Source organism: Streptomyces sp. NPDC057438 (assembly GCF_042802995.1).
In the GTDB taxonomy this organism is placed as follows: domain Bacteria; phylum Actinomycetota; class Actinomycetes; order Streptomycetales; family Streptomycetaceae; genus Streptomyces.
On the sequence record NZ_JBHVDD010000012.1, the window covers coordinates 1 to 56,000 of the forward strand.

The window sequence follows — 56,000 nt, forward strand, 5'->3', positions numbered from 1 at the left end:
GCCCGTACGGGCCGGTCGAGTCGGTTACCGGCCGCCGGACCGGTAACCGACGTCCGGTGGGTCGGGTCAGTTGGTGAAGACCGTCGCGCCGCCCTGGTCGGCGTCGGTGACGGGCGAGTACTTCGCCGTGAAGTAACCGGTGGCGAAGCACAGGGACGAGCCGGACGTCTTGGTGAACGGCTGGGCGGTGAAGTTGATGCTGTTGTCGTCGTTGCTGGAGGTGCCGGTGATGCTGGCGGCCTGGTAGACGCAGTTGATGGTGCCCAGCAGGGTGCGCAGCACGACGGTGGTCTGCAGGACCGAACCGGCCGACGGGGTGACCGTGACGACGCCGTCCGAGGTCACGGCGGTGGTGTACGGCAGGTTGTTGACCGTGACGCTGTTGACGCCGGTGACACCGAAGACGTTGCTGGTGCAGTTGCCGAAGGTGTGGGCGTCGACCCGCTCGGTGGCGGTGCCGGGCGCGGCCGGGTTGTCCGTGACGGTGGCGGTGAAGGTCGAGGCGGCACAGTTGACGCCGCTCGTGCCCGTCGCGCTGGAGTAGAACTTGCCGGTCGTGCCGGCCGCCAGCGAGGCGTTGAGCACGTCGCCGACCGCGACGGCGTCACCGGCGGGGCCGCCGGTGGTGAGCACGGTGTCGGCGGCGGAGGCGGGGCTGACGGCCGACACCATCAGGGCGGCGGTACCGGCGGCGAGGGCAAGGAGGGATCGCGTACGCATGGGGGTGCCTCTTCTCATGAAGTGAGGCCGCGGGTGACGGCTCTCGGAAGGTGCGGGTGACAGCCCTCAGGAAGCGGGCTGGACAGAGGGCGCGAGGTGACACCGTTCGCGCGGGGATGACGCGGCGATGCCGCAGGGCGCCGTACGGTCGCTGCCGATCCGTGGCACGCCTTCTCCGTACGTGACGGATCGACAGCGACAGCCGGGGTCCGGACACGGCCCAGTGGAGGGGAAGGCGACCGTGCCCGGCACCGCGGCGAAGGGTGGTGCTGCGTCGGGCCGCGCAGCGATCAGGTGGTACCACCCACACCCCGCCTGCGACGGGGAGTTCGGGACGGTGGCATGCGCTGCGCGTCGGATCCGGCGCCACGGATCCGTGGGGGAAACCCCGATGAGTTGTAGACCTGAGGAAGAGTCAACGTCAAGGCGTCGTAGGCAAGTTGTCGTGCTTGCTCACTCCGGGGTTGGCCGAAATTCGAGGGCCGGTGAGGGTAAAACCAAAGGTGAGAGATGTTCACGTTTCACAGGGGCGGCACAACCAACATCCTTTTGCCACAAGCGCCTTGACCCTTGAAAGTAACCACCGGTAACTTCCCAAATGGCTACTGCGGCGTAGCAAGTAAGCCCTTGCACCTACGGGAGGTGCGTCGAGTGTTGCGCCGCAACCGGTGTCCGCGCCAGGACAACGTGCCGTCGAAGCCCCACCTGCAATGACATGGAAGTCCAGGGAGCACACATGGCCTCGTCCTCGGACGCCACGGCGTCCACCAACGAAAGACCCGAGGGTCCCGAAGCGTCCGGAAGACGCGGGCGGGTCCGTCTCAAGCGCGCCGCCGTGATGGCGGTGCCGGCCACGGCGGTCGCCGCGGGTCTGATGATCCTCACCGCGCAGGGCGCACTGGGTGTCCAGTTCGCCATCTCCGGCATGCCGTTCGTGGTCACCGCCGACAAGCTCGAAGGCCAGGGCTTCGCCCAGTTCGGCGCGCTCGACCACATGATCGAGAACAGCCCGAACGAGGGTGACACCGGCGGTCAGGTGCTGGTCGTGACCTCGGTCGTGAAGAACGGCAAGCTCACGAACCTGTGCCAGAGCGTCGACCTGGGCGGCATCCAGCTCGTCCTCACGGCCGGCAACAAGGGCACGCCGGTGAGCGTGAAGAACCTGGCGATCGACTCCGACGACATCTCGGGTGACGCCTCGTTCAACAACATCGAGATCGGCCGGGACTCCAGCACGTTCGACAAGGTCGACCAGCAGGGTCCCCCCGGTGTCTACGGCCAGCAGGCCGACTCGGTCACCATCACCGACCTGTACCAGCACAACTACGCCGCCACCGCGGCCGTCTTCAAGCTCCCCGACCTGCACATGAACTTCACGAGCGGGGGCTGCCCGAAGTGAGCCGATACCGGGAATGGAGGGGACACCGGCCGTTCGCCGGCGGTGTGTTGCTCGCGCTGGGCGGCGCCGAGATCCTGCTGACCATGAAGGCACCCCTGCCGGTCATCCTGAAGATCGGAATGCAGGGTCTGGCGGGTTACCTGCTGCCCTCGCTGATGATCGTGTGCGGGTTGCTGATCCTCTTCAACCCCACTCAGCGGCTGTTCTACTCCATTCTCGGGATCATGCTCTCCCTGGGCACCTGGCTCACGTCCAACATCGGGGGCTTCGTGGTGGGTCTGCTGATGGGGGCCGTGGGCAGCACGATGGCCTTCGGCTGGCTGCCGGACCAGGAACCCCGGCAGAAGCGGTCGGCCAAACGGGCGGCGGCCGAGCAGGGTGAGAAGCACGCCCTGGAGATCGGCTAGTCCACGGCTGTCCGACGTGTGCGGACGGCACGCGGCCCTCACGCGGACACGCGTCGGCCGTAGCGGCCGCTCGCGGTCGTACGGCAGCCGCTCCCGGCCGTGCGCACCTGCTCGCGACCATGCGCGGCCGTCAGGCGGCTGTCCATGAGCGTTCGTTCCCGCGGTTCCCCGCGTCCCCTCAGGTGGGACGCGGGGTTCTGTCGTCTCCCGGCGCCGTGGCGGCCGCCTCGGCCAGGGCCGTGCGCAGGCGTTCCGCGTTCGTCCAGTAGCTGTCATGGGAGAGCGGGACGCGCCAGTAGAGACCGGGGCCCGAGGTACGGCGCGGCGGCGGGACGGCCACATGGCTGCCGCGGCCCAGGACCTGCACGCCGGGCAACTGCCGGCCAGCGGCGTCGCCCGGCGGGACCAGCCAGTACATGATGCCGCCGTAGCCGTCCTCGATGACGGCGCCCGTCTCGTCCCCGAGCGACTCCAGCGCGAGGACGCCGAGGGCGGCCGGCACCCGCACGGCGGACCACCAGCGGCCGGCCGGCACGGTACGGACGTCGCGGCTGTAGGAGCACAACCAGCGCGGGGTCCTGCTGACAGTCATGGCGCTCACCGGCTTTCCATGGGGGTGCGGCCGATCCTAGGAGCGCGCGTCGCACCCGACTTGCGGGTACGCGCAGGGAAGTTGCCGTCGTACGCAGCACCCGGTGCGGGATCTCGCGGGGCGAGGCCGTGGAGCCGTAGCGTGACCGGGCTCGTACGTTGCGCTGTTGGACTCCTTTCGACCGCAGGAGGACCCCTGATGGGCCACCCCAGCCCCCTGGTGATCGACCCGACCGGCCGTGACATCCACGGTGAGGCCGCCCGGATCCGCGAGCGGGGCCCGGCGACCCGGGTCGTGCTCCCGGGGCCGCACGATGTCGAGGCCTGGGCGGTGAGCAGCCCCGATCTGCTCAAGCGGCTGCTGGCCGACCCCCGGGTCTCGAAGGACGCGCGGCAGCACTGGCCGAGGCTGGCCGCCGGGGAGATCACCCCGGAGTGGCCGCTGTTCACCTGGGTCGCCGTGCAGAACATGTTCACCGCGTACGGCGGCGACCACAGGCGGCTGCGGATCCTGGTGTCCAAGGCGCTCACGGCGCGGCGGACGGCCGCGCTGCGGCCGCGTATCGAGGAGATCACCGGGGAGCTCCTCGCCCGTGTCGAGGAGGGTTTCGGGCGCGGCGGGACGGTCGACCTGCGGGAGGAGTTCTGCTACCCGCTGCCGATCCAGGTGATCAGCGAGCTGTTCGGGCTCCCCGAGGAGAAGGGGCTGGTGCTCAAGGAGCTGGTGGACAAGCTGTTCGACACCTCCGCCGAGCCGGGCGAGATGACCGCCGCGTACGAGCGGATGTACGGCGTGCTGGGGGAACTCGTCGCCGCCAAGCGGGAGTCGCCGGGCGACGACCTCACCAGCGGGCTGATCGCCGCCCGCGACGAGGACGACACCCGGCTCAGCGAGCAGGAACTCCTCGACACCCTGGTGCTGGTGGTCAGTGCGGGGCACGAGACCACGGTCAACCTCCTCGACCGCGCCGTGCACTCCCTGCTGGCCCACCCCGAGCAGTTGGCCCATGTCCGGGAGGGCCGCGCGACCTGGGACGACGTGATCGAGGAGACGCTGCGGGTGGAGGCGCCGGTGGCGAACCTGCCGCTGCGCTACGCGGTGGAGGACCTCGACCTCGCCGAGTTCGGGGGCCCCGCGGGGGTGGTGATCGCCCAGGGCGACCCGATCCTGGCCGCCTACGCGGCCGCCGGGCGCGACCCCGAGCGGCACGGGAAGGACGCCGACGTCTTCGACGTCACCCGCGCCGACAAGGAACACCTCGCCTTCGGCCACGGCGTCCACCACTGCCTGGGCGCCCCGCTCGGCCGTCTGGAGGCCCGCATCGCGCTCCCGGCCCTCTTCGCACGCTTCCCCGACCTCGAACTGGGCGCCCCGGAGGAGGAGTTGGGCCACGTGGAGTCCTTCATCTCCAACGGCCACCGCAGGCTGCCGGTCCGCAGGGGCTGACGGGCCCGGCCCGCGACCGGCGAGCCGCCGGCGGCCGTCAGGCCCGGCCGGGCCGCTCGCCTCGCCACCAGGCGAGCACCCGGTTCCGGCCGCTCGTCGGGCGGGCGGGCTCCGGCGGGCGCGGGCCAGGTGTCGCGGGGGCCGGCTCCGGTGCGGGGCGGGCGGGAGCGGTGGTGGCGGCGAGGGCAGGGGCTGGCGGGAACGTCACCGGCAGTGCGGCCAGGGCCCGGTGGAAGGGTCCGGGGCGCCACTCCAACGTCTCCGCGGGTACGGCGAGTTCGATGTCCGGCAGGCGGTCGAGGAGCTTCTCGACCGCCACCGACGCGATCAGCCGGGCCTCGCTCCGGGCGGGGCAGTTGTGCGGACCGGCGCTCCACGCCAGATGGGCCCGGTTGCCCGTCCGCCGATCGCTGCTGAGGGCCGGGTCGGTGTTGGCGGCGGCCAGCGAGACGACGACCGGGTCGCCGGCCCGCAGCAGGGCGCCCTCGTGGAGCACGTCCCGCTTCGGGTAGTGCACGGCGTAGTTGGCCATCGGCGGGTCGGTCCACAGCACCTCGTCGAGGGCGTCCTCGACGGGGAGGCTGCCGCCGGACAGGTCACCGGCGAAGCGGTCGTCGGAGAGCAGCAGGCGCAGGGCGTTGGCGATGAGGTTCTGCTGCGGTTCGGTGCCCGCGCCCATGAGGAGGACGAGGGTGTGGATCATCTCCTCGTCGGTGAGCTTCGCCGGGTGCAGGGTGAGCCACGAGGTCACGTCCGGCCCGGGCCGCTTCCGCTTCAGCGTGACCAGTTCGAAGAGCGTGGCGGTGAGCAGCGCGTCGGCGCGTTCGGCGTCCACCCCGTCGAAGATGGCGGACATGCCCTCGACCAGCTTGACCCCCAGCTCGGCCGGGCAGCCGAAGAGGTGGTTGAAGACGAGCAGGGGCAGGACCTGGGCGTATTCGCCGAGGAGGTCCGCACCGCCGGTCGGCGCGAGCCGGTCGATGAGGGTGTCGGCACTGTGCTCGACGTAGCCGCGCAGGGTGTGGGGCTCGACCCGGGCGAGACTGTCGGTGATGGCGCCGCGCAGCCTTTGGTGCTCCTCGCCGTCGGAGAACAGGGCGTTGGGCCGGTACATCATCATCGGGACGACCGGGCTGTCCGGGGGGACCGTGCCGTCGCCGAGGTCGTTCCAGCGGCGCGCGTCCTTGGCGAAGGTCTCCGTGCCGCGCAGCACGTGCAGCGCGGCGTCGTAGGAGGTGACGAGGGTGGCCCGGACACCGGGGGCCAGCTCGACCGGCGCGGTGGGGCCGTGCGCGCGTGCCCGCCGGTAGAACGCGGCCGGGTCGGCGGCGAACTCCGGGCCGTACATGGGCTGGTGGGCCGGGCAGCCGGGAGGTGGCGCGGGCGTGGGCGGGACGGTCACGCGGGCTCCAGTTCGGTCTCGGTCTCGCGGCTCAGCAGATACTCGACGAGCGCGATCAGCGCCCGGGTGGAGGAGTCCTGGTCGCGGGCGTCGCAGCGCACCAGCGGGGTCTCGTCGAGCAGGTCGAGCGCCTCGCGCACCTCGTCCAGCCCGTGCACGGGCGCGCCGTCGAAGTCGTTGACGGCGACCGCGTACGGCAGGCCGATGTCCTCCAGGACGCCCATCACGTCGAAGGAGTGGGACAGCCGCCGGGTGTCGGCGAGGACGAGCGCGCCGAGTGCGCCGCGGGTCATGTCCCGCCAGAGCCGCGTGAAGCGCTGCTGTCCGGGCGCGCCGAACAGGTAGAGCACCAGGGAGTCGTCGAGGGTGAGCCGGCCGAAGTCCATGGCGACCGTGGTGGTGGTCTTGTCGCGGGTGCCGGCCAGGTCGTCGACCAGGGCGCCGGCCTCGGTCAGCACCTCCTCGGTGCGCAGCGGCCGGATCTCGGAGAGCGTGCCGACGAACGTGGTCTTGCCGACCGCGAAGTGACCGACGACGAGTAGCTTGGCCGCCGTCCGTACCGTCGGCCGCAGGTAGACGTCGTCAGAGGCGGGCGCGGAGCCCATCGAGGACCTCCTGGAGGATTCTGGCGTCGGACGGCCGGGCGGCCGGGACCGGGGCGCGGGTGACGATGTGGCCGCTGTCCATGAGGTCGGCGACCAGCACCTTGGTCACGCTGACCGGCAGCGACAGCCGGCCGGCGACCTCGGCGAGGGAGAGGGCGCCGGGACGGCACAGCTCCGTGACCCGGCGGGACTCGGGGGTGAGACCGGACGGCGGCAGGTCTCCGGTGGCGATCAGCAGGGTGACCAGGTCGAGGGTGTTGCGGCTCGGGTGGGCACGGCCGCCGGTGACGACGTAGGCCCGCACGAGCCGTTCCGCCGGCCGGCGGCGGGCCGTCATGCCCTGCTTCCCGTGTCCAGCCTCGCCGGGCTGGACAGCTCCTTGCCGAGCCGGTCCACGAGCTTGTGCATGCGGTACGTCACCGACTCCATGTCGACCTCGTCGCCGGTGGACACCGCGAGGTAGGCGCCCTCGCCGGCCGCGACGAGGAAGACGTAGCCGTGCCCGAACTCGATCAGGGTCTGGCGCCAGGGGCTCTCCGAGGGGCCGCAGAACTCGGCGGTGCTACGGCTGATCGACTGGAGTCCGGAGAGTCCGGCGGCGAGCCGCTCAGCGTCGTCGCGGTCGATGCCGGCGGAGTGGGCGCGGAGCATGCCGTCGGCGGAGAGCAGGATGGCGTGGCGGGCCTCGGGCACCTTCAGCACGTCGTCGAGCATCCAGCCCAGCTCGTTCTTCGTGGGCTCGATCATGCGTGGGGGGTCCCTTCGTCTTCGTGGGGGGTGGGGTGCCCGGTGTCGGCGGCGGTGTCGGGGACGTACTCGTCCTCGTCGAGGATGCGTCCCGCCGCCCGGCCGAAGCGGGTGCCGCGGGCGAAGGCGCCCATGATGCGGGCGTTCTCCTCGGGTGAGCGGCCGGGCCTCGCCTCGGCGGCGGGCTCCGGCCGCGGCTCGGGGGCGGCCGTGCGCCCGGGGGTGCGCCGACGGCGCCTGGGCAGCCCGCCCTCGGTGGTGCCCGCGAGGGTGTCCTCGGGGGCGGGCCCGGGGGTGCCGTTCGCGGCAGGGACCGGCCGGGGGGCGGGCCCGGCCGCGGGTGTCGCGGTCGTGGGTGTCGGGGCGGCCGGTGCTTCCGGGGCGGCGGGCTCCGGCTGGGTGAGCAGCGCGGTGGGCAGGAAGGCGACGGCGCGGACGCCGCCGTACGGCGAGCGGGTGTCCACGGAGACGGTGAACCCGTAGCGCCGGGCGAGCACTCCGATGACGGCGAAGCCGAACTGGGGCGGGTCGCCGAGGCGGGTGACGTCCACCTCGCCGTGGCCGCCGAGCAGCCGGGTGGCGCGTCCCACGGCGTGGGCGTCCATGCCGACACCCGCGTCGTCGATGACGACGCACGCGCCGTTGTGCACGTGCTGGACGTCGACCTCGACCGTGGTGTGGGGCTGCGAGTGGCGGGCGGCGTTGTCGAGCAGTTCGGCGACGGCGAGGACGACGGGTTCGACGGCGCGGCTCACCACGGCGATGCCGACCTGGCCGTGGACGCGGACGCGCCGGTAGTCGCGGATGCGCGAGGTGGCGCCCCGGACGACCTCCACGAGCGGGGAGGTGGCGCGCTGCCGCCCCGGCCAGGAGCCGCAGAGGACGGCGACGGCCTGGGCTCGGCGGCCGAACTGGGCGTTGGCGTGGTCGACTTCGAGGAGGTCGCGCAGCACGTCGGGGTCGTCGTGCCGGTCCTGCATCTCGGAGATGGAGACCTGCTGCTCGCTGGCGAGGGCCTGGATCGCGCGCATGGACGCCTTGAGGGCGGCCTTGGCCGACTGGTCGGCACGGGTCCGCGCGTGCTCGACGGCCCCGGTGAAGCGGGTCAGCACCTCGTCGAGGCTCTTGCCGAAGTCGGTGTCGGCGAGCCGCGGGTCGAGCGGTCCGACGGCGGGGACGGTCCGGCCGGAGGGATCGGCGAGGGCCGGCAGGCGGACCGTGACCAGATGGCGCAGCTCCTCCTCCCGGGCCCGCATGTCCTCGGCCAGGACGGCGTTCCTTCCGCGCTGCCGCCGGGTGATCCCCCACTGGCGCAGCAGGAGCACGGCGGTGGCGAGCAGGGCGGCCGCGAGCGTCCAGGTCACCGCCTGCCCTATCGGTTCGGTCATGAAGTACGAGTCCTTACGTCCTCAAGCCCCCTGCGTCGGCCGACGGATGGGGGACGGCGGACGGGAGTCGACGGAACGCCCGACGCTAGCGGCGGGTACGCGCGGGTGCTTTCCGTGGCGCGCACGGAAGTTGTCACAGGGCGCACGAGTGGCGCGAGGGGCACGGGGGAAGCCGCGACTCTTCCGACGGCACGGTCGGCCACCGCCCGCCCGCGCCACGGCAACCGCTTGCCACGCTAGGGTGCCCTCCGGGTTCGACCGGCCGGTAACTACCTTTGATCGCTCGGAGATTGAAGATTTACTCGCCGGAATCCGTAAAGGACCACAGGCAGGCGTTCGGGGGCCGGCAGCAGGGAGGAGCGGCGTTGCCCGCGGGAAGTTACAGCGTCGAGGCGCTGACCACCGAGGAGGTGAACCCGCGCGAGCGTGCCGACTTCTGGACCGAGCGGATCGGCTCGTACCAGTCCCGGATGGGCTTCGGGTACGCCCGGGCCGACGACTTCCGCGGCGAGACCGTCCGCCAGCGCACCGACACCTACCAGTTGGTGAAGTACCGGTCCGACGAGATCGAGTACACCCGCACGACGCGCCAGGTGCGCCGGGACCCGGACGAGGACTACCGGCTGCTGCTGCCCACGAACGGCGAGATCATCCTGCGGCAGGACGGCGGCGAGGCCCGGCTGACCCCGGGCACCGCGGCGCTGGTCACCTTCGCGGCGCCCTTCCAGTGCCTGCAGAGCGACGCCATCGACGCGTTCATCCTCACGATCCCGGCCCGCGAGGTGGACGGGCGGCTGGGCACCAGGTCGCCGGTGGCCAGCGGCCTGGACCTCACGACCGGCCTCGGCCGGATCGTCGGCTCGATGCTGACCGGGCTGCACGAGGAGCGGGAGCACCTCTCCGACGCCGAGTTCGACGCCGTCTCGGACCGGGTGGTGGAGCTGGTGTGCATGCTCACCGCCGGCGACGACCGCCCCGACGCCCCGGGACAGCTGGGCGAGGTGGAGACCATGGTCCGCCGCTATGTGCGCGACCACGTGGCCGACCCCGGCCTCACGGGTACGACGGTGGCGCGGGCCCTCGGCTGGTCGCTGCGCCAGATCCAGCTGGCCCTGCAGAAGGCGGGGACCACTCCCCGGGAGCTGATCCGCGAGGAGCGGCTGCGCCTGGTCCGGGCCCGGCTGCTGTGCGCGGAGTGCGCGCACATGACGATCACGGATCTCGCCCACTCCGCCGGTTTCTCGTCCGCGAGCGCCCTCAGCACGGCCTTCCGCCGACGCTACGACGTCAGCCCGCGGGAGATGCGCCAGAGCACACGTCAGCCCAACTGCCGGTGAACTCGCTGGAGTTCGGCGAAAAACATGCGGCAGGCCCGGTTCCCGAACAGGGTGTCACATCAGCCCGACCCGCCGTTCGATTGAAGTATAAAGCTTAGTCAAAGCATGTCCGTGCCCCGGTCTCCCCCACTTTCCGGGCCCGCCGGTGTGAATGTTCCCCGGGTACGCGGTGCGCGCTTCGTGCGATCGAACCCGTTCCGCGCCCGATTCCGCATGACACAGCCGAAGTTGACACGAGACAGCATGGCGCCGGAATGGCGTGAACTGTGCGCCGCGCACGCTCCCGACGGACCCGCGGGACAAGGAATCCGCAGGTGGCCCGCCGCCCGGCGGCCGTCTTTCACAGCCTGACGGGGACCGTGGCCGGGGTGTGAAGAACTGCTGCGGCACCTCCTCGTGAATTGACGGTAGAAAGGCGTCACAGACCCTTGCCGTCACTGACGGCCACTCAGGTGACAGACCTCCTCGGAGCGTCCAGGACCGCTGGTCAGCTGGTTGACGTTCTTCGCTACTCTGTCGCGTACTGGCTGATCGAGAGGACTCCGATGCCTGAACCCCCGCCCTTCGCAGCGACCCCGGAACGCGGTCGTACGGACGCGACGGCTCCCCCGTCCCGTCACCGGCACGGAAAGTCCGGGGCGTCGGATTCCGCGAACTCCTCCGCAGTGCAGCCACGGTTGACCCGCCTCGCCGTCCTGCCCGCCGCTTTCATGGCCGGAATATCCACCGCCGTCACCGGCACGGTCCTGCGGCTGCAGGAGGGCACGGCCGACGGCGCCACCTGGGGGGTGCTGGCGGGCGGCGCGGTCCTCGGGTGCGGCTGCCTGGTCGGTGCCGTGCGGGCGGCCAGGTCACGGGCCAGGTCCGATGCCAAGCGCGCCGAGTCGCTGCGGCAGACCATCACGACCGGCAACTGGGCCCTCGAAGAGGACCTGACCCGGCTCAAGCGCGGCGAGCCCCTGCTCTCGCGCGGGTTCGCCTACCAGGCGTCGCGTGCCGAAGACCCGTACCAGAAGCTGGAGTACGACGTCACGGAGGCCCAGCACCGGGCGCGGGAGGCCCTCGTCTGGGCGGCGAGCCACTTCCAGGCCGCCTCCGACGACAACAGCGACAAGGTCGAGGTCTTCGTCAACCTGGCCCGCCGGCTGCAGTCGCTGGTCCACCGCACCATCCGCGAACTGGACGACCTGGAGAACCAGGTCGAGGATCCGGACCTGCTCCGGCGCATCTTCGGCATCGACCACCTGGCCACCCGAATACGCAGGCACGCCGAGAACCTCGCCGTGCTCGGCGGAGCGATCTCCCGTCGTCAGTGGACCAACCCGGTGACCCTGACCGAGGTGCTGCGGTCCTCCATCGCCGAGGTCGAGCAGTACTCCCGCGTCAAGCTGGTGCCGCCCATCGAGGGCACCCTGCGCGGCCACGCGGTCGCCGACGTCATCCACCTGCTGGCCGAGCTGGTCGAGAACGCCACCATGTTCTCCCACCCCGACACCCAGATCCTCCTGCGCTCCCGCCGGGTGACCGCCGGCATCGCCATCGAGGTCGAGGACCGCGGCCTGGGCATCCCCCAGGAGGACCAGGACCGGATCAACACGCTGCTCGCGGACCCGGCCCGCATCGACGTCGCCAAACTGCTCGCCGACGGCCGGATCGGGCTGTTCGTGGTCTCGTCCCTGGCCCGCAGGCACGGCATCGCGGTCCAGCTGCAGGGCAACATCTACGGCGGCGTCCAGGCCGTCCTGGTGCTCCCGCAGGGGCTGCTGGGCGAGGAGGAGGGGCACACCCCCGTCCAGGCGCCCGTCCAGCCACCGGTCCAGGCACGCCCCGCCGCACCCCACCCGGTGCAGGCGCCCGCGCCCCACCCGGTGCAGGCGCCCGCGCCCGCCTGGGAGGCCCGGTCGCACGGGACGCCGCCCGGCGCCGTCCCGTCGCACGCGGCTCCCCCGGTTCCCGCCCCCATCCACGCCGGTCCCCCGGCCGGTGTGCAGCAGCGTGCGGCCGCCCCCGTGCCGCCGTCGACGGCCGCCCGGCACGAGCGGTCGCAGCCCGTCTCCGGCGCACGGTCCGAGTACCGGCCCTCGCCCGGCTACGAGGGTCCGGGGTCCGGCGGGTCCGCCCGGCCCGTCCTGCCCAAGCGCCGTGCGATGGAACACCTGGCGCCCGAGCTGCGCCAGGGACCCCCCGCGCGTCCCGAGACCCACGAGCAGGACCTCAACTTCAGTCCCGGCCTCCTGGCCGGTATCAACCGAGGCTTCGGTCTCGCCGGCGCGACCTCCGACGCGATCCCCGTCGACGACGCGCGCTGGGCCCCGCCCCGATCGCAAGGAGAAGATCCCCACCATGGTGAGCGATAGCCACCCCACCGGACAGAACATCGACTGGCTGCTGGACAACCTCAAGAAGACCGTCCCCGGCACCCGGCAGGTCCTGTTGCTGTCGTCCGACGGCTTGAGCAAGGCTCATGTGGATCTGAGCACCGACGACGCCGACCGGCTGGCCGCGATAGCCTCCGGACTCAACTCCCTGGGCCGTTCCTTCGGCCACGACAGGGTGCTGGGCAACGGCGGCACCGTCCGTCAGGTCATCGTCGAACTGCACAACGGCATCCTCATCGTGGCCTCGGCGGGCCACGGCGCCGTACTGGCGGTCACCGCGGACGCGACCACGCACACCGAGACGCTCGGCTACGAGATGGGCATGCTGATCCGGGCGGTGCAGCCGTTCCTCGCCACGCCGGCCCGTCGCCCCAACGCGCCGTCCGGCGCGGGGATGTGACGTGATGACGGACGAGCTGTTCCTGGACGAGGAGGCCGGACGCTTAGTCCGGCCGTTCACCGTCAGCAACGGGCGCACTCGACCCTCGACGTCGTTCGACCTGCTCACCCTGGTGATGGCGACCGGAGTCCGGCCGGCCGCCGACCTCGGCCCCGACCACGATCTGGTGCTCGGCCTGTGCCTCAGGCCGGTGCCGGTGGTCGAGGTGGCCGCGCGGATGAACCTCCCGATCGCCGTCACCAAAGTCCTGTTGTCCGACCTGGTGCAGCACGAGGCGCTCACCGCACGGGCGCCCCGTGCGGTCGAGGCGGCCTCCGCCGCCAACCGAAATGTTTTGGAGGCGGTGCTCAATGGCCTACGCGCACGGCTCTGACCCCTTCCCGACCGCCCTGAAGATCCTCGTGGCGGGAGGGTTCGGGGTGGGCAAGACGACCTTCGTGGGGGCGGTCAGCGAGATCGCTCCGCTGAGCACCGAGGAGGTCATCACCACGGCCAGTGTCCGCACCGACAGTCTCGACGGGGTGGAGGAGAAGTCCACCACCACCGTGGCCATGGACTTCGGCCGGATCACCCTCGACTCGGAGCACGTCCTGTACCTGTTCGGCACCCCCGGGCAGGAACGGTTCTGGTTCATGTGGGACGAGCTGTCCGACGGGGCGCTGGGCGCGGTGGTGCTCGCCGACACCCGCCGCCTCGACGCCTGCTTCCCCGCGGTGGACTTCTTCGAGGTGCGCGGGATCCCGTTCGTGGTGGGGGTGAACGAGTTCGACGGGGCGTACCAGTACTCCGTCGAGGAGGTGCGCGACGCCATCGGTCTCAAGTCCAACGCGCCGATCGTGTTCTGCGACGCCCGGCACTGCAGCTCCGGCACGGGTGTGCTCGTCGAACTCGTGCAGCATTTGCTCGGCATGACACCCGGTGTGGCGACGTACGAACCACCCGTGCTCCGTTGATACTTCTCCAACTCGGCCTACCGCGAACGGAGTTCCGATGAACAGCCCCTATTCCTCCTATGAGCCGCCGCTCGACCGGCTGCTCCTCACCCCCGAGGACCCGGCCGGCCCGCAGCGCGCCGCCCGGCTCGCCCAGCTGGGGCTCGCCAACACCCCCAGGGCCGAGTTCGACGCCTTCGCGCGCCGGCTGGCGCTGGAGCTGGACGCGCCGTACGCGATGGTCAACTTCGTGGACGACAAGCGCCAGTTCTTCGCCGGGCTCTACACGCCGGACGCCGGGCCCGTGAACATCGCGCAGGGACTGGTGAGCGAGAGCTCGATGAGCCGGGAGATGCGCCTGGACCACGGGTTCTGCCCGCACACCGTCAAGCGGACCGCGGCGCTGGTGCTCGACGACGTCTGCGACTACCCGCGGTTCGCGGGCAACCCGGTCGTGGACGAGATCGGCATCCGCTCCTACATGGGCGCGCCGCTGGTCGACACGCTGGCGGGGATGAACCTCGGCACGATCTGCGTCGTCGACACCGACTCCCGCACCTGGGGCCGGCAGCGGCTGGAGATCATCAAGCACATGGCCCAGGAGATGTCCGACCAGATCCACTCCATCGCCTCGGGCCGCTGAGCCCCGACCGGACGCCGCCGGTCCACCGGGTCGAGGACGTTCACCGGCGAGCACCGCACCGACGAAGGCCGCGGACACACCACCGTGTCCGCGGTTTCTCCAGGTCCGGGACTCGATCGGGAGGTGACCGCGAGTAGCGTGACCCCGCACCCGCATGAGCACCCGGAACCCGGCCCCGCATCCGGGCCGCCCGCGCCCCGGCCCCCCGCGCGGAGCATCACGCGTGCGCGACGCCCGGCCGCCTCCCCGTCGCCACCGGGACAGACGCCCCGCGCACCGTCCCGGCCGCAGGCGCGGGGGCTCCCCCGTGAGCACTCGCGTGCGCTGCCGCGGCGACGGGTCAGACCAGTTCGCCGACCGGGACCGGTTCCGGCTCCCGTGCCTCGGGCTGGGGGGTGCGGACCAGGTCGGCGAGACGTTCGGACCACTGGCCCTTGTTCTCGCCGAGTGCGAACTCGCCCAGCCGCAGACCCTGGATCTCCGACGTGCCGGCGGGGGCGTAGATGTGGAAGGCGTCGCGCAGGTAGCGCTCCACCGGGCGGTCGGTGAACAGGCCGCAGGCCGCGTGGATCTTGACGGCCTCCTGGGCGGACTCGATGGACGACTCGACGTTGAAGAGTTTCGCGGACATCAGCTCGACGTCGCAGGGCCGCCCCCGGTCCAGCAGGTGCGCGGCGAGATAGGCGCTCTGCCGCGCGAGGGTGAGTCGTTGCAGCATCCGGCCCAGCTCGATCTTGATGTTGGGCAGATGCCCCAGCGGCTTTCCGTAGCGCTGCGTCTCGGCGCAGTACCGCGCGGTCTCCTCGAACACCGCCTGGTGGATGCCGAGCGACACCGCCGTGAGGTTGAGGCGGCCGTAGAGGACGGACGAGGAGTAGGCGACGGCCAGCCCCTCGCCCTCCTCGCCGAGCCGGTTGGCGGCCGGCACCCGGCAGTTGTCGAAGACCAGCTCCCCGAAGCTGAACCCGTGCAGCCCCATGGAGGGCACCTGCTCGGCGAGGGAGAACCCCGGCCGGTCGGACTCGACCAGGAACGCCGTCATGCCCCCGGAGCCCGGACCGGTACGGACCACGACACCGTGCACATCACCCACATGGCTGTTGCCCACGAAGATCTTGCGGCCGTTGAGGATGTAGTCGTCGCCGTCCCGGACCGCGCTGCTCTCCATGCCGGCCACATGGCCCCCCGACCCCGGCTCGGTGACGGCGATGGTCGGCAGCACCTCTCCCGTGGCGATCCTCGGCAGCCAGTGGCGTTTCTGGCTGTCGTCGCCGAAGTGGACGATCTTGGCGACACCCAGCTGGGACGCCTGGACCATGGCCCCCATCGCACCGCTGACACGGGACAGTTCCTCGATGATGACGGTCTTGGCGAGGTGGCCCGCGCCCATGCCTCCGTGGACCGGGTCGATGGTGGCGCCGATCCAGCCCTGTCGGGCGATCTCCCGGGAGAGCCCCACCAGTGCGGTGCGGGAGGCCTCCATCTCGGGTATCAGCGGACGCACCACACGCTCGGCGAACTCCCGTACGCGCTGCCGCAGATCCTCGTGGTCCTGGGTTGTGAAGACGTGTTCCACGCCGAGCCCTTCTGAGCGTTACCCCGCGCCCGGGGGAGACGCGGTGGCTGTGCGTCAGCCGTGATTCCGGTGGGAAGACGGGCCGACCTGCAACATGGTCTACAAATCAACCTCTAACGCCAAGATCGTTAAGAGGGTTTGGCCGAAACATTGACAGTTGAAATCTGAACGTAAATGTGAGAAGGGAAAGGGGTGTTGTCCATATTTTGATACTTTCCAAGCCGAACTTGCACGGCCATCCCGACCCGACTTCGGGCAGACATCAGCCGGACCACCAGGCACACCCGTCCAGACCGGGCTTCCCTCGCCGCTGTGCACCCCCAAATACCAAACTGACACGCCGTCCGGGCAGGTTTGATCAAGGTTACACAGATTTCAAGCCACCTCCGCAAGCGACGAATGTGGCCGGACCGTGGCGATTCGGAGACCCTGACGTGTCGACAAGTACCCATTCGGGGCGGCTCACGGAAGCGACAGTTCCGCCCGAGGGCCCTCGGCCTGCCTGGGCGGTTGCCGTAGGGACCGTCAAGTGACCGCGCCGGAGGCCAAGTTGCGGTCCGGAGAATGCTGACGACGGGGCTCGTGTCCTGATACCGTTCCGTCCGCCCGCTGGTACGCGCCGCCGCGTGTCCAGCCGGAGCACAGGGCTGCCGGACGGTTCGCGGCGCCCCCACGGCCATCGGACGTTCGCTGTCGTACGAGGAAGCAGATGCCAGGCACTCTCCCCCGCATCGGCCCCCCGCGCGACACGACCGCGGCACGGCGGCCCCGATGAGCGGTGACACGCCCCGCACCGAGGCCACCGCCCCGCACCCCCTCCAGGGGCTGCCCCGAAGGCCCCGCGGCACCTCCTCCGCGCCCAGGCGCGCCGAGCAGGCGGCCGAGGCCCCCGGAACGCACGACGACACGGACGACAGCCTCTCCCCGGACGCCCTGGCCCGGGCCATGGTGGCGATCCGGCGCGGCTCGGACCGCGCCCGGCTCGCCGGACCGGACGACACCGACAGCACCGACGGCCGACCGGCACCACGGCCCGGCCCCGACGCCGCCTGACGGGCGCTCCCCCCGGCGCCCCGACGAACCGGCGCCCACCGCGGCGCCGACCGACCGTGAGGAACACGCACGACATGACAGAGCAGGAACGAACCGGTCCCCAGCTGGACTGGCTGCTGGACGGGCTCGTGGAACGCATACCCGAGATCCGCTGCGCCATCGTGCTGTCCGGGGACGGCCTCCTCGTCGGCAAGTCCAGGGACATCCGGTTCGACGACGCCGAGCACCTGTCCGCGGTCGGCTCGGGCATGCACAGCCTCGCCCGGGGCGTGGCCCGCCACTTCCACGGCGGCGAGGTCCAGCAGACGGTCATCCAGATGGAGCGGGCCTTCCTCTTCGTCACCGCCGCGGGCCGGGGCGCCCGGCTGGCCGCGATCGCCTCGGAGGAGGTCGACGTCGGGATGATGGCGTTCGAGATGGGCACCCTGGTCAAGCAGGTCGGCAAGTACCTGAGTGCCGCGCCCCGTGCGGAGACCCCGTCCGACTACGTGCAGGACGCGTGAGCCGCCACGGCGGCCGGGCCCGGAACTCGTCGAAAGGGTGATGGATGGTGTCCGTCAGCTCCGAGACCGTCGTACCCACCGCCCTGAAGATCCTCATCGCGGGAGGCTTCGGCGTCGGCAAGACCACCATGGTCGGCGCGGTCAGCGAGGTGACCCCGCTGGCGACCGAGGAGCACATCAGCGCGGCGGGCCGGCGGGTGGACGACCTCAGAGGTGTCGAGCAAAAGGTGTCGACCACCGTCGCCCTGGACTTCGGCCGCATCACCGTCTCCCCCGAACTGGTGCTCTATCTCTTCGGTACGCCCGGCCAGGACCGCTTCTGGTTCATGTGGGACGACCTGTGCAGCGGCGCCCTCGGGGCCGTGGTCCTCGCCGACACCCGACGGCTCGACGCCTGCTTCGCCGCGGTCGACTTCTTCGAGTCGCGCTCCATCCCCTTCGCGGTCGGCGTCAACTGCTTCGACGGCCGCCGTGAGGCCGACACCGAGCAGGTCCGCCAGGCCCTCGACCTGGCGCCCACCGTTCCGGTCCTGCTCTGCGACGTGCGCCAGCGCCAGTCCGGCAAGGAACTCCTGCTGGCCGTGCTCGGGGCGGCCCGCCGGAAGATGGAGGCCCGGCTGGTCGCGGCGGGCCTCCGGCCGGGCTGAGCGGCCGGGCACGGCGGACCTGCCGGGGCGCGCGAGGGCCAAAGGACCGGGTCCGGACTCAGCGGGCCGGTTCCCCGGCCCGGGCGACGAGGTCCGCCCGGCTGATGGAGTCGGTGCGGGTCGAGGGGACGGTGCAGGCGTGGGCGCCCGCGATCGCGCCGTAGAGGGCGCAGCGGTGCGGCGGTTCGCCGGTGAGCCGGCCGAAGAGGTAGCCGGCCGCGAAGGCGTCCCCGGCGCCGTTGGAGTCCACCACCGGCGACGGCGGGGTCACCGGCGGGACGTGGCTCAGTTCGCCGTCGACCAGGTGGTAGGCGCCCCGCGCCCCGTCCGTGGCGACGACTGTGCGCGCACGGCCCCGCTCGGTGATCCGGCGCATGGTCCGCTCCGGGTCCGTGAGCCGGGCGGCGGACAGGAAGACCAGGTCGGCCGCGTGAGCGTACGCCTCGTGGTACGGGTCGGCGCCGTCCCAGTCGTGCAGGTCGGTCGAGACGGGCACGCCCAGCTCGCGCAGCAGGGGCAGGGAGGCCGCGCACGGCTGACTGATGGAGACGTGGACGTGCCGGCTGACCCGGGCCAGCGCCCGGACCGCGTCCGGGGGCAGTTCGTCCACCTCCTGGCTGCGGCTGCCGTCGTACAGGGAGCAGCGGCGGCCGTCCGGGCCGACCAGGTTCACCGCGCGCCGGGTGCCGCCGGGCAGGGGTCCCTCGGTGAGCGGTACGCCCCGGTCCCGGTGCAGCGCACGGACCAGGTCGCCCTCGTGATCGTCGCCGAGGAGGTCCAGATGGTGCGTGCGCAGGCCGAGACCGTGCGCGGCCACCGCCAGGAAGTCGCCGGTCTGCCCGGCCCGGGTCTCGATGGCCGGCACCAGATGGCTGTCGGCGAACGGAAGCGGCAGCTCGGGGACGTAGACGATGGTGTCCACGCCCGCACCGCCCAGCACGAGGACGTCGATCTCGGACTCGGTGCGCAACATGCCTCCAGCGGCGAGGAGTTCACTGTGGAGGCAGCGTACGACCGGGCGGACCGGCGGGTGACCGGAGCGGGATTCCGGTCACCCCACCGGCCGGCACGGGGCCGGGCAGAGGCCCGGCCGCGGGGCGGGTTCCAGGTCAGGGGCGGGTTCTAGGTCCAGGACGGGTCGGTCATGGTGAGGGCCTCGTTCTCGTGCGGAGCCGTCGGAGGGGCGGGCTCGGGGGTTTCCCGGCCCTCCGACGGCAGTTCTGCCCAGACGACGCGACCGGACCGTTGTGGGGTGTCACGCACCCCCCAGTCGCTGCTGAGCATGCCGACCAGCATGAGCCCACGCCCGTTCTGGTCGTCGGGGCCCGGGCGACGCCGGGCAGGCTGTGTGGGACCGCCGCTCTGGTCCTCGACCTCGATGCGGAGCCGGCGGCCGGTGCACTGCAGCCGGCACACGATCCACTCGCTGTCCGTGTGGGTCAACGCGTTGGTGACCAGTTCGGACGTGATCAGGAGGACGTCCTCGGCCGTCTCCGTGGGCACGTCCCACTCACCGAGCAGCTCGCGCACGGTTCTGCGCGCCTCACCCGCCGACGCGGGCACCGCGGGCAGTCCGAACACGCCCGCTCGGTGCGGTTCGTAGGCCTCTGATCCAAGGGGTGGGTACATGGTCGGGAGTAACCGGTCCGTGGAGGGGGGGAGAGTGGGCGGAGCCATCGCCGTAAGCCTTTCGTTGGCCCTTCGCACCGGAGGGGCACCGGTGCCACGGCCGTCTCGCCGCACGCCACGAGCTGCGGCAACTCATAGCGGACAGCGCTGAGTTGCGGCCACATCTCCCCCAACCTGGCCGCGCAGCTCCGGTGTTCGCCGAAGCTGTGACGGTACGTCCACTGTGGCATCCGCGAACAACACCTCGCAACCAGCAAGTTGAAATTTGCATTTTGCGGGGCGCATGTCGTCACCGTTCGAGCCAAGATCGTGTCAGACTGCGCACTCGAAGCGACTCGCACAACAACGCGCAACCCTTGAAGGAAAGCGCGCAAGAGCTGTAAGGCAGTTCGACATGACCTCAGTGCCCGGCATGAGGGGGTGGTGGGCGTGACCGCGGAAACCGAGTGGGGCGGCGCCCCCTCCGTCCTGCGCATGATCCTCGGCAGACAGCTGGAGGAGTTGCGCACGCGTGCCGGACTCACGTTCGAACAGGCCGGTGAGGCGATCGGTGTCAGCCATTCCACGATCCGCCGCCTGGAGTCCGCCAAGGTCGCCCGGCTGCGCCTGCCCGACGTGGAGAAACTGCTCCAGGTCTACGGGGTGCGGGACCAGCAGGAGATCGAGACCTTCCTGAAGTCCGTCCGGGAGGCCAACAAGCGTGGGTGGTGGCACACCTACCGCGACGTCCTGCCCGACTGGTTCGCCGCCTACCTCAGCCTGGAACAGGCGGCCCTCCAGATCCGCGCCTACGAGGCGCAGTTCGTGCACGGTCTGCTCCAGACCGAGGAGTACGCCCGCGCCCTGCTCGGCGCCGGCAATCCGCACGCCGCCACCGAGGACACCGAGCGGCGGGTGGCGCTGCGGATGCGGCGCCAGGAACTCCTCAGCCGGGTCCAGCCGCCCCGGCTGTGGGTGGTGATGGACGAGACCGTGCTCAGATGGCCGGTCGGCGGCCCGGAGGTGATGCGCGCTCAGATCGACCATCTGATCGAGCTGAACCGGCTGCCGCACGTGACGGTCCAGCTCATGCCGTTCCACAACGGCCCGCATCCGGCGATGCGGGCCGGTGCGTTCCATCTCTTCCGGTTCAGGGCACCGGAGCTGCCGGACATCGTCTACCTCAGCGGTCTGGTGGGCGCCGTCTACCTCGACAAGAGCGACGACGTCGTCGTCTACCGCGAGGCCCTGGACCGGCTGGGCGCGCAGTCGGCGCCCGCCCGGAAGACCGAGGCCCTCCTCGGTGCGCTACGCAAGGAGCTCTGACGTGCACCACCCCATACCCGACGGAGTACACGACGACGTCCGCAACGGCATGCCCGCCCGCGAACTCGGCAGGCAGGACTGGCACCGGCCCTGGAGCGACGACGCCGGCGGTGCCTGCGTGGAGGTGAAGAAGCTGGCCGACGGCCGGGTCGCGGTACGCCAGTCGACCGACCCGGACGGGCCGGCCCTGCTGTTCACCCCGCGGGAGATGACCAGTTTTCTGGCCGGCGTGAAGGCGGGCGAGGCCGACTTCCTGCTCTGACCTGCTTGCTGCCACGCCTCGTTGACGCACCACCTGTTTCGCCGACGGGTTCCCTCTCTGCCGAACCCCCGGCTCCGCCCGACCGTACACATGAAGGACACGACCTGATGGGAGGGACGGCGTTGCCCGACAACGGATGGCCGGCCGACCGGATCGACACCGAGCACGCGCACTCCGCGCGTATCTACGACTACATCCTCGGCGGCAAGGACTACTACCCGGCCGACAAGGAGGCCGGTGACGCGATGGCGCACGAGTGGCCGGCCCTGCCGGTCCACATGCGCGCCAACCGCGACTGGATGAACCGTGCGGTGCGCTGGCTCGCCGAGAAGGCGGGCATGCGCCAGTTCCTCGACATCGGAACCGGCATCCCCACCTCGCCGAACCTCCACGAGATAGCCCAGTCGGTGGCCCCCGAGTCCCGGGTCGTCTACGTGGACAACGACCCGATCGTCCTCACCCTCTCCCAGGGGTTGCTGGCCAGCACTCCCGAGGGCAGGACCGCGTACATCGAGGCCGATTTCCAGGACCCGGAGACCGTGCTCGGCTCGGCCGAGTTCGCGGAGACCCTCGACCTGACCAAGCCGGTCGCGCTCACCGTGATCGCGATCGTCCACTTCGTGCTGGACGAGGACGACGCGGTCGGCATCGTCCGCCGACTCCTCGAACCGCTCCCCTCGGGCAGCTACCTGGCGATGACCATCGGCACCGCCGAGTTCGCCCCCGAGGAGGTGGGCCGCGTCGCCCGCGAGTACGCCGCCCGCGACATGCCCATGCGGCTGCGCACGATCGACGAGGCCCACGAGTTCTTCGACGGTCTCGAACTCGTCGAGCCCGGCATCGTCCAGGTCCACAAGTGGCACCCGGACGGCACCGGCGAGGAGAACATCCGCGACGAGGACATCGCGATGTACGGGGCGATCGCACGCAAGCCCTGAGCCAGGCACGTCCCACCCCCGGTCCGGCGCGCTGTGCCGGGCCGGGGGTCTCGTCACTCCCGGGTCCGCGCCAGGGCCCTAGTCCGACACCGCCGCCGTGCTGTCGCGGACGATCAGCTCGACGGGGACGACGGGGTCCCGCTCCGGGGCGTCGGCCGCCGGCTCGGGGCCGTCGAGCTGCCGCAGCAGCAGCCGCAGCGCCATGGTGCCGATCGAGGAGTAGTCCGTACGGATCGTCGTCAGCGGCGGCAGCAGATGCGCCGCCTCCGGGATGTCGTCGTAACCGACGACGCTCACGTCCCGCGGGACCCGGCGGCCCGCCTCGTGCAGGGCGCGCAGCAGGCCGAGTGCCATCTGGTCGTTGGAGACGAACACGGCGGTGACGTCCCGGTCGGCCGCCAGCCGCCTGCCCAGCTCGTAGCCGGAGTCGGCGCTCCAGTCCCCGACGAGGGGCTCGTGGACGCGCGCCCCGGCCCGCTCCAGGGTCTCGCGCCAGCTCTCGGCGCGGCGGTCGGCGGAGGTCCAGCCGGTGGGGCCCGCGATGTGCCGGACGGTGGGGTGGCCGAGGTCCAGCAGGTGCCCGGTCGCCAGCCGGGCACCCGCGGTGAAGTCCGAGGAGACCACCGGCGTGCCGTCGCCGAGGCCGTTGTCCAGCATCACCAGCGGGGTGTCCGGGCGGGCCCGTGCGAGCGCGGTGGCGACCGGGCGCTGGGGGGCGATGGCGATGATGCCGTCGGCGCCCTCGGCCGACAGCCGGTCCACCGCCTCGACGACGGTGTCCCGGTCCGCGGTGTCGAGGGCGATGGAACTGACGAGGTAACCCGCCTTCTGGGCGGCCGTGTTGATCGCGGTCAGGGTGGAGGCGGGGCCGTAGCGGGCGGCGTCGAAGGAGATCACGCCGAGCATGCGGGTGCGGCCGCTGGCCAGGGAACGGGCGCTGCGGCTGGGGCGGTAGCCGAGGGTGCGCATGGCGTCCAGCACGGCCTGTCTCGTCTCCGTACGGACGGACGGGTGGTCGTTGAGGACGCGGGAGACGGTCTGCTTGGAGACGCCGGCGAGGCGGGCCACGTCGTCCATCACCGGGCGGGAGCCGGCGAAGTTGCGTCGGCTGCGGCCGCGGGTGGGTTTGGGGTGGGCGGGGGGGTCGGCCGCGGTGCCGTCCGTGGTGCTGGGGGGCATGCGGCTGCTTCCTGACTGTGAGGGGGACTGGCTGGGCCGGGGTGGTGTGTGCTGGGGGGTGCTGTGTGTGCTGTGTGTGCTGTGTGGGGCACAGGATAGGGGCGGAGTGGTGGGGCGGGGATTCCTCGCCCCCGCCGCCCCTACCCTTCCCGTCCTCCAGGGGCTGCGCCCCTTCGGCCCCCAGACGTCCGTTCGGCGGGGGCTGGTCGTGCAGTTCCCCGCGCCCCTGAAAAGCAGGGGGTGCAGCCCCTGCTTTTCAGGGGCGACACCGGCCACCTTTCATGCCTGCGGGGCCTGGGCTTTCAGGGGCGCGGGGAACTGCGCGAGAAGCCCCACCGGGCCCGCCGCCGACGCACCCCCACGCGGTCAGCCGGGGCGGAGGGGCCATGTTCGTCGCGTTGCGCACTCCGCTCGGATGATCGTCGCCGGGATGGCGCGGTCGCCCGTCCAGCCCGGGACATACACCGGCGCCCCTGCGGGCAGCGGGAGCACCCGCAGTTGCAGGCACCGCGCCGCCCCGGAGGGCAGTCGGTCGAGGCCGATCTCCCAGACCCGGCCCGAGTAGAACTGGTCGGCGACGAGACGGCCGCCCACGTACGCGCGGGCCACGTCGCCGGTCCAGTGGACGCGGAGCAGCGTGCCCGGCGGCACGTCGTCCGGCAGCTCGACGACGTACTCGGCGGCCACCGTGTCGAAGTGCTCGTCGGCCGGGACGCTCGCCCGCCCCAGCACACCCGTCGTGACCGCGGGCGCCTCGCCCGGGGGCCGGACCGGTGTGAGGGGCAGCGCGCGGGGCGTGCCGGGCCGCCCGTCGTCGTCCGGCACCACCGTGTAGCGGACGAAGACCCCGTCGGCGGCCTCCTTCACCACCGCCCCGGGGGCCAACGGGGCCCGCTCGGGGGCGGGCAGTACGGCGAACGACGGTTCCGGGGCCGGCCCGTGGACCCGCACCTCGTCCGTGTGGGCGTCGAAGACCACCCCGCCGCCGGACGCGCACAGGACGAGCCGGTCCGCGCCCCAGGCCCGGCCCCGGTACAGGGTGCGGGCCGTGGCCGCGTCCAGGACCAGGAGACCGGCCCGGCGGCCGTCGGTGGTGTCGACCTCGACCAGGGCGTCCGTGCCCGGCCGCAGCCCGGTCACCAGGACACGGTCGCCGACGGTGGTGACCTCGCCCGAGGGCGCGGAGAGCGTCGTCACCGTACGGACGTCCAGGGCGAGTTCGGGGGCGATGCCGTCGGTCGCGGCGAGGACCAGGACCGTACGGCCGCGTCCGTCGTCGACCGTGCAGACGGGCTGCGCGGTGGCCCAGTCCAGCCGCAGTCCGGCGATGTCCAGCCGCAGCGGCCAGCAGAAAAAGGCCCCTCGGGGGACCGTGACCGGTTCGCTCGGCAGGGACAGCCCCTCGTCGGGTCCGTCCGGGAACTCCACCGTGAACGTCGTCCCCGGGTGGTCCGGCAACGGCTCGTGCGGCTGGTGGTTGTTGACGAAGAGGAAGCCCGACCGGTCGTCGCCGCGGACCGCCCAGCGCAGGGTCTCCCGGTCGTCCTGGCCCGTGGGCAGCCGCTCGGGCAGGGCGGAGGCCATCGGGGCGAGAAGGGAACCGAAGTCGGCCAGCAGCAGGTGCTGGAGGCGGAGTTCGTCGTAGGACGCGCGGTACTGGCCGTACTCGCCGAGGGGGGCCTGGAAGTCGTAGGTGAGGACCGGAAGGTCGTTGGGGTAGCCGGTGGCGTGGGACTCCTGGAGGGTGGTGCGCTCGCCCGGCGGGTTGGTGCCGCCGTGGAACATGTAGTAGCCCTGCCAGACCGAGCCGGAGCCGATCTTGGTGAGGGCGAGGGCGCCGACGTCGGCGGGGTCCACACGCGGCCGGCGGTGGTAGGCCACCGCCATGCCGCCGCCCAGCTCACAGGTGGCCCAGGGGAACCGTTCCGTCGATTCGGCCCGGGCACCGCCGTGTTCCCTCGTCGGGCGGAGGTCCGCGCCGATGCCCTCGTCGTCGCGCTCGTGGGTGAAGAAGAAGTGCTTGCGGCAGGTGTCGGGCCAGCCGCCGTCCGCCTCGGTCCAGAACGTCTCGGGGTAACCGCCGTACAGGGGCAGGAGTTCACCGGGCGGCAGCCGCACCCCGCCCCAGGCCGTCGACGTCCACAGGGGGGCCGACAGGCCTGCCTCCTGGGCCGCCCGCTTCAGCGTCAGCAGATGGCCCGGCTGGTCGTCCAGCTCGTTCTCGATCTGGATCGCGACGACCGGACCGCCGTGCGAGCGGTCCAGGCCGCGCAGCTGCCCGGCGATCGCCGCGTACCAGGCGCGTACCGGGGCGAGGTAGGCCGGGTCGTCGGTGCGGGGTGCGTCGGTGCGGGCGAGCACCCAGTCCGGCAGGCCCCCGTTTCGGACCTCGGCGTGCACCCAGGGGCCGATGCGGGGGATCAGGTCCAGACCGTGGCGGGCGCAGAGTTCCGCGAAGCGCCGCAGGTCGCGGTCGCCGTCGAACCTGACGCGGCCCTCGGTCTCCTCGTGGTGGATCCAGATGACGTAGGCGGCGACGGCCGTGACCCCGCCCGCCTTCATCTTGAGCAGTTCCTCCTCCCACTCCCCCGCCGGGTAGCGGGAGAAGTGGAACTCTCCTGAGACGGGGAACCACGGGCGGCCGCCCCGCGTCAGCCAGCGGCTGTTGACCTCGACGGGGTCGGGCACGCCCGGCGCGTCGGCGAAGGGCAGGTGCCCGCCCAGCGGTGGGTCGTCGAGCCGTGGCAGGCGCACGCGGTGCGGCCGCTCCATCAGGGCTTCACCGGACCCAGGTCGGGGACGTCGGTGAACTCGGCGCGGGAACTGGTCGTGGCGTTGAGTTCCAGCAGGACCAGGTCGTTGGCGCCGGGACGCAGGACGGGACCGGGGACGTACAGCGTGCGCTGGGGGCCCCGGTTCCAGTAGCGGCCGAGGTGGAAGCCGTTGATCCAGGCCTGGCCCTTGGTCCAGCCGGGCAGCGAGAGGAAGGTGTCGGCGGGGGTGTCGATCTCGAAGGTGCCGCAGTGGAAGGCCGGGACGGTGACCGGGGCCGCCTCGGCCGGGGCGAAGGGGACCGTGGACAGGTCGGCCAGCGGGAGGCGGTGGGTGTCCCAGCCGTGCAGGGCGGTGCCGTTGAAGGTGACCGGGCCGAGCAGGCCCTTGGCGGCGCCGATGCGGGGGCCGTAGTTGACGCCGCCCATGTTCTCGACCAGGACGTCGAGGGTGGCGCCGGCGCGCGGGACGCGCAGGGGCAGGGTCTCGTCGTGCCGTTCGCGTTCCAGTACGCCGACGGGGGCGCCGTCGACGAAGACCTGGGCGCGGTCGCCCACCCCGCCGTCGAAGTGCAGCAGGCCGTCGCCCGCCTCGGGGAGGGTGGTGCGGTAGAGGGCGTAGCCGGAGCGCTGCCCCAGCTCCTCCATGGTCGGCGGGTGCTCGGTGCGCTCCGCGGTGGCGGCGAGGCCGGTGGCGTACGGCAGCAGGAGGGCCCGGTGGTCCAACTCCACGGTGATGCCCGTGAGTTTGGGGGCGGGCGCCGGGGCCGGCTCCTCGGGGACCGGCGCGTGACGGGCGATGACCTCGCGGAAGGCGTGGTACTTGGGGCCGGGGTCGCCGGACTCGGTGAGGGCGGCGTCGTAGTCGTAGGAGGTGACGATCGGGGCGTAGCACTGGTCGTGGTTGGCGCCGTTGGTGAAGCCGAAGTTGGTGCCGCCGTGGAACATGTAGATGTTGACGGAGGCACCGGCGGCCAGCAGCCTGTCGAGGTCGGCGGCGGCGCTCTCCGCGTCCCGGACGTGGTGCTCCTCGCCCCAGTGGTCGAACCAGCCGATCCAGAACTCCGAGCACATCAGGGGTCCTTCGGGCATGTGCGCCCGCAGTGCCGCCAGGGACTCCTCGACCTTGCCGCCGAAGGTGGCGGTGGACAGGACGCCGGGCAGGCCGCCGGCGGCCAGGTGATGGCCGGAGCCCGCCTGGTCGCAGGTGAACAGCAACTCCTCCACGCCCCGTGCGCGCAGCGCCTGGTGGACGTGCTTGAGGTACGCGGTGTCGTCGCCGTACGCCCCGTACTCGTTCTCGACCTGCACGGCGATGACGGGGCCGCCGTTCGCCGCCATGTACGGCAGCAGCGGGGGCAGCAGGATGTCGAGGTAGCGGTCGAGGGCGTCGGTGAAGCGGGGGTCGCTGGAGCGCAGCCGGATCCCGGGGTCCGAGGTGAGCCAGGAGGGCAGGCCGCCGCCGTCCCACTCGGCGCAGATGTACGGGCCGGGGCGCAGCAGGACGTGCAGGCCCTCGGCGCGGGCGAGGTTCAGGTAGCGGGGCAGGTCGAGCAGCCCGTCGAGGACGAGCGGGCTGTCGGGGTCGGGCTGGTGGAGGTTCCAGGGGACGTACGTCTCCACGGTGTTGAGGCCCATCAGCCGGGCCTTGCGCAGCCGGTCGGCCCACAGGTCGGGGTGGATGCGGAAATAGTGCATCGCGCCGGAGACGATCCGGAACGGTTCACCGTTCAGGAGGAAACCGTCGGACGACGTGGTCAGAGCGGGCGTGCTCAAGGCTGTTTCCCTTCGGCGGGGTGTACGGGGGGAGGTGCGGGGACGGTCCGGCGTGCCGGTCTCGGGCGTCGGGGCCCGGGGTGTGGGGGCCACGGGCGGCCGCCCGTGGCCCGGCTACGGTGAGGGCGAGGGGGAGCGGGTGGCGCGGATCAGCCACAGCGTGACCAGCAGACACAGGGCCGAGACCGCGCCGAGCAGCAGCGGGACCGCGCGGACGCCGGACCACTCGATGGCCTTGCCGAGCGCCGGGCCGGCCGCCACTGCGCCGATCATGGAGGCGGCGATGACGAGCGCTCCGGCCCGGCGGGCCCGGGGCGCGGCCTCGTTCAGCCAGGGCAGACCGGTGGGGAAGATCGGCGCGATGAACAGGCCGACTCCGGCGTAGGCGTACGGGGCGAGCGCGGGCACCGAGGCCAGCAGCAGGCAGACCGTCATGCCGGCGCAGGACACGGTGATGATCGTCCGGGGTGAGTGGCGCAGGGCGAGGGGGGCGGCCAGGAAGCGGCCGGCCGTCATCATCAGCCAGTAGCCGGAGGTGGCGGTCGCGGCGGCCCCGGCTCCGTAGCCGACCGCCTCCAGGTGCGTGGGCTCCCAGCCGCCGACCCCGGCCTCGATGCCGACGTGCAGGACGTAGAGGGCGACGAACACGGCGAGCACCGAGCCGAGGCTGCGGGACAGGGGTGAGCCGCCCGCCGTCGCGCCGGTGGTGCCGGTCCCGCCCGGCGTGCCGGGGGTGGGCTGGGGCACCTGGTCGCGTACGCCCCGCAGGCACAGGAGCACCGGCAGGTTGGCGGCGGCGAAGGCGAGGAAGAGCGCCGGGTAGTGCTCGGCACCGACGGCGGCGACCAGGGCGGGGCCGAGGATCGCGCCGACGCCGAAGTGGGCGTTGAGGATGTTCAGCATGGCGGTGGAGCGGTGGCCGAAGCCGACGGCGAACAACTGGTTGAGGCCGAAGTCGATGCCGCCGAAGCCGACTCCGGCGAGCAGGGCGGCGACGAGGGCGGCCGGCCAGTTCGGGGCGAGGGCGAAGCCCGCCGCCCCGAGGGCCATCAGCAGGTACGAGGTGCCGAGGAGCCGCCGGTTGCCGAGCCGCCCGTACAGCCGGTCGAAGACCAGGACGCCCGCGACCCCGCCGACGAAGTGGGCGCTGAGCCCGAGCCCGGCGGCCGAGGGCGAGAGCGCGAAGTCGTCGCGGAGGGCCGGGATGGCGGGCCCGTAGAGCGCCTGCAGCGCGCCGATGAGGACGAATCCGCCGCACGAGGCGACCACGGCGGCCGGGCTGAAGACCCGGCTCTCCGATGCCGGCCGGACGGGCTTCACCTCTTGCGCGGTCGATGTTTCGGACACGCCGGAATCCGCCTCTCCGTGACTGGGACCCCCGAAGTGTTACCGGTAACATCAGCGCCGTCAAGATCTCCCGCAGGGGTGTGGGGCGGGGTGGTGCGGGAGTGACGGAGTGGGGGTGCGGGGGCTGCTGGGGGACGGGGCGGGCGGCGTGGGAGGGCCCCTGCTCGGACCCGGAGAGAGGTCGGAGGCCGACGGGCTCGGATCCGGGGAAGGCCGGTGCCCGATGAACACGGAGCCCTTCGGGGAAAGCCGGTGGCCCGCACCCCCGGCCCGTGGTTCCATGCCGCGATGACGAGCAGAAACGTATCCGGTGGAAGCGCGGCCCCCCATGTCCGGTGCCGCGTCGACGGTGACCTCGACGGATGTGCCGAGGTGCTCGCTGAGGTCCACGACCGCGACGGCTATCCGGTCGACTGGCCCGAGCGGCCCGGCGCCTGGCTGACCCCTCCGTCGCTCCTCGCCGCCTGGGTGGCGCAACTGGACGGCCGGATCGCCGGTCATGTGGGCCTTGCCCGGAGCGGCGCGGGGGACGCGGCGCCCGGGCTGTGGAGCGAGCGTACGGGTGTGGGCGCCGACCGGACGGCCGTGGTCAGCCGGCTGTTCGTCGCTCCGTCCGCGCGCGGCCGGGGGCTCGGCGCGTCGCTGCTGGCCCGCGCGGGCGCCGAGGCACGGCGGCGCGGGCTGCATCCGGTGCTCGACGTGGCGGCGTCCGACACCGCCGCGGCGGCGCTCTACGAACGGCTCGGTTGGGAGTTCCTGGCCACGGTCGAGCAGCGGTGGGGCCCGGATCGGACGGTGTCCGTCCGGTGCTACGCGGCGGCGGTGTCCTGATCCGCCCTCGGTCGGTCACCGCGCGGCGCCGGGACGCGACCGGCTGGGAAGGGCGGGCGCGCCCGGGAGCGGGTGCCGGGCGCGCCCTGTCGGGAGGGCCGGTCAGCAGATGCTCTGCGAGCTGTTGACCAGGCGGTTGTTGCGGAAGGTGGTGTTCTCGCCGCAGGGGCTCTCCCTGAGGGAGGAGTTGGTGACCGTCAGGTTCTGGACGGTGATGTCACGGTTGCCGGGGAACTCCGAGCGCGCCGCGAGCCGGATCTCGCCCCCGCCGGAAACCGTGCCGCTCCGGGCCGCGAGGTTCACGTTGGAGCAGTTCTCGATCAGGATCGCGTTGTTGCCGGTGTCGGTGAGGCTGATCCGGTCGATCACCGCGCCGCCGCTCTCGGAGACGCAGAAGATCCCGCGCCCGCCGCCGCGCGCGATCACCTCGCCGACCCGGATGTTGGTCGGGTACGAACTGCCCACCCGGCCGTTGCGGTTGGCCATGCGGAAGGCCGCGTAACCGGTGCCGGTGCCCGCGCCGTCGGCGTCGACCTTGGTGACGGTGGCGTTGATCGTCTGGTTGAGGAGCAGCCCGGACTCGCCCACGTTGCGGGCGGTGACCGTGCCGACGGTGAGCCCGTCGACGCCGTACGTCTCCACCGCGTGACTGCTCGCGCCGGACACGTACACGTTGTCGATCCGGACGTTGCGCGTCCACTGGCTGGTGTCGCCCCGGTTGTCGATGCGGACGCCGAGGCCGCGCGTCAGGCGCATGTCGAGCTGTCCGAGGACGACGTTCTGGACGTTGCGCAGGAAGATCCCGTACAGCGGGGTTCCGGTGAGGTTGAGGTGCTGGACCTCGATGTCCCGGGTGCCGCGCGAGTAGACGGGCGCCTGGTCGCCGGAGCCCGTGCCGGTGACGTCGATCGTGCCGCACACGTCGAGCACGGTGTAGCTGGGCAGTGAGACGCGGGACCCGGCGCCGATGGACCCCGAGCCGCGCACGACGACCCGCTCCTTCGACGTCCGTCCTGCGGTGAGGCTGTTGACGGCGGCCTGCATCGCCGCGCGCATGTCGGTACCGGTGTACGTGACGCTGCCGCCGCGCCTGGCGGTCCAGGTACCGCCGCTGAGCACGGCCTCCGCCTGGTACGAGCCCTCGCCACAGGCCGCCGCGGTCCCCGCCTCGGCGGCCACGGGGGCCGCCGCCGGCTCCGCGGCGGGACGCGCGGGAGCGGTCGGCGCGGCGGCCCCGGTGAGCAGCGCGCAGGCGAAGGCTGCGGTGACGAGGGCCCGCGTACGGCGGACGGCGGGGCCGACGGGCCGGTCGGCCGCTTCCGTGGCCGGGCCGCCCGGCGCCTCGCCGGGGGTGCGGGGGGTGCTGGTGTCGGTGGTCCGGGCTGCGGCTCTGCGTCCCATCTCGGCTTCTCCTGTGGGGGGTTCGGCGCGCCCGCCGAACCGTCCGCCGTCCGCCGTGCACTCCGTCGCGGGCCCGGCAGAACCCGGCGGGTCCCGGCGGGGCCCGGCCGGACCCGGCCGGACCCGGCCGGACCCGGCCGGGACGCGGCGGGACTCGCCCGGTGCCCGACCCGGGACAACCCCGGCCGGAACCGTTCGGAACCGTTCGGAACCGGCTGGAACCGGCTGGAACCAGCCGGCACCGGCCGGAATCACGGACGGTGGCCCTCGTCGAATCCGATTCGACCGGGTCGTGCGGCGGTCGAGGGGCTCCCGAGGGCCCGGTGACCTGGAGTGGCACGGCTTCACGACGGCCCAGGGCCGTACGGCGGTGTGGCGGCAGGCGCTTCATGTGGCGGGCCGCGAGTGTGGCAAGCGCTTTCCATCGGCGTCAAGGGCCGGGAGACACCGATCTCGCCCCGTCTCGCGCCCTCACCTCATTCCCGCGCCATCGGCGGTTCGACGGGCGTCTCCCTGACGGGTCCGAAGAGGACCGCCCGTGCCACGGCGGGGGTCAGCAGCGCCCCCAGCGGCTCCCTGAGGGAGACGACGGAACGGAAGGCCCGGCCCACCACCGGGTCGCCCGGGACACGCTCCCGCACCCGCCCCAGATACCAGCCGGCGACGCGGTCCGCGGGACGGTCGGCGACCGCGTTGCCGATCGCCCCCGGCATCTTCTTGTCCGCGCCGGCCGAGATGTCCCACGCCTGCCGCGACGCGGCGAGCAGTGCCCGCTGCACCCTGCGGGTGGTGGGCGTACGGCGCGGGTCGGCCAGCGCGTCCCGCAGGGCGACGGCGCCCATCGCGGCGACGGCCATGCCCTGCCCGTAGATGGGGTTGAAGGTGCACAGGGCGTCGCCGGTGGCCAGGAAGCCGGCGGGGCGGCGGCCCGGCAGGTCGTAGCGGCGCCGTACGTTCGCGGTGCGCCGGAAGCCGGAGACGGGCGACAGCGGCTCGGCGTCCCGTATCCAGCGGTGCACCACGGGGTGCGGCAGCCGCTCGGCGTAGGACTCGAACTCCTCCTCGTCCGTGGACGGTTCGTCGCCGCGCAGGCCGGAGAAGGTGGCCAGATGGGTGCCGTCCTCCAGAGGGACGACGACGGCGCCGTACGGCTGCGTGGGGTCGGGGACGACATGGAGGCCGAGGGTGTCGGCGGAGGGGCCGTCGCCGAGCGTGCCGGTGGTGTCGCGGTAGACGCGGGAGGCGTAGGCGAGCCCCGTGTCGATGATCTCCTCGCGCGGGGCCTGCGCACCGAGGGCGGCCAGCCAGCGCGGCGCCTTCGTACCGCGGCCGGAGGCGTCGATGACCAGGTCGGCGGCGAGTTCGCGCTGTTCGCCCCGGGCCCCGTCGCCGCGCTCACGCACCAGGACGCCCCGCACGCGCCCGGCGTCCCCGGTCAGGCCGACCGTCTCCGTCCCCTCGACCAGGGTGACCGAGGGCTCGGCGAGGACCCGGCGCCGCACCAGCCCCTCGATCTGCGCCCGCGACCCGGTGTGGATGTGGGTCGATGCGGGCATCCGCCGGAACCAGCGGCCGCTCTGGAACGCCGCCATGTCCGCCGGCATCCCGACCCGTGGCGCCCCGGCCGCCGTCAGCTCGGCCATGAATCCGGGCAGCAGCGCGTCGAGGGCGACCTGGCCGCCCTCCAGCAGGACGTGCGGGTGGCGGCCCTGCGGCACCCCCGGCCGGGACGCCGCTGCCCGCGCGTCCCCCTTCGGGAAACGGTCCCGTTCCACGATCGTCACCCGCTCCGCGTGACCGACCAGGGCCCGCGCGGCGAGCAGCCCCGCGAGGCTGCCCCCGACGATCACCACGTGCCGGCCCGCGGATCCGGCCGCCGCCACTGAGACCGAACGGCCTTCCGTCCGTACCGAGTTCACCGACCGCACCCCTTTCTTTTCCGGAGATCCATTGATGCACAGCAGTATCACCGTGGCCGGTGAGCCTCCGGGTCGGCACACCGGAGACGGGGCCGGGTCCGGCTCCTCCACCAGCGGCGAGGCGCACGTGCCCCTGGGTGAGTCCGCCTCTCACGTATCGTCATGGGGCGCGGGAAAGATACGAGATACGAGATATCAGGAGGGTCAGTTGGCGCCGGAGCCGGTGAGGTTCGCGGTTCTGGGGCCGGTCCGGGTGGAGCGGGCGGGGGCTGAGCCGGTGTCGGGGCGCCCGCAGGAACGGGCGCTGCTGGCACTGCTGTTGGTGCGGGCGGGACAGCCCGTGGCGGTCGGCGAGATCGTCGACGTGCTGTGGGGGCGCCGCCCCCCGGACAGCGCGGTGAATGTGATCAGACGTCATGTGGGCACGCTGCGCAGGCTGTTGGAACCGGGGCTGCCCAACCGGGCGGCCGGCCGGTGGCTGATACGGGACGCCGGTGGGTACCGGCTCGCGGTCGACGCCGACTCGCTGGACCTGCTGCGGTTCCGCCGGCTGCGGGACGAGGCGTATCGGCTCGGCGCCGACCCCCGCCAGTCGCCGGGCCGGGTCGTGGCGCTGCTCACCGAGGCCCTCGGCCTGTGGCGGGGTCCGCGCGTCGCGGCGGGGCTGCCCGAGGAGGTGCGGGAGCGCGCCGGGTTCCGGGCGGTCGACCGTGAACGGCCCGCGGCCCTGCGGGACGCGGCCGACGCGGCGCTGCGCGCCGGAACCCCCGCCGCCGTCCTGCCCCTGCTCCGGCAGGCCGCGGCCGACGACCCCTCGGACGAGCCGCTGCTGGCCCGGCTCGTGCTCACGCTGGCCGCCGCCGGACACGAGGCGGAGGCGCTGGGCACCTACCGGGCCGCCCGGGCGAGGCTCGCCGACGAGCTGGGCATCGATCCCGGAGCGGAACTCCGCGACGCCCACGCGACGGTCGTACGGGGCACCGGTCCCGGCGCGCCCGCCCCCGCCGCGCCCGCCCCCGCCCTCGCCGCGCCCGCTCCCGCCGCAGCCGAGGTCCGGGCCGAAACCCGAGCGCAGGCGCACGCCGAGGTCCGAGCCCAAGCCCAACCCTCAGCCCCAGCGGAGGCAAGGGCCGAGGCCGCCGCCGACGCTCCGACCGTGACCGCCGTCGCCCCGGTGCCGCACGCCCCGGCCGCCGCCGTGCCCGCCCAGCTCCCCCACGACCTGCCGACGTTCACCGGCCGCCGAGCCGAACTGGAGCAGGTACTGGCCCTCCTCGACGGCCCCGGCGGCGAGCCCGGAGCGGACGCCGGCCCCGACGCGAGCGGCGGCGTGCCGTCCGCCGGCACCGTCGTGATCAGCGCCATCGGCGGGATGGCCGGCATCGGCAAGACCACGCTCGCCGTGCACTGGGCCCATCGCGTCGCGGACCGCTTCCCCGACGGCCAGCTCTACGTCAACCTCCGGGGGTTCGCGCCCTCGGGTGCCGTGATGCCGGCGGGGGAAGCGGTACGGATCTTCCTCGACGCACTGGGCGTCCCGCCGGAACGGGTGCCGCACGGCGTGGACGCCCAGGCCGCGCTGTACCGCAGCCTGCTGGCCGGGCGCCGGTTCCTGGTGCTGCTCGACAACGCGCGGGACACCGAGCAGGTGCGGCCCCTGCTGCCGGGCACGCCCGGCTGCCTCACCATCGTCACCAGCCGCGACCAGCTGTCGGGGCTGGTGACCGCGCACGGCGCGCACACGCTGGCGCTGCGGCCGCTGGACGCCGGACAGGCGCGGGCGTTCCTGGGCCGCCGGCTGGGCGCCCGGCGGCTCACGGGTGAGTCGCGGGCGGTGGCGGAGATCGCGGCACTGTGCGGCGGGCTCCCGCTGGCGCTGGCCTGTGTCGCCGCGCGGGCCGCCGCACACCCCGGCTTCCCGCTGTCGGCGATCGCGGCGGAACTGCGCGCGGCGCACGGCAGCCTGGACGCGTTCAGCCGGACGGACACCTCCGCGAACGTCGGCGCCGTCTTCTCCTGGTCGCTGGGTGCCGTGTCGGCCGAGGCGGCACGCCTCTTCCCGCTGCTCGCCCTGCACCCCGGGCCGGACTTCTCCGTGTCCGCGACGGCCACCCTGGCCGGACTGCCCGTGCGCCGGACGCGGTCGCTCCTCGCCGAGCTGGCCGACGTCCACCTGGTGAGCGAGCCCGCCCCCGGCCGGTACGCCCTGCACGACCTGCTGCGCGCCCACGCGGCCGAACTCCTGGAGGACCGGGTCCCGGAGGCCGGGCGCGAGGCGGCCACCGAGCGGCTGTACGCGTACTACCTGCACACCGCGCACGCCACCGAGCCGATCCTCGCCCCGTACGCCGACCCGATGCCCCCGGGGCCGCTGCCCGCCGGTGTCCGCGCCGAGCCGCTCGTCGGCCACGAGCAGTCGCTCGCCTGGCTGACCGCCGAGTATCCGGTGCTGCTCGCCGTCGTCGGGGCGGCGGCCCGGTCCGGCCGTGACCGGTCGGCGTGCCTGCTCGCCTGGTCGCTGGAGCCGTTCCTCGACCGCCGGGGCCACTGGCACGACTGGGTGACGATCCAGCGGATCGCCCTCGACGCCGCCCTGCGGCTGGCCGATCCCGTGTACGAGGCCCGGGGGCTGCGCGCGCTGGCCCGGGCCGAGAGCCGGCTCGGTCTGCACGGCTCCGCCCGCCCCCGACTCGACCGCGCGCTGCGGATCTTCGCCGACCTGGGGGACGACATCGGGCAGGCGGACACCCATCGCAGTCTCGGCTGGACGAGGGACCAGGAAGGAGATCTGCCCGGCGCCCTGCACCACAACCGGCTGGCGATGGACCTGTTCCGGGGTGCGGGCAGCCACGCCGCGTACGCCAGTGTCCTCAACTCCGTCGGCTGGTACCACGCGCTGCTCGGCGAGTACCGGGAGGCCCTGCGGCACTGCCAGGAGGCCCTGGTCCTGCTCCAGGGGCTCGGCGACCGTTACGGCCAGGCCGCCACGTGGCACACCCTCGCCTACGCCCATCACCACCAGGGCCGCCACCCCAACGCCCTCGTCGGCTACGGCCACTCCCTCGCCCTCTACCGGGAGCTGGGCGTGCCGTACCTGGAGGCCTGCACCCTCGTCCACATCGGTGACACGCACGCGGCGATGGGCGACCACCGCACCGCCCACGAGGTCCGGCAGCAGGCCCTCACCCTCCTCATCACCCTCGGCCACCCCGACGCCGACCGGGTCCGGGCCAGGATCGCGAGTGAACGATGCGGGTGACCGGCGGCCGGGATGTCGCGGGGGCGCCGGGACCGGCGCGGGTGGGTGTGGCCGCCGACCGGTCCGTCCCCGTGGGGCGTTGATGCGGTTCGAGGTGCTGGGGCCCCTCAGGGTCCGCCGGGGCGGGGCGGACCTCGACCTCGGGTTCCCCCAGCAGCGGGCCCTGCTGGCCCTGCTGGTGGTCCGGGCCGGCCGGCCGGTGCCGGCGGGCGAGATCGTGGACGTGCTGTGGCCCGAGCGGGCACCGGCCAGCGCGAGGAACGTGGTGCGCCGGTACGCCGGTGCGCTGCGGCGGCTGCTCGAACCCGGGCTGCCGCCCCGCGCACCCGGACGGCGGCTGCTGCGCGCCGCCGGGGGCTATCTGCTGGAGGCCGCCGAGGACGAGGTCGATCTGCTGCGGTTCCGCGCGCTCACGAAGCGGGGCAAGCGGGCTGCGGCCACGGGGCGGTCCGAGGTGGCGTCGCGGCACTTCCTGGACGCGCTGGGCGAGTGGCGGGGCCCGGTGGGGATGGGGATACCCGCCGCCGTACGGGAGCACGCCGTCTTCGTGGAAGTGGAACGCGAGTTGGCCGGTACGGCACGGATGGCCGCCGACGCGGCGCTCCTGAGCGGACACGGCGAGCAGGTGCTGCCCCGGTTGCGGCAGGCCCTCGAACGCGACCCGCTCGACGAGTCGTTGCAGGCCGCGCTCGTCATGTCCCTGGCCGCGTCCGGCCTCCAGGCGGAGGCACTGGCCGCGTACGAGCGCGTACGACGGCTGCTGGCCGAGGAGCTGGGAGTGGCACCCGGCGCGGAACTCGTCGCGGCGCACGGCAGGGTGCTCCGCCAGGAGTGGGGGCCGAGTCGCCCTCGGGCGTCGACGGGTCCGGGCCCGTCGGCCGGCCGGACGGCCGCGCCGCCGGGGTCCTCCCCGCGCACACCACCGGCCGGCCCGCCGACTTCCACGGCCCCCACGGCCGATGCCCTCACGGCCGGAGAACCTGGGGGCACCCCGCCCGCGCAGCGGTCCCCCGGCCGAGGGCCCGGCGACCCCGGCCAACCACCCCCTGCGTCACGGGTGTTCGTCGGCCGACGAGCCGAACTCGGCCGTCTGGCAGAGATCACGGAAGCGGCCGCCCCCGCCACCGGGACCGCCCCGAGCCCGCACGCACTCTCCCCGGGCACACCCGCGTCCGTGCTGATCAGCGGGATGCCCGGCATCGGGAAAACGGCTCTCGCGCTGCGCTGGGCGGACCAGGTCGCCGGACGCTTCCCCGACGGCCGGCTCGACGTCGCGCTGCGGGGGTTCGACCCCGTCAGGCCACCGCTGGACCCGGCGGCGGCGCTGCGTGTGCTGCTCGCCGCGCTCGGGGTGCCCGCCCCACGGATGCCGGACCGCCCGGACTCCCTGGCCGGGCTGTACCGGAGTCTGCTGGCCGGGCGGCGGCTGCTGGTGGTGCTGGACGACGCGGCGGACACCGAGCAGGTACGACCGCTGCTGCCGGCCTCGCCCGGCTGTCTGACCCTGGTCACCAGTCGCCACGGGCTGTCCGGTCTGATCGCTTCGGGCACCCATCCGCTGCGTCTGGACCTGCCGTCGGCGGCGGACGCGCACGCGATCCTCGCGGCACACACCGGTGACGCCCGCCCGGCCGACGAACCCGGGGCGGCCGACGAGATCGTCACCCGGTGCGGCCGGCTGCCCCTGGCCCTGACGATCACCGCCACCCGCGCCGCCGCCCACCCGGACATCCCCCTCAGGAACCTCGCGGACGAACTCCGGCACAGCCAGGGCACCCTCGACGCCTTCACCGCACCTTCGAGGGGAGCCGACGCCCGTACCGGCCCCGACGCCCGCCGACAGGACCCCGGCGCGCACCCCGGCGAAGCGCCCGACCTGCGCACCGCCTTCGCCCGGTCCTACCGCCGGCTGCGGCCGGAGAGCGCCCGGCTGTTCCGGCTGCTGTCCCGGCACCCGGGACCCGGGCTGACCCCCGACGCGGCCGCCGCGCTGGCCGGGCTCCCGGCCCGCAGCGCCCGGCTCCTGCTCGACGGGCTCGCCGACGCCCACCTCGTCACCGAGTGCGCGCCCGGCCGCTACGCCCAGCACGAGCTGCTGCGCGTCTTCGCCGCCGAACAGGCCGCCGCCCACGCCCCCGGCCCATGCCCGGACACTCCGTGACGGCCGCCGTCACTTCACGGTCACTCTTTTTTCACATCTCCCTTCCTACGCTCCGAGTGCGGTGGCTGACGCCGCGCTCGAACTGCCCCGGAGGAGAACAGAGATGACCAGGTCGGACACCAGCACCGTGGAGACGGCGGGCCTCCGTGTCTCCGTCCTCGACGGCGCGGCCGAGGCGCTGCCCGGGGACGGCCGGCCCGGAGCGGACGCGTACCGGCTGACCGGAGGGACCGGCGGCACGTATCTGCTGGTGGGCGTGCGCGGGACCGGCGTTCCGCTCGACGGGCGGATACCGGACGTCCACCTCCAGCCGGGTGACATCTGCTTCTACGACGCCGACCACCCGCCGTCTTGGCACCTGCCCGAGCACTGCCGGCTGAAGGTCTTCCTCGTCTCGCGCGAGGAGCTGGGGCTGGAGGACGGCGATCTGCGGCGCGTCCTGGCGACCCCGGTCGCCCGGACCTCCCGTCTGGGGACGCTGCTGTCGCCGTTCCTGTCCGAACTGGCCGACACGGTCCGCGCCGATCCCCCGGTCGGCGAGATGCTCGCCCGCAACGCCGTGAACCTGCTGGCCACCCTCGCCACGGAGCGGTCGGGGCGGGAGGTGACGGACACACCGGGCAGCCGGTCGCCCATGGTGGCGCGTGTCGTGCGGTTCATCGACGAGCACCTCGCCGACGCGGACCTGTCGCCCGAGGTGATCGCCGGGGCCCACCACATCTCGGTGCGCTATCTGCACAAACTCTTCCGGGACGAGGGCACGACCGTGGGCCGCTGGATCCAGCGCCGCCGCCTGGAGGAGTGCCGCCGTGACCTCGTGCACGGCCTGCGCAACCGCCGCACCATCGCCTCGGTCGCCGGCCGCTGGGGCTTCCTGAGCGCCACCCACTTCAGCCGGGTCTTCAGGGCCGCGTACGGCATGTCACCGAGCGAGTGGCGGGACACGGCGGGACGCCCCGGCAGCCGGGCCTGACACCCGGTGGCCCCGGTCAGTGCGCTCTCGGACCGGCTCCGGTGCGCCGGCGGGCGATCCCCCGCGGCCTTCAGCTCCTAGCCTGCTGGCCGGATCGGGCGTCGGGCGGCGCGGACGAAGCACCCCACCCGCGCACCCCACACGCGCGCCTCCCACGTCCGGCACCACAGCGCACACCAGCCGCACCGCACACCAGCTGGACCGCACCCGACACAGAGCACCACACCGCACCACACCGCACCGCACCACACCAGGAGATCCCCATGTCCGACACCTTCGAGCCGGCCCGTCCGGTCCTGGAGCCGGCGGCCGCCGCGTTCGCGGAGGCCACCGCCAACCCGCCCTTCCTCTTCGAACTGCCGCCCGCCGAGGGGCGGAAGGCGGTCGACGAGGTGCAGTCCGGTGAGATCGCGAAACCGGAGATCGACGAGGAGTGGGTCACCGTCTCCGGCGGCCCGACGGGCAGTGTGCGGGCGCGGATCGTACGGCCCGCCGGTGCCGAGGGCGTCCTGCCGGTCATTCTCTACATCCACGGCGCGGGCTGGGTGTTCGGCAACGCGCACACCCACGACCGCCTGGTGCGCGAGCTGGCCGTCGGCGCGCACGCCGCCGTGGTGTTCCCCGAGTACGACCTCTCCCCCGAGGCCCGCTACCCGGTCGCCATCGAGCAGAACTACACCGTCGCGAAGTGGGTCGTCGAGCAGGGCGCGTCCAAGGACCTGGACGGTGCCCGGCTGGCCGTCGCCGGGGACTCGGTCGGCGGCAACATGACCGCCGCGCTGACCCTGATGGCCAAGCAGCGCGGTGACGTGCCGCTGGTCCAGCAGGTGCTGTTCTACCCGGTGACGGACGCGAGTTTCGACACCGCGTCCTATCACCAGTTCGCGACGGGCTACTTCCTGCGCCGCGACGGGATGCGGTGGTTCTGGGACCAGTACACGACGGACGAGGCCGAGCGCGCCCAGATCACCGCGTCCCCGCTGCGGGCGAACGTCGAGCAGCTCAGGGACCTGCCCCCGGCCCTGGTCGTCACCGGTGAGGCCGACGTCCTGCGCGACGAGGGCGAGGCGTACGCCAACAAGCTGCGCGAGGCGGGCGTGGCGGTGACCGCCGTGCGTTTCCAGGGCGTCATCCACGACTTCGTCATGCTCGACGCCCTGCGCGAAACCCACGCGGCCGAGACCGCGATCACCCTGGCGACGGGCACGCTGCGCACGGCCCTGCACGGCCGCTGAGGCACCCGGCCCCCGCCGGCGCACGGCGGCGCCGGAACCGGGGGAGAGGGCCTGCGGACAGGCTCTCTCCCCCGGCGACCGGCCGGCCGGCGGCCGGTGTCAGCTCTCGTCGGCGGTCAGCGTCAGCGAGATGCTGTTGATGCAGTACCGCTGGTCGGTCGGGGTGGCGTACCCCTCGCCCTCGAAGACGTGCCCGAGGTGCGAGCCGCACCGGGCGCACCGCACCTCGGTGCGGACCATGCCGTGCGACCGGTCGGACAGCAGCTCCACCGCGTCGGTGTCCTTCGGGTCGTAGAAGGACGGCCAGCCGCAGTGCGACTCGAACTTCGTGTCGGAGGTGAAGAGTTCGGCACCGCAGGCGCGACAGGAGTAGACACCCTTGGTCTTGGTGTCGGTGTACTCACCGACGAACGCGGGCTCCGTGCCGGCCTGTCGGAGCACGGCGTACTCGGCCGGTGTCAGCTCCGCGCGCCACTGCTCGTCCGGCTTCTCGACGTCGTACGACATGCGTCTCAGCCCCTCAATCGGAAAGACGGTCCAGGATCTTCGGGCCCAGGTCCGTCACGTCACCCGCGCCCATGGTGAGAACGAGATCACCCGGCTTCGCCATTCCCGCGATCGTGCCGGGCACCTCCGCCTTGTCGTGCAGGGCCGTCACGTCCGCGCCCGCGCTCCGCGCCGCCCCGATGATCAGTTCGCTGGTGACCCCCGGGATCGGGTCCTCACGGGCCGGGTAGATGTCGAGGACGACCGAGGCGTCGGCCAGCGCCAGGGACTGCCCCATCTCGGTGCCCAGCTCCTGAGTGCGGGAGAACAGGTGCGGCTGGAAGACCACCAGGATCCGCGCGTCCCCGGCGGCCGACCGCATGGCCTCCAGGTCGGCGGTCATCTCGGTGGGGTGGTGGGCGTAGGAGTCGATCACCTGGACGCCGCGCGCCTCGCCCTTGAGCTGCAGGCGCCGCTTCACCCCGGTGTACGCCGCCAGCGCGGGCGCCAGCTCGGCCGCCGGCACCCCGAGGGCGACGCCCGCCGCCAGCGCGGCCACCGCGTTGTGCGCGTAGTGCCGTCCCGGTACGGACACGCCGAAGGTGATCGCCTGCCCGTCCAGCAGGACCGTGACCTCGCTCCTCAGGCCCTGCGCGACGACCGACAGCACCCGCACGTCGGCGTCCTCGCGCTCGCCGTACGTCACGACGCGCACCCCGGACAGCCGGGAGGTCAGCTCCCGCGCACCCTCGTGGTCGGCGGAGATCACCAGGGTGCCGCCGGGCACGATCCGGCCGGCGAACGTCTCGAAGGACTCGTAGATCTCGTCCATGGAGGCGTAGTTGGCGTGGTGGTCCAGCTCCACGTTGAGGACGATCGCCACCTCGGGCGCGTACTTGTGGAAGCTCCGGTCGCTCTCGTCCGCCTCGGCGACGAAGATCTCGCCGTCCCCGTGCACCGCGTTGGACCCGGGGACGTCGAGGTCGCCGCCGATGGCGTACGACGGCTTCAGCCCCAGTTCGCCCAGCGAGACCGCCAGCATGGAGGTGGTGGTGGTCTTGCCGTGCGTCCCGGCCACGGCGATCGGCCGCAGGCCGTCCATCAGCCGGGCGAGCGCGTCCGACCGGTGGACCACGGGGATCCCCAGCTCGGCGGCGCGGGCCAGCTCGGGGTTGTCGGCCCGGATCGCCGACGACACGACCACGCATGTGGCGTCGTCCGCGAGGTGCTCCGCCGCGTGCCCGATGCGCACGGTCGCCCCGAGCGCACGCAACGCCCCGGCCGTCTCCGACTCCTTGGCGTCGCTCCCGGCCACCGCGGCCCCTCGCTGCGCGAGAATCTTCGCGATCCCCGACATCCCGGCCCCACCGATCCCGATGAAGTGCGGCCGTTCCATGGCGGTGGGCAGTCCGGGAGCCATGCGTGTTCTCCAAGCGACGGTACGAAGTCGATCCACGCCCCACAGCAGGCGCGCCCCCACCCTAGCCAACACACCTGGGCGCCCCTACAGCCATGGGCCGGGGGCCGCGCCCTTCAGGGGCGCGGGGAACTGCGCGACGAGCCACGGCGCACGCGCACCGGGCGGAGCGCAGCACCCCTACGGCGCCGCTCGCCTACGCCCGGCTGTGCGAGAACAGCTTCAGCACCGGCACCCCGACCTTGTGCCGAGCCCGAGAAGCCCAGTCCCGGTGGAAGAACTCCTCCACGTAATGCGGATCGGTGAGCACCAGCACCTCATCGGCCCCCACCTCCTCCACCAGCGACTTCAGCGCGTCCAGCGGGTGGTCCTCGATCAACCGCCCCTCCGCCGGGCTTCCGGCCGCCCGCAGCGCCTGCAGCGACACCTCCAGGGCGCGCTCCCCGGCGTCGAGCGCCTGTTCGCCCTCCGGGGTGTCCCCTTCCCGTGCCGCCTCGTCCAGTTCGCCGAGGGCGAGGTCGTCGATGGCTCGCAGCAGCTGGTCGGCCTGGTTGCCCCGGGGCTGGAGCAGCACATGGAAGAAGGCCCGCTCGTCGCCGTGCAGGGTCGTGACGAACTCCACGTCCGCTGACGTCAGGACCTTCTCGATCATCAATACGCTCGTGAACGACACCACAGGCGCCCTTCTCATCGGAGGGCCCTCGCGGGCCCTCACTCCTCAGGGTTCTAGTGTGCCCGGCGAACGCTAAACGGAACGGAATATTCCGCCCGCTTTCACGTGCGACGGTAACGGCCGAACAGGAAGCCCCCCTCCTCCAGCAGCGAGGCGAGTGCGAAGCGCCTGGGCACCGGTACGGAGGGGCCTCCGGCGATCCGCTGGGCGTGGCCGGCCGTGAGCATCGGCGACACGGTCAGACAGAGTTCGTCGAGGACGTCGGAGGCGATCCACTGCCCCAGCAGCCGGGGCCCGCCCTCGCCGAGCAGGCGGGTCAGCCCCAGACCGGCGAGGGCCCGTACGGCCCGCGCGGGGTCGACCCCCGTGCCGTCCCCGGCGACCAGAACCCGGACACCCGCCTTCTCGGCGGCCGCGACCCGGTCGGGGGGCGCGGCGGCTCCGGTCAGCAGGAGGGTGGGGACCGAGGGCGAGCTGAACAGCGGCAGTGAGAAGTCCAGGTCCAGACTCGCGCTGACCACGGCGACGGCCGGGGCCGGCGTCTGTCCGGCCGCCCGGCGCGCCTCGGCGAACGCCTCGCGCGCCCGGGCCGGCCGGTACCCCTCCTGACGTACGGTCTCCGCGCCGACGACCACCACGTCCGCGAGTCCCCGCAGGGTGCCGAAGATCCGCATGTCGGCGTCGCTGGAGATCGGCTGCGAACGGCCGTCGTGCTGGGCGGCGCCGTCGAGCGTGGACACCATGTTGACGCGCAGCCACGGCTCCCGCCCGCCCGGCGCCGGTTCGGGATAGGCGTACGCGGCGGCCAGCTCGTCGAGGCTCCACTCCCGGTCGACGGGATCCGCCCCGCCCGCCGGGCCGCCTCCCCCGCCCGGGGTCCGCACACCGGCCTCCGTCGCACCACCGGTCACGTCCCGTGTCGGGGCCGCTGTCTCTTCGGTCACAGGGAACAGGCGTCGCATGTCGTGCAGTCTGGCACGACCCTTAGACTCGGTAACCGTGTCGTCGTCCTCAGCCACCGTGTCCGGAATCGGCCCGATACCCGAAGCGGGCCCCTCGTCCCTGTGCACCCGCGAGCCCCACGTCCCCGCGGACCGGCTCGTCGCCGAGATGGTGCCGCCGCCCCGCTTCGACGCGGTCCGCTTCGACACGTACCTCCCGGACCCGAATCAGCCCAGCCAGACCGAGGCCGTCCGCGTCCTGAGCGGCTTCGCGGCGGGCCTCGGCGGGGCGCACGCGACCGGCGCGGGCAGGCGCGGCTTCCTGGGCTTCGGCAGGGCGAAGGGCCCCAAGACCCCGGCCGGCCCCCGCGGCGTCTACCTGGACGGCGGTTACGGCGTCGGGAAGACCCACCTGCTCGCCTCCCTCTGGCACGCCACCCCGGCCGAGCCCTCCCTCAAGGCCTTCGGCACCTTCGTGGAGCTGACGAACCTGGTCGGCGCCCTCGGTTTCCAGAAGACGGTCCAGACGCTCTCCGGGCACCGCCTGCTGTGCATCGACGAGTTCGAGCTGGACGACCCGGGCGACACCGTCCTGGTGTCGACCCTGCTCGGCAAGCTCGTCGACGCGGGGGTGGCCCTGGCCGCCACCTCGAACACGCTGCCGGGCAAGCTCGGTGAGGGCCGGTTCGCGTCGGTCGACTTCCTGCGCGAGATCCAGGGCCTGTCGGCCCACTTCCGCTCGCTGCGCATCGACGGCGAGGACTACCGCCACCGCGGCCTGCCCGAGGCCCCGGCGCCGTACTCCGACGAGCAGGTCACCAAGACGGCGTACGCGACCGCGGGCGCCTCGCTCGACGACTTCCCGCACCTGCTGGACCACCTCGCGCGCGTCCACCCCAGCCGGTACGGCGCCCTCACCGACGGCCTGAAAGCGGTCTGCCTGACCGACGTCCAGCCGGTCCCGGACCAGTCCACGGCCCTGCGGCTGGTGGTGCTCGCCGACCGGTTGTACGACCGGGAGGTGCCCGTGCTCGCCTCCGGGCTGCCGTTCGACCGGCTGTTCAGCGAGGAGATGCTGAACGGCGGCTACCGCAAGAAGTACTTCCGCGCCATCTCCCGCCTCACCGCCCTCGCGCGCGACGCGAAGCGGCTCGTGGAGCACTGACCCCACCGGCGCCGACACCCCCACCGGCCGCGGACCGACCCTGACGGACTCCCCCAGGTCAAGGGTCGATTTCGGCCAACCCGCCCACGCTTTTCAGGCTCTCTTCAGCTCGCAACGTTAAGTTAACCCTGCAAACAACTTTGCAGGGTTAACGTGTTTCTTGACCAGCGGTTGACCATCGGTTGACCAAGTCGGGCAACTGCCGACGCGTGGGAGACACCGAGAACTGCCAGTGAGGAGGCTCATATTGCGAGGTACGACGACCCGGACCGTCCTTTCGGCCCTCGCCGCCGTCCTGCTCGCCCTCACGTTCTTCGCTCCCGCTGCTTCCTTCGCAGCCGCGCACACACTCGGTCACACCAAGGCCAAGGCCGAGCCCGGAAACACCCCCAGGGCGAAGCCGGTGCGTGACAAGACGGCCACCCACCGCACCTGCGCACCCGCACAGGACCCGATCGGTCCGCTCCGCACCCGCGACCGGCACCGCGCGGCCCCGCACCCCCTTCCCGGGGCACCCGCGCGTCCGCCTGCGGAGGAGAACCCGGCGGCCACGAGCCGGTCCGGACAGCCCTCGCCCCGGCACCACCCGGCGGCGAGATCCCGCACGGCCCACACCCCGGCCGCCCTCCAGGTCTTCCGCTGCTGAGACACGGAGCCCGTTCCCCCCACACCTTGCCGTGCAAGCCCGACGCGCCAGCGAGGCGCGCCAGGAGGAGTCACCACATCATGCAGCCCCTCATCGACAACGCCCGTACGTTCGGACAGCGCCCTGAGGAGTTCGCCAGGCTGGCCGAAGGCCAGTCCCCCGAGGTCCTGTTCATCACCTGCTCCGACTCACGGGTCGTCCCCGCCCTGATCACGGGCGCCCGCCCCGGCGAGCTGTTCGAACTGCGCACCGCCGGCAACATCGTCCCGCCCTACGCCCCCGACCGCCCCACCGGTGAGACGGCCACCATCGAGTACGCCGTGGAGGTCCTCGGCGTCACCGACATCGTGGTCTGCGGGCACTCGCACTGCGGCGCCGTCGGCGCCCTGGTGCGCGGCGACGATCTGGACGCCGTACCGGCCGTCCGCGACTGGCTGACCCACGCCACCCCCCGCCCCGAGGGGGCCGTCGAGGACCCCGCCGTCGCCGACGGTGTGCAGAACCACGTCCTCAGCCAGCTGCTGCGCCTGCGCTCCTACCCGTGCGTGGAGAAGCGCCTCGCCGACGGCCGGCTGCGGCTGCGCGGCTGGTACTACGAGGTCCACACCGGTGCCGTGCGCGAACACCGCGCGGACACCGACCGGTTCGAGGCCCTGTGAGCGACCGCCAGGTGTCCGAGACGACCGACCAGACCGCCGAGAGTTCCAGGACCCCCATGTCTTCCGCATCCCCCCTCATATCCAGGTTCCCCCACCTGCGACAGGACTTCGGCGCCTCGCTCGTCGTGTTCCTGGTCGCCCTCCCGCTGTGCGTGGGCGTGGCCGTCGCCTCCGGTGTACCGGCCGAACTCGGCCTGGTCACCGGCATCGTGGGCGGTCTCGTCGCCGGGATGATGCCCGGCAGCAGCCTCCAGGTCTCCGGCCCGGCGGCCGGTCTGACCGTGCTGGTCTTCGAGGCGGTACGCCAGTTCGGGCTGCCCGCCCTCGGGGTCATCGTGCTCGCCGCCGGTCTGCTCCAGCTCGCCATGGGCGCGCTGAAGCTGGGCCGCTGGTTCCGCGCGATATCCGTCTCCGTGGTCGAGGGCATGCTCGCCGGCATCGGCCTCGTGATCATCGCCGGCCAGCTCTACGCGGCGGCCGGTCTGAAGGCCCCCGCCTCCGGCATCGACAAGATCGCGGGTCTGCCCAGCGCCTTCGCCGACGCGCTGGGCAGCACCGCCGCACTCGCCTCGCTGGCGATCGGCGCGGGCACCGTCGCCGTGATGGTGCTGTGGAAGCGGCTGCCGAAGAAGGCCCAGCTGGTCCCCGGCGCCCTCGCCGCGGTCCTGCTGGCCACGCTCGCCTCCCTGGCCTTCAGCCTGCCGGTGGCGAACGTCGAGGTGAAGGGACTGCTGGACGCCATCCACCCCCCGGGCCTCGCCGCCTTCGGCGAGCTGGCGGACGTGGCGATCCTCGGCACGATCCTCGCCTTCACCCTCATCGCCTCCGCCGAGAGCCTGTTCAGCGCGGCGGCCGTGGACCGGATGCACGACGGTCCGCGTACCGAGTACGACAAGGAGCTGATGGCCCAGGGCGCGGGCAACACCGTGTGCGGGCTGCTCGGCGCGCTGCCGATGACGGCCGTGATCGTGCGCAGCTCCGCCAATCTCCAGGCCGGTGCGCGGACCAAGGCGTCCCGGGTCCTGCACGGCGTCTGGCTGCTGCTGTTCGCGGCCCTGCTGCCGGGCGCCCTCGCCCTGATCCCGCTGCCCGCACTGGCCGGCATCCTGGTCCACGCGGGCTTCAAGCTGATCCCGTTCCGCGGGGTCGCCTCCCTGTGGCGCAGCCACCGGGGCGAGGCGCTGATCCTGGTGGCCACGGCGGTGGCGATCGTCGCGGTCAACATGTTCGAGGGCGTGCTGATCGGTCTGGCCCTCTCCGTGGCCAAGACCGCCTGGGAGGCCTCGCACATCAAGCTGGAGGTCATCGACAAGGGCGCGGGTCCCGTCCAGGCCTACCTCTCCGGCAACGCGACCTTCCTGCGGCTGCCGAAGATCCTCGACAACCTGGAGTCCCTGCCCCAGGACCGCCCGGTGGAGTTGCACCTCACCGGCCTCCACCACCTCGACCACGCCTGCCGCACGGCCCTGGAGAACTGGGCCTCCCGCCACAGCGCGACCGGTACGGAGCCGGTGCGCATGACGGTGCCGGAACCGGAGAAGGTGCGCTCGGGAGCGCACTGACCTGGGAGTCTCCGACGGAGACCAAGCGCCCGTGCCGCCCCGGCCCCTTGCCCCGACCGCGGGCGATCGTGCCGCCGGGGCGGCACGGGTGGGCGCGCGACGGCACCCTGCGAGTGCCGGCAAGCGCCTCCCCTCCCCGCCCGGCCCCGGCGGCGGCGGTCGACCGAGCCCCTGCCTCGCCCTATCGTGGTAATACCAGCGACAGGGGACGACTCAAGGGGGTCGTCATGCTCGAAGAACTCCTCGTGGCCGCCGCGGCGGCCGCCTCCGCCGGCGCCGTGTACGTCGTGGCCGCCGCCCGAGTCGTCAAGCAGTACGAGCGGGGCGTGGTCTTCCGGCTGGGCCGCCTGCGCGGTGCCCCCAGGACTCCCGGGTTCACCATGGTCGTCCCCGGCATCGACCGCATCCGCAAGGTCAACATGCAGATCGTGACGATGCCCGTCCCGGCCCAGGAGGGCATCACCCGCGACAACGTCACCGTCCGCGTCGACGCGGTCGTCTACTTCCAGGTCGTCGACGCGGCGAACGCGGTCGTCCAGGTCGAGGACTACCGCTTCGCCGTCTCCCAGATGGCCCAGACCTCCCTGCGTTCGATCATCGGCAAGAGCGACCTCGACGACCTGCTCTCCAACCGGGAGAAGCTCAACCAAGGCCTGGAGCTGATGATCGACAGCCCGGCCGTGGAGTGGGGCGTCACCATCGACCGCGTGGAGATCAAGGACGTCTCCCTCCCCGACACCATGAAACGCTCCATGGCCCGCCAGGCCGAGGCCGACCGCGAACGCCGGGCCCGCATCATCAACGCGGACGCGGAGCTGCAGGCGTCCAAGAAGCTCGCGGAAGCCGCCCAGCAGATGTCCGAGCAGCCCGCCGCCCTCCAACTCCGGCTGCTGCAGACGGTGGTGGCGGTCGCCGCGGAGAAGAACTCCACCCTCGTCCTGCCCTTCCCGGTGGAGCTGCTCCGCTTCCTCGAACGAGCCCAGGCAGGCCCCCCGCCGGGCCCGCCGCAACCGCCCCGGGCGCCCTCCCCGCCCCCTGCGTCACAGCCCCCGCCGACCGAGTGACACGGGGGCGATTCCTCCGCTTCCCTCCCTGCGCGTGGTTCACGTGGCCGTGACCGCGTGATACACACAGGCGGGTCACATCCTGTCCGCCAACAGGAAGGTCCCCCCATGTCAGTGACCCGCCGTCAGGCCCTCGCCCGTTCCGGCGCAGGCATCGCAGGCATCGCGTTCACCGGAGCCCTCTCCGAACTCTTCGCGGGCTCGGCCGCCGCGCAGAGCGACCTCGGCCACTCCGGCTACGGCCCCCTGATCCCCGACCCGAACGGTCTGCTCGATCTGCCGAAAGGTTTCCGCTATCAGGTCCTCTCCCGCGAGGGCGACGCCCTGCGTTCCGGCGAGGGCCTGGTCCCCAGCAACCACGACGGCATGTCCGCCTTCTCCGGCAGACACGGGCGGGTCCACCTCGTCCGCAACCACGAGAACCGTCACACCGGCCGCATCCCGGTCCCCACGGTCGAGGGCCTGACCTACGACCCGACGGCCAAGGGCGGCTGTACGTCCCTGACGCTCGATGCCCGCGGCAAGGTCCTCGCGGAGGGCGTCGCCATCGCCGGCACGGCCGTCAACTGCGCGGGCGGGCCCACCCCTTGGGGCACCTGGCTGACTTGCGAGGAGAACGAGGACAAGGCCGGCACCAACGGCTACACCAAGGACCACGGTTTCATCTTCGAGGTGGACGCGGCGGACCCGCGCCGCTCGGGAGCCGTGCCCCTGACCGCGATGGGCCGCTTCCAGCACGAGGCGGTCGCCGTCGACCCCAGGCGCGGCGTGGTCTACGAGACGGAGGACGCCTTCGAGCGTCCCTTCGGCCTCTTCTACCGCTTCCTGCCCGAGAAGCCCAAGGGCGGCCTGGGGTCACTCCGCGCGGGCGGCCGGCTCCAGGCGATGCGGGTCCCCGGCGTGCCGGACCTGTCCCCCATCCAGGACACCGGTGCCTGCTTCGAGGGCATCGAGTGGGTGGACGTCCCCGACCCCCTGGCCGCCCGGACGGCCATCCGGCACCAGGACTTCGGCCCCAAGGGCATCACCCACGCGCAGAAGCTCGAAGGCTGCTACTGGGGCGGGCGCTGCGTGTACTTCGTCTCCTCCTTCGCCCGCAGCTCGGACGGCTCGGCCGCCGACCACTACGGCCAGATCTGGCGCTACGACCCCGACCACCGCACCCTCACCCTGGTGATCGCCTTCGGTCCCGACACCGACCTCCAGCTCCCGGGCGAGTCCCCCGACAACATCTGCCTCGCCCCCTCCGGCGGCCTCATGGTCTGCGAGGACGGCAACGGCGCGCAGCACGTCTACGGTGTCACCCGTCGCGGCGAGGTCTACGCCATGGCCCGCAACGCCCAGAACATCGGCACCCCGGAAGAGCCCGAATGGGGCGAGTTCGCCGGCGTCACGTTCTCCCCCGACGGCCGGACGATGTACGTCAACTGCTACACCCCGGGGACGACCTTCGCGGTGACCGGGCCGTGGCGCCGCACCTGACCCGAGCCGCGCGGAGCCGAGGGGAACGCGCATGTACGGCACGTCGCCGTACATGCGTGTTCGATGGACAGTACGCGTAACCGTTGGTGACGCTGGGTGAGTTGATCGTGGGGAGATCCGACTCACCCGGAGGTGGCCGAGCATGAGCGTCGACTGGGAACCCGACCCGTCCGACAGTCTGAAGACGTTCGGGGCGTTCGTGCAGGCGCTGCGGGAGCATCACGGGCACACGAGGGAGCAGTTCGCGCCGTTGGTGCGGTTCAGCGTCCACACGGTCGCCTCGATCGAGCTGGGCAGGCGGATGGCGGACGAGGTGTTCGTGGAGCGGGCGGACGAAGTGCTGGGCGGGACGGGGGCGTTGCTGAGGGCGGGCAAGCATCTGTCGCGCCAGCCGGGGCTGGCCTCGTGGTTCCGGAAGTGGGCGCGGCTGGAGGGCCAGGCGGTCAGCCTGAGTACGTACGAATGCCGGTTGGTACCGGGGCTGTTGCAGTCGGAGTCGTACGTGCGGGCGGTGTTCGGGGAGAGCATCCCTCCACTGGCCGACGAACAACTCGAAGCGCAGGTGAGGGCCCGCGCCGAGCGGCAGCGCCTGCTGCGCGAGCGCCCCAACACCTCGTTCAGCTTCATCATCGAGGAGGCCGTCGTGCGACGCGAGTTGGGCGGTCCCAAGGTCACGCGCGGGATGCTCGACCATCTGTTGGAGCAGATGCGGCTCCGGAACGTCGTCGTGCAGATCATGCCGCTGAGCAGCAGGCACCACGCGTGTCTCGACGGCCCTGTAAGGCTGGTCGAGTTGCCGGACGGACGTCGACTCGCGTACTCCGAGGGTCAGCAGAGCGGCCGTCTGATTTCCGACGGGAATGAGGCCCGCCTGCTCAACCAGCGATATGCGACACTGCGCTCGCAGGCCCTCAGCCCGGCTGATTCCGAGGGACTACTGGAGCGAATGCGAGGAGCGTCATGAGCAGGTCGGAACTCGCCTGGTTCAAGAGCAGCTACAGCGGGACCCAGGGCGACGACTGCGTAGAAGTCGCCACCCTCCCCTCCGCCGTCCACGTCCGTGACTCCAAGGTCCCCGGTAGCCCGGAGCTGGTGCTGTCGACCGCCGCCTGGGAGCCCTTCGTCACCCAGGCGGGTGACTTCGTGCCGGACTCCCTGTCGTTCGGCAGCTGAACCGACGGTCCGCAGACCCCACCGCCGTACGTTCGTACGGTGATCAGTCCTGTACGAAGAATCACCGCGCTCTGTGCGATCGGCGCGCTCGGCGCCGCCCTCGCCGCCTGTGGCACCCCGCAGGCCTCGACGCGCATCGTCAACGCCACCGCCGTCCCCTCCCCGGCCACGGTGTCCCGTCCGCCCACGCTCGCGCCGGGCCCGGCCGGGCTGACCCCGGTGTTCGAGCACGGCCCGCGGACGGCGGCGGACAAGACCGTCGCGCTCACCTTCGACGCGGACATGACCGCGGACCAGGGGGGCAGGGCCGCCGCCGGTGAACGGTTCGACAATCCCGAGCTGATCGCGGCACTGCGCCGACTGCGGGTTCCGGCCACCCTGTTCATGACAGGGCGGTGGGTCGAGGAGTACCCGATCCAGGCGCGGTCCATCGGCCGGGACCCCCTCTTCGAGGTGGCGAACCACTCGTACAGCCATCACGCCTTCACCGAGGACTGCCACGGCCTGCCGACCATGGCGCCGGGGCGTATGCGGGCCGACCTGGAGCGTGCCTACCGGGTGTTCCGTGAGGCGGGGGTGACGGATCCGATGCCGTACTTCCGGTTTCCCGGCGGCTGCTACGACAGCCGTGCGCTGCGCAGGATCGGCGCGTCCGGGGTGACGGCGGTGCAGTGGGACGTGGTGAGCGGGGACGCGTTCGCGACGGACGCGGACGACGTGGTGCGGCAGGTGCTGGACGGGGTGCGGCCGGGTTCCGTGGTGGTCATGCACTGCACGCGCAGTGCCGCGCCGGTCACGGAGCGGGCCGTGCGGAAGATCGTGCCGACGCTCCGGGCACGCGGGTTCCGCTTCGTGAAGGTGTCGGAGCTGGTCGGGACGACCGCGGCCACGGCGGCGAAGGGGGACGGGACGTACGCCCGCAGGATCCCGCGGGGCTGAGAGGCGCGGGGCACGGCGCCCCGGTCCGCCCTCAGCCCGGCCGTTCTACGCTGGAAGGATGAGCAACCACCGCGGAGCCGAAGAGACGACCGCGGCTCAGGGGCCCGCCCCTGCCGCGGACGACGCAGAGCCCTTCGCCGAATGCGTCCTGTGCCGCAAGCCCACCGAGTACCCGGAGTCCCACAAAGGGATCACGCTCTGCCCGGTATGCGAGTGGCGGGAAGCCGAGCGGACCGCCTGTTCAGGCTGAGCGGCGGGTGGTCAGGGCGCACGCCACGGCGGTCGCGGCCGCCGTGAGCAGACCGGCCGCGATCAGGGGCAGGACGGGGACCGGGACGGCCGCCCGCCGCGAGCCTTCGACCAGGGCCGTGACCGCGATCCGGGCCGGGGAGCCGGCCACGACCAGGGCCAGCAGCGCGCCCAGCAGCAGGGCCGGCACGGCCCGGCCGGGCGAGCGCAGCAGCGGCCAGTTCGTGAGCGCGCCGACGGCCGTGCCGAGGAGGGCGCAGGCGAGCGCGGCCAGCAGGCCGGCGCCCGCCGCGGGGAGCGACTCGACGCGCGTCTGGTGGTCCGTGCTCGTGGGGGCGCTGATGAGCGTGACGAGGACCGTGGCCGCCGTCCCGAGAAGCGCGGCCGCCGAGAACGCCACCAGGACGCAGGCCAGGTGCGCCCGGCCGGGTCCGGCCGCCGCGCCCGTACAACTGCGGGCCGCGGGCGGCTCGTTGGTGACACAGATCCGCATCAGCCAGGCGGAGACGGGCAGCAGCGCGGCGGCCGTGTAGCCGAGCGAGTCGAGCACCGGCTGCCCCTTCTGCACGCCGATGGCGAGGAACGCCGCGTACAGGATGACGGGCGGGAGCCAGCGCTGGGAGCGGACGAGGAGCGCCGCCTGGTAGCGGAGGAGCGCGTTCATCAGGCGGGTTCGCCTTCCAGTGCGGGTTCCGGTGCGGAGTCGGGCGCGGGGCCGGGTTCCGGTCCGGTCCGGGACACGGGCGCCGGACCCACGCTCACCACATGCCAGGGCGGGCGGGCCTCCAGCAGCGCCCTGAGCAACGCGTCGGAGGCCGCCGCCGGGACGGTGAACCGGTGCGTCCCGGAGCCTCCTTCCTGGACTCTCGTCGCCAACTTGCTTGCTTGCTGCGGGACTTGCCGCCCTGAAGCCGCCCGCGCCTCGACCACGACAGTGGCTTGGGCGTCGGCATCGGCATCGAGTGCGACCGGGGTGCCGTCCGCCCGCACCCGTGAACTTCCGCTCCCCTCCCGGAGAGCGAGCGCGCCCCCGACCACGGCGTAGGTCGCGTCCGGCGCCCCCGCCAGCCGCCCCGGATCGTGGTCCACGAACACCACCGCGGCCCCGGCGGCGGTCCGCTCGACGACCACGCGCTCCAGCTCCTCCCGGGCGTCGGCGTCCAGACCGGTCCACGCCTCGTCGAGGACGAGCAACTCCGGCGCGGCGAGCAGGGCCTGCGCCACGGCGACCTTCTGGCTGCTGCCCTTGGACAGTTCCCCCATGGGCGTACGGGCGTACTCGGCGGCGCCGAACCGCTCCAGCCACTCGGTGGCGGCGTGGGCCGCGGCCGGGCGGTCGAGGCCGTGGACGGCACCGAGGTGGGTGAGGTACTCGGCGGCGGTGAACGGCAGCGCGGCGGGGAAGCGTTCGGGGACGTACGCCGTGCGCGGGCGCCCGGTGGCCCGGCCCACCGTGGGAGCGTCGAGCCCTGCGAGGACGCGGAGCAGCGTCGACTTGCCGGTGCCGTTGGCGCCCTCGACCCGGGTCAGGGTGCCGGGGGCGATCTCCAGGTCGACGTCGCGCAGCACCCAGGGGCCACGGAATCCGTAGCGGCGGCCGACACCTTCCAGCCTCAGCAATAACTCACGTTCCATGACCCCATCCTCGTACAGACGGGCGAATGCGGGTCGGGGTAGGGCCGATTCAGCCTGGCAGACTGGGCGGGTGACCACGAGCGACCCGATCCCCGACCCCGCCCCCGCTGCCTCCTCCGCCGCCGCCCAGGACAGCCCCTTCCGGGATGAGCGGACCTTGCGCGACGAGGGGCCGCAGTTCGTCCTGCCCCTGGTCGCGCGCATCGAGCGGGGGGCGCCGCCGGCGCGCACGGACGCGCTGGAGACGGCGGCGCGGGCGGTGCTCGTGATGCTGAGCGACGCGCGGTCGCTGGGCGACGGGGAGTGGGCCGACGCGATGCGGAGCTGGCAGGACGCCCGGATCCGGAAGGTGGTCCGGCGGGCGCGGGGCGCGGAGTGGCGGCGGGCCGAGGCGCTGCCGGGGATCACCGTGGCGGGCAAGTCGGCGGAGGTGCGCGTCTTCCCGCCGGTCCCGCTCGACGGCTGGCCCAAGGACCTGGCCCGCCTCCAGGTCTCGGGCACGGACCTCGACGACCCGGAACCGCCGGCCGGGCCCGACCCCGCCGCGCCGGTCCTCTGGCTGAACCCCGGGGTGGAGATGTCGGCGGGCAAGGCGATGGCCCAGGCCGGCCACGGCGCCCAGCTCGCCTGGTGGGACCTGGACGCCCGGGCCCGGGCCGCCTGGCGGGACGCGGGCTTCCCCCTCGCGGTGCGCACCGCCGCGCCGGCCGACTGGGAGACCCTCGCCGCCTCCGGCCTCCCCCTCGTC

Annotated in this window: 53 protein-coding genes (1 of these 53 running past the window's edge); 31 read left to right on the forward strand and 22 right to left on the reverse strand. The window is 72.8% G+C overall.

Features of this window, described 5'->3' with window-relative positions:
• Positions 1-66: 66 nt before the first annotated feature.
• A complete protein-coding gene (locus tag ACFU5F_RS09765; protein WP_383884465.1) occupies positions 67-720 on the reverse strand; it encodes a Tat pathway signal sequence domain protein in 654 nt (217 codons plus the stop codon).
• Between the two features lie 736 nt (positions 721-1,456).
• On the opposite strand from ACFU5F_RS09765, the gene ACFU5F_RS09770 reads away from it, so the two are divergent.
• Together ACFU5F_RS09770 and ACFU5F_RS09775 are read left to right on the forward strand one after the other, a co-directional pair.
• Positions 1,457-2,119: a DUF6230 family protein gene (locus ACFU5F_RS09770; RefSeq protein ID WP_318813652.1), complete on the forward strand. Its 663-nt coding sequence runs from the start codon at positions 1,457-1,459 to the stop codon at positions 2,117-2,119.
• The gene (locus tag ACFU5F_RS09775) at positions 2,116-2,526 is read left to right on the forward strand and encodes a DUF6114 domain-containing protein (RefSeq protein WP_383884469.1); all 411 of its coding nucleotides are present in this window, start codon (positions 2,116-2,118) and stop codon (positions 2,524-2,526) included. The genes ACFU5F_RS09770 and ACFU5F_RS09775 overlap by 4 nt, the downstream gene beginning before the upstream one ends.
• Positions 2,527-2,704: 178 nt before the next feature.
• Here the strand turns inward: ACFU5F_RS09775 and ACFU5F_RS09780 are convergent, their stop codons facing one another.
• Positions 2,705-3,118, reverse strand: coding sequence for a hypothetical protein (locus ACFU5F_RS09780; protein WP_383884738.1), 414 nt, complete (start codon positions 3,116-3,118; stop codon positions 2,705-2,707).
• A gap of 198 nt (positions 3,119-3,316) precedes the next feature.
• Between ACFU5F_RS09780 and ACFU5F_RS09785 the strand changes: the two genes are divergently transcribed.
• Positions 3,317-4,564 (forward strand): cytochrome P450, encoded by a 1,248-nt coding sequence (locus ACFU5F_RS09785; RefSeq protein ID WP_383884471.1) that lies wholly within the window; start codon positions 3,317-3,319, stop codon positions 4,562-4,564.
• 37 nt (positions 4,565-4,601) lie between these two features.
• Here the strand turns inward: ACFU5F_RS09785 and ACFU5F_RS09790 are convergent, their stop codons facing one another.
• From ACFU5F_RS09790 to ACFU5F_RS09810, 5 genes are read right to left on the reverse strand one after another with little or no spacing between them, the layout of a single operon-like run.
• Positions 4,602-5,912 carry a cytochrome P450 gene (locus tag ACFU5F_RS09790; RefSeq protein ID WP_383884741.1) on the reverse strand — a complete coding sequence of 437 codons (1,311 nt, stop codon included), beginning with the start codon at positions 5,910-5,912 and terminating at the stop codon, positions 4,602-4,604.
• Positions 5,913-5,962: 50 nt separating this feature from the next.
• Positions 5,963-6,571: an ATP/GTP-binding protein gene (locus ACFU5F_RS09795; protein ID WP_383884473.1), complete on the reverse strand. Its 609-nt coding sequence runs from the start codon at positions 6,569-6,571 to the stop codon at positions 5,963-5,965.
• A complete protein-coding gene (locus tag ACFU5F_RS09800) occupies positions 6,549-6,908 on the reverse strand; it encodes a DUF742 domain-containing protein (protein WP_383884475.1) in 360 nt (119 codons plus the stop codon). Before ACFU5F_RS09800 ends, ACFU5F_RS09795 begins: the two co-directional genes overlap by 23 nt.
• Positions 6,905-7,318 carry a roadblock/LC7 domain-containing protein gene (locus ACFU5F_RS09805; protein WP_383884478.1) on the reverse strand — a complete coding sequence of 138 codons (414 nt, stop codon included), beginning with the start codon at positions 7,316-7,318 and terminating at the stop codon, positions 6,905-6,907. Before ACFU5F_RS09805 ends, ACFU5F_RS09800 begins: the two co-directional genes overlap by 4 nt.
• Positions 7,315-8,706: an ATP-binding protein gene (locus ACFU5F_RS09810; protein ID WP_383884481.1), complete on the reverse strand. Its 1,392-nt coding sequence runs from the start codon at positions 8,704-8,706 to the stop codon at positions 7,315-7,317. The genes ACFU5F_RS09805 and ACFU5F_RS09810 overlap by 4 nt, the downstream gene beginning before the upstream one ends.
• Positions 8,707-9,071: 365 nt before the next feature.
• Here ACFU5F_RS09810 and ACFU5F_RS09815 point away from each other — a divergent pair, with 365 nt between their 5' ends.
• From ACFU5F_RS09815 to ACFU5F_RS09840, 6 genes are all read left to right on the forward strand, one after another.
• Positions 9,072-10,043 carry a helix-turn-helix domain-containing protein gene (locus ACFU5F_RS09815; protein WP_383884484.1) on the forward strand — a complete coding sequence of 324 codons (972 nt, stop codon included), beginning with the start codon at positions 9,072-9,074 and terminating at the stop codon, positions 10,041-10,043.
• A 545-nt stretch (positions 10,044-10,588) separates the two neighbouring features.
• The gene (locus ACFU5F_RS09820; RefSeq protein ID WP_383884487.1) at positions 10,589-12,400 is read left to right on the forward strand and encodes an ATP-binding protein; all 1,812 of its coding nucleotides are present in this window, start codon (positions 10,589-10,591) and stop codon (positions 12,398-12,400) included.
• The gene (locus ACFU5F_RS09825; RefSeq protein ID WP_012999870.1) at positions 12,387-12,821 is read left to right on the forward strand and encodes a roadblock/LC7 domain-containing protein; all 435 of its coding nucleotides are present in this window, start codon (positions 12,387-12,389) and stop codon (positions 12,819-12,821) included. The genes ACFU5F_RS09820 and ACFU5F_RS09825 overlap by 14 nt, the downstream gene beginning before the upstream one ends.
• A 4-nt stretch (positions 12,822-12,825) precedes the next feature.
• The gene (locus ACFU5F_RS09830; RefSeq protein WP_012999871.1) at positions 12,826-13,194 is read left to right on the forward strand and encodes a DUF742 domain-containing protein; all 369 of its coding nucleotides are present in this window, start codon (positions 12,826-12,828) and stop codon (positions 13,192-13,194) included.
• Positions 13,172-13,774, forward strand: coding sequence for an ATP/GTP-binding protein (locus ACFU5F_RS09835; RefSeq protein WP_059079807.1), 603 nt, complete (start codon positions 13,172-13,174; stop codon positions 13,772-13,774). Before ACFU5F_RS09830 ends, ACFU5F_RS09835 begins: the two co-directional genes overlap by 23 nt.
• Positions 13,775-13,811: 37 nt before the next feature.
• Positions 13,812-14,396, forward strand: coding sequence for a GAF domain-containing protein (locus tag ACFU5F_RS09840; RefSeq protein ID WP_383884491.1), 585 nt, complete (start codon positions 13,812-13,814; stop codon positions 14,394-14,396).
• 340 nt (positions 14,397-14,736) lie between these two features.
• Here ACFU5F_RS09840 and ACFU5F_RS09845 read toward each other — a convergent pair whose 3' ends face one another.
• Complete coding sequence (locus ACFU5F_RS09845; protein WP_383884494.1) at positions 14,737-15,972, reverse strand: acyl-CoA dehydrogenase family protein; 1,236 nt, start codon at positions 15,970-15,972, stop codon at positions 14,737-14,739.
• A 771-nt stretch (positions 15,973-16,743) separates the two neighbouring features.
• Between ACFU5F_RS09845 and ACFU5F_RS09850 the strand changes: the two genes are divergently transcribed.
• From ACFU5F_RS09850 to ACFU5F_RS09860, 3 genes are all read left to right on the forward strand, one after another.
• On the forward strand, positions 16,744-17,025 hold the full coding sequence (locus tag ACFU5F_RS09850; protein WP_383884497.1) for a hypothetical protein: 282 nt from the start codon (positions 16,744-16,746) through the stop codon (positions 17,023-17,025).
• 74 nt (positions 17,026-17,099) lie between these two features.
• The gene (locus ACFU5F_RS09855) at positions 17,100-17,528 is read left to right on the forward strand and encodes a roadblock/LC7 domain-containing protein (protein ID WP_383884500.1); all 429 of its coding nucleotides are present in this window, start codon (positions 17,100-17,102) and stop codon (positions 17,526-17,528) included.
• Positions 17,529-17,572: 44 nt separating this feature from the next.
• Positions 17,573-18,175 (forward strand): ATP/GTP-binding protein, encoded by a 603-nt coding sequence (locus tag ACFU5F_RS09860; RefSeq protein WP_383884503.1) that lies wholly within the window; start codon positions 17,573-17,575, stop codon positions 18,173-18,175.
• 58 nt (positions 18,176-18,233) lie between these two features.
• Here the strand turns inward: ACFU5F_RS09860 and ACFU5F_RS09865 are convergent, their stop codons facing one another.
• Together ACFU5F_RS09865 and ACFU5F_RS09870 are read right to left on the reverse strand one after the other, a co-directional pair.
• Positions 18,234-19,145 carry an adenosine kinase gene (locus tag ACFU5F_RS09865; protein WP_383884743.1) on the reverse strand — a complete coding sequence of 304 codons (912 nt, stop codon included), beginning with the start codon at positions 19,143-19,145 and terminating at the stop codon, positions 18,234-18,236.
• Positions 19,146-19,297: 152 nt separating this feature from the next.
• Positions 19,298-19,756 (reverse strand): ATP-binding protein, encoded by a 459-nt coding sequence (locus ACFU5F_RS09870; protein WP_383884506.1) that lies wholly within the window; start codon positions 19,754-19,756, stop codon positions 19,298-19,300.
• 477 nt (positions 19,757-20,233) lie between these two features.
• Between ACFU5F_RS09870 and ACFU5F_RS09875 the strand changes: the two genes are divergently transcribed.
• The 3 genes from ACFU5F_RS09875 to ACFU5F_RS09885 all read left to right on the forward strand — a co-directional run bounded on the left by ACFU5F_RS09875 (position 20,234) and on the right by ACFU5F_RS09885 (position 22,309).
• A complete protein-coding gene (locus tag ACFU5F_RS09875) occupies positions 20,234-21,109 on the forward strand; it encodes a helix-turn-helix domain-containing protein (RefSeq protein WP_383884508.1) in 876 nt (291 codons plus the stop codon).
• Between the two features lies 1 nt (position 21,110).
• On the forward strand, positions 21,111-21,371 hold the full coding sequence (locus ACFU5F_RS09880) for a DUF397 domain-containing protein (RefSeq protein ID WP_060906143.1): 261 nt from the start codon (positions 21,111-21,113) through the stop codon (positions 21,369-21,371).
• Between the two features lie 122 nt (positions 21,372-21,493).
• Positions 21,494-22,309, forward strand: a complete 816-nt coding sequence (locus tag ACFU5F_RS09885) for an SAM-dependent methyltransferase (RefSeq protein ID WP_319364205.1) — start codon at positions 21,494-21,496, stop codon at positions 22,307-22,309.
• 78 nt (positions 22,310-22,387) lie between these two features.
• On the opposite strand, the gene ACFU5F_RS09890 is transcribed toward ACFU5F_RS09885, so the two are convergent.
• The 4 genes from ACFU5F_RS09890 to ACFU5F_RS09905 form a co-directional block, all read right to left on the reverse strand.
• Positions 22,388-23,488: a LacI family DNA-binding transcriptional regulator gene (locus ACFU5F_RS09890; protein ID WP_383884511.1), complete on the reverse strand. Its 1,101-nt coding sequence runs from the start codon at positions 23,486-23,488 to the stop codon at positions 22,388-22,390.
• 366 nt (positions 23,489-23,854) lie between these two features.
• Positions 23,855-26,260 (reverse strand): beta-galactosidase, encoded by a 2,406-nt coding sequence (locus tag ACFU5F_RS09895; protein ID WP_383884513.1) that lies wholly within the window; start codon positions 26,258-26,260, stop codon positions 23,855-23,857.
• The gene (locus ACFU5F_RS09900) at positions 26,260-28,035 is read right to left on the reverse strand and encodes a beta-galactosidase family protein (RefSeq protein ID WP_383884515.1); all 1,776 of its coding nucleotides are present in this window, start codon (positions 28,033-28,035) and stop codon (positions 26,260-26,262) included. The genes ACFU5F_RS09895 and ACFU5F_RS09900 overlap by 1 nt, the downstream gene beginning before the upstream one ends.
• A gap of 114 nt (positions 28,036-28,149) precedes the next feature.
• The gene (locus ACFU5F_RS09905; protein ID WP_383884518.1) at positions 28,150-29,382 is read right to left on the reverse strand and encodes an MFS transporter; all 1,233 of its coding nucleotides are present in this window, start codon (positions 29,380-29,382) and stop codon (positions 28,150-28,152) included.
• A 288-nt stretch (positions 29,383-29,670) separates the two neighbouring features.
• On the opposite strand from ACFU5F_RS09905, the gene ACFU5F_RS09910 reads away from it, so the two are divergent.
• A complete protein-coding gene (locus tag ACFU5F_RS09910; protein WP_383884520.1) occupies positions 29,671-30,213 on the forward strand; it encodes a GNAT family N-acetyltransferase in 543 nt (180 codons plus the stop codon).
• 102 nt (positions 30,214-30,315) lie between these two features.
• Here ACFU5F_RS09910 and ACFU5F_RS09915 read toward each other — a convergent pair whose 3' ends face one another.
• Together ACFU5F_RS09915 and ACFU5F_RS09920 are read right to left on the reverse strand one after the other, a co-directional pair.
• Positions 30,316-31,614, reverse strand: a complete 1,299-nt coding sequence (locus ACFU5F_RS09915; RefSeq protein ID WP_383884522.1) for a hypothetical protein — start codon at positions 31,612-31,614, stop codon at positions 30,316-30,318.
• Between the two features lie 476 nt (positions 31,615-32,090).
• Complete coding sequence (locus ACFU5F_RS09920; protein ID WP_383884744.1) at positions 32,091-33,467, reverse strand: FAD-dependent oxidoreductase; 1,377 nt, start codon at positions 33,465-33,467, stop codon at positions 32,091-32,093.
• A gap of 274 nt (positions 33,468-33,741) precedes the next feature.
• Between ACFU5F_RS09920 and ACFU5F_RS09925 the strand changes: the two genes are divergently transcribed.
• From ACFU5F_RS09925 to ACFU5F_RS09940, 4 genes are all read left to right on the forward strand, one after another.
• Positions 33,742-36,792, forward strand: a complete 3,051-nt coding sequence (locus tag ACFU5F_RS09925; RefSeq protein ID WP_383884524.1) for a BTAD domain-containing putative transcriptional regulator — start codon at positions 33,742-33,744, stop codon at positions 36,790-36,792.
• An 82-nt stretch (positions 36,793-36,874) separates the two neighbouring features.
• Positions 36,875-38,953, forward strand: coding sequence for a BTAD domain-containing putative transcriptional regulator (locus ACFU5F_RS09930; RefSeq protein ID WP_383884526.1), 2,079 nt, complete (start codon positions 36,875-36,877; stop codon positions 38,951-38,953).
• Between the two features lie 103 nt (positions 38,954-39,056).
• Positions 39,057-39,926 carry a helix-turn-helix domain-containing protein gene (locus tag ACFU5F_RS09935; RefSeq protein WP_383884528.1) on the forward strand — a complete coding sequence of 290 codons (870 nt, stop codon included), beginning with the start codon at positions 39,057-39,059 and terminating at the stop codon, positions 39,924-39,926.
• A gap of 263 nt (positions 39,927-40,189) precedes the next feature.
• Complete coding sequence (locus tag ACFU5F_RS09940; protein WP_383884531.1) at positions 40,190-41,161, forward strand: alpha/beta hydrolase; 972 nt, start codon at positions 40,190-40,192, stop codon at positions 41,159-41,161.
• Positions 41,162-41,260: 99 nt separating this feature from the next.
• Here ACFU5F_RS09940 and msrB read toward each other — a convergent pair whose 3' ends face one another.
• From msrB to ACFU5F_RS09960, 4 genes are all read right to left on the reverse strand, one after another.
• A complete protein-coding gene (gene msrB / locus ACFU5F_RS09945) occupies positions 41,261-41,668 on the reverse strand; it encodes a peptide-methionine (R)-S-oxide reductase MsrB (RefSeq protein WP_012999892.1) in 408 nt (135 codons plus the stop codon).
• Between the two features lie 13 nt (positions 41,669-41,681).
• Positions 41,682-43,067, reverse strand: a complete 1,386-nt coding sequence (murC, locus tag ACFU5F_RS09950) for a UDP-N-acetylmuramate--L-alanine ligase (RefSeq protein ID WP_383884534.1) — start codon at positions 43,065-43,067, stop codon at positions 41,682-41,684.
• Between the two features lie 193 nt (positions 43,068-43,260).
• Entirely contained in the window at positions 43,261-43,716 is a 456-nt protein-coding gene (locus ACFU5F_RS09955) for an indole-3-glycerol phosphate synthase (RefSeq protein ID WP_383884537.1), read from the reverse strand.
• Positions 43,717-43,838: 122 nt separating this feature from the next.
• Positions 43,839-44,699, reverse strand: a complete 861-nt coding sequence (locus ACFU5F_RS09960) for a pyrimidine reductase family protein (protein WP_383884540.1) — start codon at positions 44,697-44,699, stop codon at positions 43,839-43,841.
• On the opposite strand from ACFU5F_RS09960, the gene zapE reads away from it, so the two are divergent.
• The 10 genes from zapE to ACFU5F_RS10010 all read left to right on the forward strand — a co-directional run bounded on the left by zapE (position 44,698) and on the right by ACFU5F_RS10010 (position 53,618).
• Positions 44,698-45,843, forward strand: a complete 1,146-nt coding sequence (gene zapE, locus ACFU5F_RS09965; protein WP_383884543.1) for a cell division protein ZapE — start codon at positions 44,698-44,700, stop codon at positions 45,841-45,843. The two genes, ACFU5F_RS09960 and zapE, sit on opposite strands and share 2 nt — an antisense overlap.
• A 247-nt stretch (positions 45,844-46,090) precedes the next feature.
• A complete protein-coding gene (locus ACFU5F_RS09970) occupies positions 46,091-46,489 on the forward strand; it encodes a hypothetical protein (RefSeq protein WP_383884545.1) in 399 nt (132 codons plus the stop codon).
• Between the two features lie 80 nt (positions 46,490-46,569).
• Positions 46,570-47,148 (forward strand): carbonic anhydrase, encoded by a 579-nt coding sequence (locus ACFU5F_RS09975; protein ID WP_383884548.1) that lies wholly within the window; start codon positions 46,570-46,572, stop codon positions 47,146-47,148.
• 56 nt (positions 47,149-47,204) lie between these two features.
• Positions 47,205-48,710, forward strand: a complete 1,506-nt coding sequence (locus ACFU5F_RS09980) for a SulP family inorganic anion transporter (protein ID WP_383884551.1) — start codon at positions 47,205-47,207, stop codon at positions 48,708-48,710.
• Positions 48,711-48,937: 227 nt separating this feature from the next.
• A complete protein-coding gene (locus tag ACFU5F_RS09985) occupies positions 48,938-49,774 on the forward strand; it encodes a slipin family protein (protein WP_383884554.1) in 837 nt (278 codons plus the stop codon).
• A 108-nt stretch (positions 49,775-49,882) separates the two neighbouring features.
• Positions 49,883-51,256 carry a PhoX family protein gene (locus ACFU5F_RS09990; RefSeq protein ID WP_383884556.1) on the forward strand — a complete coding sequence of 458 codons (1,374 nt, stop codon included), beginning with the start codon at positions 49,883-49,885 and terminating at the stop codon, positions 51,254-51,256.
• A gap of 142 nt (positions 51,257-51,398) precedes the next feature.
• Positions 51,399-52,220, forward strand: a complete 822-nt coding sequence (locus ACFU5F_RS09995; protein WP_383884559.1) for a helix-turn-helix domain-containing protein — start codon at positions 51,399-51,401, stop codon at positions 52,218-52,220.
• Complete coding sequence (locus ACFU5F_RS10000) at positions 52,217-52,429, forward strand: DUF397 domain-containing protein (RefSeq protein WP_383884561.1); 213 nt, start codon at positions 52,217-52,219, stop codon at positions 52,427-52,429. Before ACFU5F_RS09995 ends, ACFU5F_RS10000 begins: the two co-directional genes overlap by 4 nt.
• 39 nt (positions 52,430-52,468) lie before the next feature.
• Positions 52,469-53,368, forward strand: coding sequence for a polysaccharide deacetylase family protein (locus ACFU5F_RS10005; protein WP_383884564.1), 900 nt, complete (start codon positions 52,469-52,471; stop codon positions 53,366-53,368).
• Positions 53,369-53,426: 58 nt separating this feature from the next.
• Positions 53,427-53,618 carry a hypothetical protein gene (locus ACFU5F_RS10010; RefSeq protein WP_383884567.1) on the forward strand — a complete coding sequence of 64 codons (192 nt, stop codon included), beginning with the start codon at positions 53,427-53,429 and terminating at the stop codon, positions 53,616-53,618.
• Here the strand turns inward: ACFU5F_RS10010 and ACFU5F_RS10015 are convergent.
• Together ACFU5F_RS10015 and ACFU5F_RS10020 are read right to left on the reverse strand one after the other, a co-directional pair.
• Entirely contained in the window at positions 53,610-54,281 is a 672-nt protein-coding gene (locus ACFU5F_RS10015; RefSeq protein WP_383884570.1) for an ABC transporter, read from the reverse strand. The two genes, ACFU5F_RS10010 and ACFU5F_RS10015, sit on opposite strands and share 9 nt — an antisense overlap.
• A complete protein-coding gene (locus tag ACFU5F_RS10020; RefSeq protein ID WP_383884572.1) occupies positions 54,281-55,252 on the reverse strand; it encodes an ATP-binding cassette domain-containing protein in 972 nt (323 codons plus the stop codon). The genes ACFU5F_RS10015 and ACFU5F_RS10020 overlap by 1 nt, the downstream gene beginning before the upstream one ends.
• Positions 55,253-55,322: 70 nt before the next feature.
• Between ACFU5F_RS10020 and ACFU5F_RS10025 the strand changes: the two genes are divergently transcribed.
• A protein-coding gene (locus tag ACFU5F_RS10025) for a peptidyl-tRNA hydrolase (protein WP_383884575.1) crosses the window boundary here: on the forward strand, positions 55,323-56,000 show its 5' portion. It continues 75 nt past the right edge of the window; only the first 678 of its 753 coding nucleotides appear in the window; its start codon is at positions 55,323-55,325; its stop codon lies beyond the right edge, outside the window.

Coding starts and splice junctions, on each gene's coding strand:
- ACFU5F_RS09860 (WP_383884503.1), top strand. CDS start 17,573: ATGGTGTCCGTCAGCTCCGAGACCGTCGTACCCACCGCCCTGAAGATC.
- ACFU5F_RS09855 (WP_383884500.1), top strand. CDS start 17,100: ATGACAGAGCAGGAACGAACCGGTCCCCAGCTGGACTGGCTGCTGGAC.
- ACFU5F_RS09810 (WP_383884481.1), bottom strand. CDS start 8,706: ATGACCGAACCGATAGGGCAGGCGGTGACCTGGACGCTCGCGGCCGCC.
- ACFU5F_RS09825 (WP_012999870.1), top strand. CDS start 12,387: ATGGTGAGCGATAGCCACCCCACCGGACAGAACATCGACTGGCTGCTG.
- ACFU5F_RS10015 (WP_383884570.1), bottom strand. CDS start 54,281: ATGAACGCGCTCCTCCGCTACCAGGCGGCGCTCCTCGTCCGCTCCCAG.
- ACFU5F_RS09795 (WP_383884473.1), bottom strand. CDS start 6,571: ATGGGCTCCGCGCCCGCCTCTGACGACGTCTACCTGCGGCCGACGGTA.
- ACFU5F_RS09930 (WP_383884526.1), top strand. CDS start 36,875: ATGCGGTTCGAGGTGCTGGGGCCCCTCAGGGTCCGCCGGGGCGGGGCG.
- ACFU5F_RS09990 (WP_383884556.1), top strand. CDS start 49,883: ATGTCAGTGACCCGCCGTCAGGCCCTCGCCCGTTCCGGCGCAGGCATC.
- ACFU5F_RS09770 (WP_318813652.1), top strand. CDS start 1,457: ATGGCCTCGTCCTCGGACGCCACGGCGTCCACCAACGAAAGACCCGAG.
- ACFU5F_RS09800 (WP_383884475.1), bottom strand. CDS start 6,908: ATGACGGCCCGCCGCCGGCCGGCGGAACGGCTCGTGCGGGCCTACGTC.
- ACFU5F_RS09955 (WP_383884537.1), bottom strand. CDS start 43,716: ATGATCGAGAAGGTCCTGACGTCAGCGGACGTGGAGTTCGTCACGACC.
- murC (WP_383884534.1), bottom strand. CDS start 43,067: ATGGCTCCCGGACTGCCCACCGCCATGGAACGGCCGCACTTCATCGGG.
- ACFU5F_RS09840 (WP_383884491.1), top strand. CDS start 13,812: ATGAACAGCCCCTATTCCTCCTATGAGCCGCCGCTCGACCGGCTGCTC.
- ACFU5F_RS09910 (WP_383884520.1), top strand. CDS start 29,671: ATGACGAGCAGAAACGTATCCGGTGGAAGCGCGGCCCCCCATGTCCGG.
- ACFU5F_RS09975 (WP_383884548.1), top strand. CDS start 46,570: ATGCAGCCCCTCATCGACAACGCCCGTACGTTCGGACAGCGCCCTGAG.
- ACFU5F_RS09790 (WP_383884741.1), bottom strand. CDS start 5,912: ATGTACGGCCCGGAGTTCGCCGCCGACCCGGCCGCGTTCTACCGGCGG.
- ACFU5F_RS09850 (WP_383884497.1), top strand. CDS start 16,744: ATGAGCGGTGACACGCCCCGCACCGAGGCCACCGCCCCGCACCCCCTC.
- ACFU5F_RS09890 (WP_383884511.1), bottom strand. CDS start 23,488: ATGCCCCCCAGCACCACGGACGGCACCGCGGCCGACCCCCCCGCCCAC.
- ACFU5F_RS10000 (WP_383884561.1), top strand. CDS start 52,217: ATGAGCAGGTCGGAACTCGCCTGGTTCAAGAGCAGCTACAGCGGGACC.
- ACFU5F_RS09820 (WP_383884487.1), top strand. CDS start 10,589: ATGCCTGAACCCCCGCCCTTCGCAGCGACCCCGGAACGCGGTCGTACG.
- ACFU5F_RS09765 (WP_383884465.1), bottom strand. CDS start 720: ATGCGTACGCGATCCCTCCTTGCCCTCGCCGCCGGTACCGCCGCCCTG.
- ACFU5F_RS09980 (WP_383884551.1), top strand. CDS start 47,205: ATGTCTTCCGCATCCCCCCTCATATCCAGGTTCCCCCACCTGCGACAG.
- ACFU5F_RS10020 (WP_383884572.1), bottom strand. CDS start 55,252: ATGGAACGTGAGTTATTGCTGAGGCTGGAAGGTGTCGGCCGCCGCTAC.
- zapE (WP_383884543.1), top strand. CDS start 44,698: ATGTCGTGCAGTCTGGCACGACCCTTAGACTCGGTAACCGTGTCGTCG.
- ACFU5F_RS09935 (WP_383884528.1), top strand. CDS start 39,057: ATGACCAGGTCGGACACCAGCACCGTGGAGACGGCGGGCCTCCGTGTC.
- ACFU5F_RS09895 (WP_383884513.1), bottom strand. CDS start 26,260: ATGGAGCGGCCGCACCGCGTGCGCCTGCCACGGCTCGACGACCCACCG.
- ACFU5F_RS09940 (WP_383884531.1), top strand. CDS start 40,190: ATGTCCGACACCTTCGAGCCGGCCCGTCCGGTCCTGGAGCCGGCGGCC.
- ACFU5F_RS09915 (WP_383884522.1), bottom strand. CDS start 31,614: ATGGGACGCAGAGCCGCAGCCCGGACCACCGACACCAGCACCCCCCGC.
- ACFU5F_RS09780 (WP_383884738.1), bottom strand. CDS start 3,118: ATGACTGTCAGCAGGACCCCGCGCTGGTTGTGCTCCTACAGCCGCGAC.
- ACFU5F_RS09985 (WP_383884554.1), top strand. CDS start 48,938: ATGCTCGAAGAACTCCTCGTGGCCGCCGCGGCGGCCGCCTCCGCCGGC.
- ACFU5F_RS09785 (WP_383884471.1), top strand. CDS start 3,317: ATGGGCCACCCCAGCCCCCTGGTGATCGACCCGACCGGCCGTGACATC.
- ACFU5F_RS09960 (WP_383884540.1), bottom strand. CDS start 44,699: ATGCGACGCCTGTTCCCTGTGACCGAAGAGACAGCGGCCCCGACACGG.
- ACFU5F_RS09805 (WP_383884478.1), bottom strand. CDS start 7,318: ATGATCGAGCCCACGAAGAACGAGCTGGGCTGGATGCTCGACGACGTG.
- ACFU5F_RS09835 (WP_059079807.1), top strand. CDS start 13,172: ATGGCCTACGCGCACGGCTCTGACCCCTTCCCGACCGCCCTGAAGATC.
- ACFU5F_RS09830 (WP_012999871.1), top strand. CDS start 12,826: ATGACGGACGAGCTGTTCCTGGACGAGGAGGCCGGACGCTTAGTCCGG.
- ACFU5F_RS10010 (WP_383884567.1), top strand. CDS start 53,427: ATGAGCAACCACCGCGGAGCCGAAGAGACGACCGCGGCTCAGGGGCCC.
- ACFU5F_RS09995 (WP_383884559.1), top strand. CDS start 51,399: ATGAGCGTCGACTGGGAACCCGACCCGTCCGACAGTCTGAAGACGTTC.
- msrB (WP_012999892.1), bottom strand. CDS start 41,668: ATGTCGTACGACGTCGAGAAGCCGGACGAGCAGTGGCGCGCGGAGCTG.